Annotated in this window: 35 protein-coding genes; 22 read left to right on the forward strand and 13 right to left on the reverse strand. The window is 58.2% G+C overall.

Going from position 1 to position 49,901, the window contains the following annotated elements:
• The 9 genes from FJY67_01360 to ruvC form a co-directional block, all read left to right on the forward strand.
• Positions 1-830, forward strand: an 830-nt coding sequence (locus FJY67_01360) for a T9SS type A sorting domain-containing protein (protein MBM3328107.1), incomplete at its 5' end; no start/stop codon positions are given.
• A gap of 243 nt (positions 831-1,073) precedes the next feature.
• On the forward strand, positions 1,074-4,193 hold the full coding sequence (locus FJY67_01365) for a TonB-dependent receptor (GenBank protein ID MBM3328108.1): 3,120 nt from the start codon (positions 1,074-1,076) through the stop codon (positions 4,191-4,193).
• 11 nt (positions 4,194-4,204) lie between these two features.
• Positions 4,205-6,388 (forward strand): hypothetical protein, encoded by a 2,184-nt coding sequence (locus FJY67_01370; GenBank protein ID MBM3328109.1) that lies wholly within the window; start codon positions 4,205-4,207, stop codon positions 6,386-6,388.
• Positions 6,389-6,400: 12 nt separating this feature from the next.
• Positions 6,401-7,294, forward strand: a complete 894-nt coding sequence (locus tag FJY67_01375; protein MBM3328110.1) for a hypothetical protein — start codon at positions 6,401-6,403, stop codon at positions 7,292-7,294.
• Positions 7,295-7,299: 5 nt separating this feature from the next.
• On the forward strand, positions 7,300-8,394 hold the full coding sequence (locus FJY67_01380) for a PorV/PorQ family protein (GenBank protein MBM3328111.1): 1,095 nt from the start codon (positions 7,300-7,302) through the stop codon (positions 8,392-8,394).
• A gap of 18 nt (positions 8,395-8,412) precedes the next feature.
• Entirely contained in the window at positions 8,413-10,290 is a 1,878-nt protein-coding gene (locus tag FJY67_01385; GenBank protein ID MBM3328112.1) for a hypothetical protein, read from the forward strand.
• Between the two features lie 187 nt (positions 10,291-10,477).
• Positions 10,478-10,915 (forward strand): cobalamin B12-binding domain-containing protein, encoded by a 438-nt coding sequence (locus FJY67_01390; protein ID MBM3328113.1) that lies wholly within the window; start codon positions 10,478-10,480, stop codon positions 10,913-10,915.
• Positions 10,916-10,958: 43 nt separating this feature from the next.
• Positions 10,959-11,702 carry a YebC/PmpR family DNA-binding transcriptional regulator gene (locus tag FJY67_01395; GenBank protein ID MBM3328114.1) on the forward strand — a complete coding sequence of 248 codons (744 nt, stop codon included), beginning with the start codon at positions 10,959-10,961 and terminating at the stop codon, positions 11,700-11,702.
• Positions 11,699-12,187 (forward strand): crossover junction endodeoxyribonuclease RuvC, encoded by a 489-nt coding sequence (gene ruvC / locus FJY67_01400; GenBank protein MBM3328115.1) that lies wholly within the window; start codon positions 11,699-11,701, stop codon positions 12,185-12,187. The genes FJY67_01395 and ruvC overlap by 4 nt, the downstream gene beginning before the upstream one ends.
• Before the next feature lie 74 nt (positions 12,188-12,261).
• Here ruvC and clpB read toward each other — a convergent pair whose 3' ends face one another.
• Positions 12,262-14,844: an ATP-dependent chaperone ClpB gene (clpB, locus tag FJY67_01405; protein ID MBM3328116.1), complete on the reverse strand. Its 2,583-nt coding sequence runs from the start codon at positions 14,842-14,844 to the stop codon at positions 12,262-12,264.
• Positions 14,845-15,042: 198 nt separating this feature from the next.
• The gene (locus tag FJY67_01410; GenBank protein ID MBM3328117.1) at positions 15,043-15,495 is read right to left on the reverse strand and encodes an Hsp20/alpha crystallin family protein; all 453 of its coding nucleotides are present in this window, start codon (positions 15,493-15,495) and stop codon (positions 15,043-15,045) included.
• Between the two features lie 299 nt (positions 15,496-15,794).
• Here FJY67_01410 and FJY67_01415 point away from each other — a divergent pair, with 299 nt between their 5' ends.
• Both FJY67_01415 and FJY67_01420 read left to right on the forward strand, forming a co-directional pair.
• The gene (locus FJY67_01415) at positions 15,795-19,553 is read left to right on the forward strand and encodes a T9SS type A sorting domain-containing protein (GenBank protein MBM3328118.1); all 3,759 of its coding nucleotides are present in this window, start codon (positions 15,795-15,797) and stop codon (positions 19,551-19,553) included.
• A 492-nt stretch (positions 19,554-20,045) separates the two neighbouring features.
• Positions 20,046-22,004: a T9SS type A sorting domain-containing protein gene (locus FJY67_01420; protein ID MBM3328119.1), complete on the forward strand. Its 1,959-nt coding sequence runs from the start codon at positions 20,046-20,048 to the stop codon at positions 22,002-22,004.
• A gap of 95 nt (positions 22,005-22,099) precedes the next feature.
• Here the strand turns inward: FJY67_01420 and FJY67_01425 are convergent, their stop codons facing one another.
• Positions 22,100-22,684: a hypothetical protein gene (locus FJY67_01425; GenBank protein ID MBM3328120.1), complete on the reverse strand. Its 585-nt coding sequence runs from the start codon at positions 22,682-22,684 to the stop codon at positions 22,100-22,102.
• Between the two features lie 12 nt (positions 22,685-22,696).
• Positions 22,697-23,290 (reverse strand): RNA polymerase sigma factor, encoded by a 594-nt coding sequence (locus FJY67_01430; GenBank protein ID MBM3328121.1) that lies wholly within the window; start codon positions 23,288-23,290, stop codon positions 22,697-22,699.
• 156 nt (positions 23,291-23,446) lie between these two features.
• On the opposite strand from FJY67_01430, the gene FJY67_01435 reads away from it, so the two are divergent.
• Complete coding sequence (locus FJY67_01435) at positions 23,447-23,644, forward strand: hypothetical protein (protein MBM3328122.1); 198 nt, start codon at positions 23,447-23,449, stop codon at positions 23,642-23,644.
• Positions 23,645-23,702: 58 nt separating this feature from the next.
• The gene (locus FJY67_01440) at positions 23,703-24,113 is read left to right on the forward strand and encodes a hypothetical protein (protein MBM3328123.1); all 411 of its coding nucleotides are present in this window, start codon (positions 23,703-23,705) and stop codon (positions 24,111-24,113) included.
• Between the two features lie 67 nt (positions 24,114-24,180).
• On the opposite strand, the gene FJY67_01445 is transcribed toward FJY67_01440, so the two are convergent.
• On the reverse strand, positions 24,181-29,409 hold the full coding sequence (locus tag FJY67_01445; protein MBM3328124.1) for a T9SS type A sorting domain-containing protein: 5,229 nt from the start codon (positions 29,407-29,409) through the stop codon (positions 24,181-24,183).
• A gap of 122 nt (positions 29,410-29,531) precedes the next feature.
• Between FJY67_01445 and FJY67_01450 the strand changes: the two genes are divergently transcribed.
• The 5 genes from FJY67_01450 (at position 29,532) to FJY67_01470 (ending at position 33,683) form a co-directional block, all read left to right on the forward strand.
• The gene (locus FJY67_01450; GenBank protein MBM3328125.1) at positions 29,532-30,674 is read left to right on the forward strand and encodes a DegT/DnrJ/EryC1/StrS family aminotransferase; all 1,143 of its coding nucleotides are present in this window, start codon (positions 29,532-29,534) and stop codon (positions 30,672-30,674) included.
• Between the two features lie 24 nt (positions 30,675-30,698).
• Entirely contained in the window at positions 30,699-31,460 is a 762-nt protein-coding gene (locus FJY67_01455; protein MBM3328126.1) for a hypothetical protein, read from the forward strand.
• Between the two features lie 29 nt (positions 31,461-31,489).
• On the forward strand, positions 31,490-32,092 hold the full coding sequence (locus tag FJY67_01460) for a cupin domain-containing protein (protein MBM3328127.1): 603 nt from the start codon (positions 31,490-31,492) through the stop codon (positions 32,090-32,092).
• A gap of 152 nt (positions 32,093-32,244) precedes the next feature.
• Entirely contained in the window at positions 32,245-32,838 is a 594-nt protein-coding gene (locus FJY67_01465; GenBank protein MBM3328128.1) for a 3-isopropylmalate dehydratase, read from the forward strand.
• Positions 32,835-33,683, forward strand: a complete 849-nt coding sequence (locus FJY67_01470) for a hypothetical protein (protein ID MBM3328129.1) — start codon at positions 32,835-32,837, stop codon at positions 33,681-33,683. The genes FJY67_01465 and FJY67_01470 overlap by 4 nt, the downstream gene beginning before the upstream one ends.
• Before the next feature lie 76 nt (positions 33,684-33,759).
• Here FJY67_01470 and FJY67_01475 read toward each other — a convergent pair whose 3' ends face one another.
• Complete coding sequence (locus tag FJY67_01475; protein ID MBM3328130.1) at positions 33,760-34,143, reverse strand: hypothetical protein; 384 nt, start codon at positions 34,141-34,143, stop codon at positions 33,760-33,762.
• A gap of 222 nt (positions 34,144-34,365) precedes the next feature.
• On the opposite strand from FJY67_01475, the gene acnA reads away from it, so the two are divergent.
• The 3 genes from acnA (at position 34,366) to FJY67_01490 (ending at position 37,850) form a co-directional block, all read left to right on the forward strand.
• Entirely contained in the window at positions 34,366-37,077 is a 2,712-nt protein-coding gene (gene acnA, locus FJY67_01480; GenBank protein ID MBM3328131.1) for an aconitate hydratase AcnA, read from the forward strand.
• A gap of 1 nt (position 37,078) precedes the next feature.
• On the forward strand, positions 37,079-37,378 hold the full coding sequence (locus FJY67_01485) for a hypothetical protein (protein ID MBM3328132.1): 300 nt from the start codon (positions 37,079-37,081) through the stop codon (positions 37,376-37,378).
• Between the two features lie 100 nt (positions 37,379-37,478).
• Positions 37,479-37,850 (forward strand): hypothetical protein, encoded by a 372-nt coding sequence (locus tag FJY67_01490; protein ID MBM3328133.1) that lies wholly within the window; start codon positions 37,479-37,481, stop codon positions 37,848-37,850.
• A gap of 91 nt (positions 37,851-37,941) precedes the next feature.
• Here FJY67_01490 and FJY67_01495 read toward each other — a convergent pair whose 3' ends face one another.
• The 3 genes from FJY67_01495 to ptsP all read right to left on the reverse strand — a co-directional run bounded on the left by FJY67_01495 (position 37,942) and on the right by ptsP (position 41,266).
• Positions 37,942-38,556 carry a hypothetical protein gene (locus tag FJY67_01495; GenBank protein ID MBM3328134.1) on the reverse strand — a complete coding sequence of 205 codons (615 nt, stop codon included), beginning with the start codon at positions 38,554-38,556 and terminating at the stop codon, positions 37,942-37,944.
• Positions 38,553-39,323: a response regulator gene (locus FJY67_01500; protein ID MBM3328135.1), complete on the reverse strand. Its 771-nt coding sequence runs from the start codon at positions 39,321-39,323 to the stop codon at positions 38,553-38,555. Before FJY67_01500 ends, FJY67_01495 begins: the two co-directional genes overlap by 4 nt.
• A gap of 86 nt (positions 39,324-39,409) precedes the next feature.
• Positions 39,410-41,266 carry a phosphoenolpyruvate--protein phosphotransferase gene (gene ptsP / locus FJY67_01505; protein ID MBM3328136.1) on the reverse strand — a complete coding sequence of 619 codons (1,857 nt, stop codon included), beginning with the start codon at positions 41,264-41,266 and terminating at the stop codon, positions 39,410-39,412.
• 123 nt (positions 41,267-41,389) lie between these two features.
• On the opposite strand from ptsP, the gene FJY67_01510 reads away from it, so the two are divergent.
• Positions 41,390-43,525 (forward strand): CHASE2 domain-containing protein, encoded by a 2,136-nt coding sequence (locus FJY67_01510; protein MBM3328137.1) that lies wholly within the window; start codon positions 41,390-41,392, stop codon positions 43,523-43,525.
• A gap of 183 nt (positions 43,526-43,708) precedes the next feature.
• Here the strand turns inward: FJY67_01510 and FJY67_01515 are convergent, their stop codons facing one another.
• The 4 genes from FJY67_01515 to FJY67_01530 form a co-directional block, all read right to left on the reverse strand.
• A complete protein-coding gene (locus FJY67_01515; protein ID MBM3328138.1) occupies positions 43,709-44,056 on the reverse strand; it encodes a hypothetical protein in 348 nt (115 codons plus the stop codon).
• A 41-nt stretch (positions 44,057-44,097) separates the two neighbouring features.
• Positions 44,098-45,849 (reverse strand): hypothetical protein, encoded by a 1,752-nt coding sequence (locus FJY67_01520; GenBank protein MBM3328139.1) that lies wholly within the window; start codon positions 45,847-45,849, stop codon positions 44,098-44,100.
• A 10-nt stretch (positions 45,850-45,859) separates the two neighbouring features.
• Positions 45,860-48,586: a hypothetical protein gene (locus FJY67_01525; GenBank protein MBM3328140.1), complete on the reverse strand. Its 2,727-nt coding sequence runs from the start codon at positions 48,584-48,586 to the stop codon at positions 45,860-45,862.
• A gap of 451 nt (positions 48,587-49,037) precedes the next feature.
• On the reverse strand, positions 49,038-49,901 hold an 864-nt coding region (locus FJY67_01530; GenBank protein MBM3328141.1), incomplete at its 5' end, for a trehalose-6-phosphate synthase.

Raw genomic sequence — 49,901 nt, forward strand, 5'->3', positions numbered from 1 at the left:
ACGTCTGGGGTCAGTTCACCCCCGAAGGGTACCAGATCAATGTCTCGGACGACGGTGGAGCAAACTGGCAAGGCCCGCAGGAACTCTGGTCCTTCGACGACGGTCTGCGCGGCGGTTACATTGCCCAGAACATCATTCTGGCCGGACAGAGTGACAATGTCTTTGTCGCCTTCTGCGGACAGTACGGCGCCACCGACTTTGATGCTCCGTCGATTTCGGATATGACGCTTTCCAGCGTCCGCCGCGGCGAGCCCTGGATCGTTACCGCCGAATTGAACGACGAGAGCGGCATTGACTATACCGATGTCAACTGGCTCAAGGTCGGCGCTGAAGAGTGGGACTTTGCCGAGGCCGACTCCGGAATGGTCGATGACGACGACAACGGGACCTACTACTACACGATGCCGTCCGATTCGATGAACGGAATGGCTCTCGCCGACGGCGACTCGGTCTGGTTCTTCGTCTTTGCTCGGGATGGCGTCGGCAATCTCGGATTTGGATTGGAGGGCCTGATCATTGTCGGGCGGGAGTGGCAGGGCGTCACCAACCCGGTCTTCATTCCGAGCGAGACCACGCTCGGCGTAAACTACCCGAACCCGTTCAACAGCGAGACGGTGATTCCCTACACGCTGAATCGTTCCCAGAAGGTCACGCTGCAGATATGGGACACCAACGGGCGATTGGTGGAGACACTCTACGACGGCCGTCAGGTTGCAGGTCATCACTCGGTTTCCTGGAAAGCAACAGGCGTCCCGACGGGGCTCTACATCTACACGATGAAGACCTCAGCCGGCGTCACACTTTCCGGTAAACTGACTATTCTTCGTTAAGGAAGGTCGTTCGGCTCGTATCGAGCCGACCTGTTTTCGGCAGGGTGGGGGGGAGATAACAAATCCCTCCCGCCCTGCATCCGGATCGTTCGCAGTCCTGCGCAGACCTTCCTTAATCTTACAGACATCGCACAGCACTGACTGCAAGCGATTCGTTGGGACTTTCATCCACATGATAGTCTTGTCGGACGATCATTGCGGCTGCCATTAGCCGGCTGAATAAGCCGGCAAGTGAGGTATTCCATGAACCGATTGCGTCGCTTGAGCTGGGCGATCCCGCAGATAGCGCTCCTCAGTATCCTGCTCTCCGCTGCCGGGCTTCAGGCCGGCATCACCGGCAAGGTCACGGGCACCATCCTCGATGCCCGGACCGGTGAACCGGTGGCAAATGCCAACGTCGTCGTCGTCAACACCGACTTTGGCGCTTCATCTGACCTCGAAGGCCAATTCTTCATCATCAACCTCCCGCCGGGACGTTACTCCATAACGGCCAGTTCCGTCGGCTATGTTGCTGTAACGCAACAGGACGTGATGGTCTTCGCCGACCTGACGACGACGCTCGACTTTCAACTCGAGCCGACCGTCATCGAAGGGCAAGAGGTGATAGTCAAGGCTCCCCGCAAGGTTATCCGCCCGGATGTAACATCCTCGACCCGGATTGCCACCGGCGACGAAATCTACCATATGCCGGTTGCCAACTACGTCGGCGCGCTGGCTCAGGTCGGCGGTGCCGTCGGATCCGACCAAAACATCCATATTCGCGGTGGCCGGCGAGGTGAAGTCGCCTACCTTATCGATGGGATGGAAGTCAAAGACCCGCTGCGCAATTTGCGGATGTTGAACATCGGCAACCCGGCAGTAGCCGAGATGATGGCGCTCACCGGCGGTTTCGATGCCGAATTTGGCAATGCGCAGTCCGCAGTAGTTAACGTCGTAACCCGGGAAGGCTCGAAGGAATACCACGGCCAGGCGCGCTACGTCTTCGACGACCTATCTGAGCGGCAGGAGACCAAGTTCCAGACCACTAGATTCACCACTCCGGATGGCCGGACGTTAAATCTGACGACCCAGGAACATGCCTCCTATTTGAATTACGACTACTTCGAATTGTCACTCGGCGGTCCCGAGCCGATCACCTCGCGGCTTTTCCCGGCGCTGGATTTGAAGATTCCCGGCTACCTCACCTTCTTCACCTCCTTCGACATGATTGGGCGCAACGCGACCTCCAACGGCCTCTGGATTCACTCGTCAGAGTGGTATCGGCATGATATGTCCGGAGGACTGGGTCTCGATCAAAATCGCGAGCAGACCTTTGTCAACGGTGGTCTGGCACTGACCTATCATATCAACCCGGCGATGAAGTTGAAAGGCGCCTATCGCACCACTAACAACTGGTATAACATTTATTTGATGCGCCAGAGCCGGAAATTTCCCTATGACTACTCCCAGAACGATATCAACACCGCGCTTCAAGCCTGGACCGCCAACGACTCGACCTATACCTATGTTTTCGGGGCAGATGACGACCGCGACGGCCGTATCGATGAGGAGATTCTGAATGGTCGCGACGATGACCTCGACGGCCGCATCGACGAGGATCTCCAACTGTTCGAATACAACGCTCCCGACCACCTCCCGACCCGATCCATCGACGACCGTCAAATACTTCTGACCTGGAGCCATACCCTATCGCAGCGAACGTTCTACTCGATCAAGTTATCGCGGTATCAGGCTGCAAGAGTTCTGGCCGCCGGTAACAAGAGCCCTGCAGCGTATGGCGAATTCGCCGAGACCCACATCGACCAACCCGACGCGGAGGGCAAGTATAATGGCCGCTACGACATCGGCGAGCCGTTTATCGACCGCAACGGCAACGGGATGTGGGATCGCGGCAACCAGGCCAACAACTACTTCGCATACCGGGGGTTCCTCCTCTCCGGCGATGGCACCGAAGACGATGTCGGACAGCCGGTGCCTTACTGGCTAAGCGAAAGGTCCTATGTCAATGGTCTGAAGTTCCAGATCACCAACCAGATGCACCGCAACCATCAGTTGCGCGCCGGATTCGACTATAACGAATACGAACTTAACAAGAACAGCCTGCCCTATCCGACTATAGACAACCGGGGGCGGGGTATCTACACCGACATCTACACTGTCCATCCCCGGGATGGCGCAGCGTATGCCCAGGACAAGATGGAGTTCAAAGACATTACGCTCACCTTGGGTCTCCGGCTCGACTTCTACATGCCGGGCAAGGAGGTGCGCCATGTAATGGCCTTCGACACCACGAACGCCCGGTGGAACCCCAACTACGTTCCGTTCTCCGTCCCCAAGTGGATCAAAGCCAACCTGTCGCCGCGTCTGGGGGCGTCGTTTGCCATCTCCGAAAAGTCCTATCTACACGCCCATTACGGACACTTTTATCAGCGTCCGGTCTGGGACAACCTTTACCTCGGCGTCAATCAGGAGCAAACCGGCGGGACTCCACTCATCGGCAATCCCGACCTTAATCCGGAAAAGACCGTCGCATTCGAGGTTGGCATCACCTACAACCCTTATGCCGACTACTTGATCGACATTACCGGATTCCTCAAGGATGTGAAGAACTGGATCAACGCCCGCGAGGGTAAGTATTGGTATCCGGAAAAGTTCGGTCAGCCGCTCATCGGCCAGAACTTCGCCATTTACGACAATCAGGACTACGCCTTTGTTCGTGGTCTGGAGTTCAACTTCTCCAAGGAATATGGCTCGAACGTCTCGGGGCGGCTGACTTATACGCTCTCCTGGGTGAATGCCAAAAACTCCTATAACATCGGCACCCAGGCTATCCGCGAGAACTACGTCGAGCCGCCTCAGGCTCTTCCCGCCGGTTGGGACCAGCGCCATGGGATTGTGGTTAACTACGGCCTCTCCTATGGCCCGGAGGATCGCCCGTTTGGCAGTCCGTTCGTGCCCGGTGGCTGGGACTTCAATGTCCTATGGAACATCCGCAGCGGCCTGCCCTACACGCCGACCGACGCCTCCGGCACCCGCATCGAAGGCAAATATATGTCCGAGCGGACGCCCTGGACCAACAGCGTCGATTTCAACATCATTAAGCGGATCCCGATCGTAGGATCCTATCGCGGTGCGTTATGGCTTCAGGTCTTCAACGTCCTTGACCGACGCAACATCCTACCGGTCGATGACAATTATGGCCGGGCTGGATCGCCGAATGCTTTCGACGATTACACCGGTCAGCCCGGCTGGGTCAATGACACCGTCTCCCCTAATTTCGTCCTGAATCCCTATGCCGGGCCTAATCAGGACGCGTTCGACAATCCGAGGTTCATCCGCCTCGGTCTGGGCGTCGATTTCTAACTGGATTTGGGATGAACAGGAACATCACATTTCGTAGCGGGCGCGGCTGCGCCCTGCTCGGTGCAGCCTTACTGGCAGTCGCCATGACCGCGCCGCAATTACAGGCGCGCCGCACATCGGACCGCGGCCCGGTTCGCTTCAAAGAGGGTGCCCAAGTCGATGTCGGCAAGCGGTCGCTCATGGTGCACGACGTAGGCAATGTCCGGATGTCGCTCTCCAACTGGGGCGAACAGGGCAACCCGGACGGGGTGCCGGGCTACTACGGCTTCGAATTCCCCCTCGGCAGTGGCAACGACTTCCTTTTCAGTTCCGGTATCTGGGTCGGCGCTATCGTAAACGGCCAGAAATTTGTCTCCACCGGCACCGACGGCGATAACGGGACGAATGAATTCGCACCCTTCCTCTCGTCGGTCGCGCCTTATCTCAACAGTTTCTATCCGCTATCTGCCATTAGCGAACTCGTCAATGGCCGCGCCACCGTGCGAGGTGCTAAAGGCGTCGATGATGACAACGACGGCCGAATCGATGAAGACCCCGCCGGCGACAGGACGAACGACCTGATGGACGAAGCCTTCGTTCATGGGGCTTACAACGATGACGGCGATGAAAAACTCGATGAGGACGGAGATGCGCGTGGCACCCAGGAATACTTCACCGTCTATGATGACCGCTACGTCGGACAGGTGCAAAGTTCCGACCCCGACGGTCATACGCCGCTCAACATCCTCGTCACCCAGCGCACTTATGCGTGGGGCGAAGCCTATGCCTCAGAGTTCATCCTCGTCGATCTGGTTGTCCGGAATATCGGCGAACTGCCACTGACCGAGGTCTATGTCGGGCTCTTCGCCGACGCGGACATTGTCGCCAAGGGCGAGTCCGGCGACGCCGCCTCTGCCGACGACTGGAACTTCTATGACGCTCCCAACCTGATGATGGTCCAGGGCGACGACACCACCGATGCCGACGGTTTCGGTCCGGGCCTCTTTGCAATGAAGATCGTCCGGACGCCCAAACCGCTCGACTCGCTGAAGATATCGTTCAGCAATTTTGAGCGGCTTGGCGGCGGCGACCCCGAGACCAACATCGACAAATACAACCTCCTGAATCCCGGTCCCAACGGCGTCATCATGCCGCCGGCGTCATTCCTTAGCGACTGGCGCTACCTGTTGGGCTTCGGTCCCAAGGAAGGCTCCTGGGTCTTGCGGCCCGGCGAGTCCCTGCCGGTTACGGTGGCTTTCATTGCCGGAACCCGGCTGGAAGACCTGCGCCGCAACGCCCAATGGGCCCAGGCCATTTATGACAACGACTTTCAAGGCCCGCAAGCCCCCGATCAGCCGCGTTTCAGCCTCCAGCCTTCAACCGATCGCATTCGCATCACTTGGGAGAGCAACGCCGAGACTTCTCAGGATCCCATTTCGAAGGATTTCGACTTCGAAGGTTACGTGATCCAGCGCTCGAGCGATGCGGTCAACTGGTTCACCCTGACGCAGTTTGATAAGATCAACCCTAACGACGAATTCGATCCGGAGTTCCGCCGCGAAAATCTCAACCTCGGGATGCCTTACGACTCCATCCGTTTCGGAGACGCCGGACTCGGATGGACCGGCACCCTCGACACCGTCTTTGCCGGCACCGACAGCGCCCATGTCGTCCTGCGCGGCAACTACTGGCTCGAGGACCGCGACGTCTTGCGCGGCTGGAACTATTTTTACATCGTCCGCGCTTTCGACAAGGGCGTATCGGGTGCAGGGGTTCTGATCACCCCGGTCGGTCGATCCTACCTTGAAGCCGCGGCAACTAACACCCTCTCAACCTGGCCCTACGGCGAAGACCTCGAACGGGTCATCGTCGTCCCCAATCCCTATCAAGGCGGGCATCAACTTGAGTCGAGCGGCGCGCTCGATGCCTCCGGCGTCAAGCGCTATCCGCGCAAACTCTACTTCATGAACCTCCCCCCCACCGGTGCCCGCATCGACGTCTATTCCCTCGCCGGTGATCACATCATCACCCTGGAACATCCACCGGGCGGATCGGACCAACTGGTATGGGATATGCGCAACAAGTACCAGCAGGAGATCGTGAGCGGCGTCTATCTCTATGTCGTCGAGTCCGGCCGCTTCTACTACAGCGGAGGTCGCCGCTGGATCGAAGGCTCCGGGCAGACGAAGATCGACAAGTTCGTAGTTTTGAAGTAAGGAGAATCGACCGTGACCATCCCCATGCCAAACATCTCGGCGGGGCATCGGAAGATCCTCGCCTTGCTATCACTGGCGGCCATTGCACTCTATTTCGCAGGCTGCTCGGACGACCGGAAGGTGCCGCTGGTACCGGGAACCCCCTCTTACTCCGAGACAATCGTCCTGCTGGACAGCGTAGTTGCCAACGGAGCGCTGCTGTCGCCGTCGTTTCGGCCTCGCGGACAGGTTGTCGATGCCCGGCTCTATATCACCGGGCTGCTCAAAGCCGATGCCGGACTGATCCTCTACAACGATCTGAATGCCGACTCAGACTCGCTCAACCAGATCATTCTAAGGCTTAGCGGCGCGATCCTCGACATCGAACTGAAGCCCGATTCGCTGAAGACCCGCGAAGACTCGCTCGCCCTGGATAGTCTGAGGGCTTTGCGCGGTGTCAACGAAGGACTTAAGGCTGGTCTGCAGCCGGTGATCGACTCACTCGACACCCGTCTGGACGACCGCTACAGCGTCAAGGTCCGGCTCGACAATGACGCGACGGACCTTATGCCGCGTGCCATTATTCTGACCGACGCCTCGGTCCCGGCGCAGTTGAATGCCGGCGAGACCGCCGTTTGGGGACAGGGCTATTACAACGCCGAGCCCAACGCTTACGGTGTGATCGGCAAAACGATGCGCTTGAGTTTGAGTCGCTTCTGGGTTGCCGACCAGACCTTTATTCCCTCCGGTAAGCCGTCCCGACCGACGAACCCGGACGGCCTTCCGGAACTCTTCCCCATCACCGACTGGTTGGGGCGTCTCACCCCCGGCACCGATCACCGTCTGCATATCCGGTTTGGGCAGCCCGCCACCGACACCAGGCTCACGGTGACGCTCTATCTCGTTTACCAGACCATTCCCGGGTAAGGGCAATGAAACGAACCTCATTCACCTTTTCAGCCGGCGCTTTCGACCGGATCAGGGGAGTTGTTGCGGCCTTCCTCGCTCTAACAGTTGCCACCGCATCGCTCGGCCGGGAAGTTCAAAAGGTTGGGACTACCAGTCTTACGACGCTTAAGGTTACCACCAGCGTTCGTGCCGCCGGTATGGGCGACGCATACTGCGCCATGGCCGATGACATCCAGTCGATCTTCTGGAATCCAGCCGGGCTTTACCATTTAAAGGGGACTTCGGCGGCATTCACCCAGATCAATATGCCTGCCGATATCCAGTTCAACACCGCAGCAGTCGCTCGCAATCTGGGGCGGATCGGAGTGGTCGGTGTTCATCTCATTGCGATGAATACCGGCGATATGCCTGTCCGGACTATATTCCAGCCCGATGGGACCGGCGAGAACTTCATCGCCTACGATGTCATCGGCGGGGCGTCCTACGCCGGAAGATTGACCGATCGGTTCATCTACGGCGCCAACTTGCGGATGGTCGTATCGGGTATCAAGGGTGAAAACTACACCGGTCTATTGGGAGACTTCGGGACCCTCTACGAGACTTCTCTTCGGACGCTGAAACTCGGGATGGCGATACAGAACTTTGGCCCCGATGTGAAGTACTCGGGGAGTTATTACGATTACCTCGACCAGGGGCGAAGAGCGCGAAGCACACCCGCCTCCAACAATTTCAGCGCAGCCCCTCCGCCGACCATTTACCGCATCGGCCTGGCTTTCAACTTTTTCGAAATGACCGAAGTGGATCGACCGGAGCAATTCGACGCGAGCGTAGCGGTCGAGATGAGTCATCCCAACGACAACCGCGAGCGACTCAACATCGGCGTCGAGGCCTGGTATCTTCGTATGATCGCCCTGCGCGCCGGTTATAAGTTCAGACTCGCCAACAGTTATGGCTACGATGAGGAGCATTGGACTGCCGGTTTCGGCCTCTGCGTTCCGATTCCGGGCGGGTCCACCGTCAACCTCGACTATGCCTACCTCGAGTCAGGTCGGCTGGGTGAAGCCGCAAGCGGATTCGCGGAGACTCCGCACCGCTTCTCACTCGGCATCAATTTCTAAAGCGGCTGAGAATCGATTATGAAGCAAATTCCACAGAAACTGCGGCCGCTCCAGATTGTCAGATTTCTGGTTCTGCCACTGGTGTCCACGCTGATCCTATCCCTAACGGCGTGCGAACCAAAGACACCGGGGGACCCCAAGTCGAACAAGGCGCCCACCGTTCGCATTACCGTTGCCCCCGACACCAATGCGATCCACGACCACTATCTCTCGCCAACGCCGATGTTCCGGGTTCAGTGGTTCGGTTCCGATGAAGACGGATATGTAACCGGCTACTACCTTCAAGTTGACGACGGTCCGACTGCCTTCACAACCCGTGGGGACAGCGCTATCGCCTTCATCTCCAGCGATCCGGATACGACCGACACCACACACGTCCGAACATTACCTGCATCGCATACCATAAAGGTCTGGTCGGTGGACAACGAAGGCTTGCGCAGCAATCCCGCTGAGCGACAGTTCCGGGCTGTAAACGGCATCCCCCGCATTAACTCGCTGGCTGCACCATTTGCATCGGGAGCGACGACGGGGCGGGGTATTGCCTTCAGCGTCGATGCCTCGGACACTAATTATTCCGGCCTCTGGTATCGTCTCTGGGTGAACGGACAGCCGGTCACGAACTGGATCGAGCAGTCCAAGTTCCAGTTCTGCAAGGTCGGCGACGCGGTCATCGTCGGTTCCATAGACGCCGGCGAAACCGTCGTTGTCGATCACCTTCTGCTGGGTCTCGGCAGCAACACCATCGAGGTTCGCGCCCGCGACTGGGGCAATGCAGTGAGCGAACCGGTGCTACGCACCTTTACCGTCAGCGACACCTTTCGACCGGCGATTTCACGCATCAATTCGACCTATGGCAGCGCCCGCTACTATCCGGACGGTTCGATCTTCCACTCACCCAACACCACGACGCACTTCGAGATAAATGGATCGGCTGTGACCTACTACGGTTCCATTCAGGGCTATCGCTACCGTTTCCTGCGGGAGGGTCAGAGCGATGTCCCATGGTCATCCTGGGGTGGAGGATCGGTTGACATTGAGGATTTAGCCCCCGGCAACTACCGCTTCGAAGCCATTTGTCGTGACTACACCGGCGCCGAAAGCTCGCCTTCCACCTATTCGCTGACCATTGTCCAGGCCGATTTCAGCGGCCGCAAGATGGCCATCGTGGACGAGACTCGAGACGGCAATGGAAGTCTTGGCAGTCCAGACGACCGGCAGGTCGATCGCTTCTATCGCAATATCCTGGGCGGTGACTCGTCGCGCGCGGACACGATTTGGACTTCCGATGACGGCTGGGCGGTAACCGAGTTCGACTACGTAACCCATCGCGTCGGAGAGACTAAATACATTTCGCCCAAGGACCTGTTCGATAAACGGATCGTCATCTGGCATGCCGAAGATAAGACCGTCAAAGATCTAAAGGACAATGCTGAGAACCGCCGGGTGCTGGGTGAGTATTTGGACCGCGGCGGCCGGCTGATTCTGACCGGCTGGGACGTCGTAGGTAACTTCACCGATGTCGATTCCGCTGCCTTCCCCGCGGGCTTTGCCTCGCGTTATCTTCGCATCAGGTATGCCAGGCGCGCCAATGACCGGATATTCGTCGAAGCAACCGGTTTTGGAGACTATCCCACAATCACACTTGATCGGGACAAGATTCCGGCACGCTGGACCGGTGTTGATTTCTGCTGGGCATTGGAGGCTGCGCACCGCACCGATACCCTCGCGGTCTGGTCCGCCGGAACAACACCGGCCGGTAAGGCTGCAGTTATTCTCAATAACTCGCCGGTCAACGTCTGGCGCACCGCGACCTTTGGCTTCCCGCTCTACTTTATGCGCGATGCCGAAGCCGGCCCGTTCTTGCGACGGGTCATAACGGCACTTGATGCCGGTTGATATTTACGGTGCTTTACAGGCAGCCCGTTTCTTGACTGAAGCGGGCTGCGCTCTTTATAGAGTTCAACGCCCGTTCCAAGACCCGGCAATGCCAACGCCGTCGCTTTGGACTATATCGGCTTGACTTTGAAGCCGCCCGGTGCCTATATTTATGCTTTAACCCGAATCGCCATATTCATTGAGCGGAATGACCACCCCGGAGCCCGGACGCAAGATTCGCGTTATCATCGCCAAACCCGGTCTTGACGGCCACGATCGCGGCGCCAAAGTGCTCGCTGCAGCCTTTCGTGACGCCGGAATGGAAGTGATCTACCTCGGACTGCGCCAGACGCCCGAGATGATCGTCGAAGCCGCTTTGCAGGAGGATGCCGATGTAATCGCTCTCTCCATCCTTTCCGGCGCGCATATGACGATTTTTCCCAAGGTGCGCCGGTTGATGAATGAAGCCGGACTGGACGACGTGCTTCTAATCGGCGGCGGTATTATTCCTCCCGAAGAGATCGACGAACTGGAAAAGCACGGCATCGATCGCCTCTTTGGGCCCGGCACTCCGGTCAGTGAGCCGATTGCCTTCATTCGCAACTGGTTTACCACATCGCACCAGTCGGTTCTTGCTCCGGCATAGCGAATTGGGTAAGGTCGCAAGTTTATAGATTCAGGGAATTCGTATGTCCGGCCACTCCAAATGGGCCACCATCAGACGGGACAAAGAGAAGAACGACAGCGCGCGCGGTCGCGTCTTCTCCAAGATCATCAAGGAACTGACTATTGCTGCCCGGCTCGGCGGCGGCGAGCCGGGGGCCAATCCACGTCTGCGGACCGCCGTTGCCGCTGCCAAAGCCGCCAATATGCCGTCGATCAATATCGATCGTGCCATCAAGAAGGGCACCGGTGAACTGCCGGGCGTCAGTTATGAAGAAGTAACCTACGAAGCCTACGGGCCGGGCGGAACTGCGCTCCTGATCGAAGTGATGACCGACAATCGCAACCGGACCGTGAGCGAAATCCGGCACCTTATCAGCAAGCATGGCGGTAATATGGGTGAATCGGGCTCGGTCGGCTGGATGTTTCAGCGGCGCGGGCTCATCACTATCCCGTCATCGCAGACCGATGAAGAGAGCCTGATGCTCTCAGCCCTCGACGCCGGCGCGGAGGACATCGAACAGGTTGGGGACGAGTTTCAGGTGACGACCCCACCCGATAGACTCGAAACTGTTCGTGCTGCACTGGAGGCTTCCGGATTGACCCCGGAGTCCGCCGAACTGGCGCAAATTCCGCAGAATTACGTCCCGGTCTCGAGCGAGCAGGCACGGTCAGTAATCAAGTTGATGGAGATCCTCGACGAGCACGACGACGTGCAAAAGGTCTGGTCGAACTTCGACATTCCGGATGAACTTATGGCGGCGCTCTGATCGTCTTCGGTATAGATCCCGGACTCACCGCCACCGGCTGGGGCGTCGTCGCCCGGCAAGGCAGTCGCATAACCCCCCTCGAATGGGGGGTTATTCACTCTGGTGCCGGAGACTTGGCCGTCCGTTTGCGACGCATCTACTTTGAACTTCTCAGCGTGTTGGAGAGGCATCGCCCGGAGTTGATTGCCGTCGAGGAGATTTTCGTCGCCCGGGACCCAAGAGCCGCGCTGCGTATGGGTCATGCCCGCGGCGTTGCACTGCTTGCATCAGCGACGTTGGAGCACTCCAGGGTCGTCGAATATCCGGCGAATACGGTCAAGCAGGCTGTTGCCGGCCGCGGTGGTGCGGCTAAGGAGCAGGTCCGGTATATGGTGGGAAAGTTGCTTGCGCTCGATATGACCAACGTGGCAGAAGACGCCTCGGATGCGCTGGCGGTAGCCATTTGCGGGGCTTTGAAAGGTTCCTCAATCGTCATCCCGTCATAGAACAGTCTTGTCATAGAACCTGGAGGGCTGCTTCGTCCCGCCTCCAAGCAAAGCCCTCACCATCTACCGCCGCCTCAAGACGAGGTTGTAGTGATGACCAACCTATCCTTCCCCACTTCTACCAAAACCTTCGAGCCTTCCCGCACCTCACCAGAGATGATCATACGGCTGAGCGGCGTTTCGATAGTTCGCTGAAGGTAGCGTTTGAGCGGTCTCGCGCCATATTGCGGATCGTAGGCTTCACGAGCCACCAATGCCCGTGCCGCAGGTGTCAACTCCAGGCTGATCCCCATTTCCGCCAGCCGCTTGGAGAGCCCCTCAACCTGTAGTTCGACGATCTTCTCCAACTGTTCCGGTGTAAGCGGCTCAAAGAACAACATCCCGTCGATGCGGTTGAGAAACTCCGGCGAAAAGTGCATCCGCACCGATACCATCACCCTCTGTTTCGTATCAGGTTGGGTGCTATCCGCCCCGCCGAGGTTCGAGGTCATGATCACCACCGTATTGCGAAAGTCAACTGTCCGCCCGTGACCGTCGGTGAGCCGGCCGTCGTCGAGCAGTTGAAGCAGCAGCGCAAAGACGTCGTGGTGCGCCTTTTCGATTTCGTCAAGCAGCACGACGGCGTAGGGTTTGCGCCGGATCGTCTCGGTCAATTGACCGCCTTCCTCATATCCGACGTATCCGGGAGGCGCGCCAATAAGCCGCGCGACGGTATGCCGCTCCTGATACTCCGACATATCGATCCGCACCAGTTGCTCTTCGCTGTCGAAGAGCGCTTCGGCAAGGGCACGCGCCAGTTCGGTCTTGCCGACACCGGTGGGCCCGAGAAAGAGAAACGTCCCGATCGGGCGTTTCGGATCTTTGATGCCGGATCGCGCTCTGAGGACGGCATCGGCCACTGTATCGACCGCCTCATCCTGACCAACGACCCGCCGGTGCAAATCGTCGGCGAGGCGGAGCAGTTTTTCCCGTTCGACTTCCAGCAGTCTCGCCGCCGGTATTCCGGTCCAGAGAGCGACGATCCGGGCGATCTCCCGTTCGGTGACTTCCTCCTTTAGCAGCCGCTCGCCCGGCAAGGCCTCGAGTTCACCTTCACATTCTCGCAGCGCCTTCTCAAGTCCTATAAGGTGTCCATACTTAAGTTCGGCTGCCCGGTCCAGATCATAGTCCCGCTCGGCACGTTCGACAGCCAGTTTCGCGGCTTCAATCTCCTCCCTTAATTTCCTGCGACGGCCGATAATATCGCGCTCAAGGTCGTATCCCGTCTTTAACGACTCCTCAACGACTTTAAGGCCTGCCAGTTCGTCCTGAATTTCCTTGAGCCGCGACCGGGAGGCGTCGTCCTTCTCACGTGCCAGAGCCGTCCGCTCCACTTCGAGTTGCCGGCTGCGACGGGTAATGTCGTCGAGGTTCTGGGGCAGCGAGTCGATCTCGGTGCGGATCATTGCCGCGGCTTCATCGACGAGGTCGATTGCCTTATCGGGCAGGAACCGGCCTTGAATATAGCGATCCGACAATTTCACTGCGGCCACAAGCGCTGCATCGCGGATGCTGACGCCATGATGCACCTCAAATCGCTCCCGTAGCCCGCGAAGGATTGAAATTGCTTCCTCAACCGACGGTGGCTCGACCAGGACAGTCTGAAACCGCCGCTCGAAAGCAGGATCCTTTTCAATGTGTTCGCGATACTCGTCGAGCGTCGTAGCGCCGATGCAATGGAGTTCACCACGCGCCAGGAGCGGCTTCATGATGTTGCCGGCGTCGAGCGAGCCTTCGGTGCGACCGGCGCCGATGACGTTGTGAAGTTCGTCAATGAAGAGGATGATCCGGCCGCTCGAGGCTTCGATTTCCTTTAGGACAGCTTTAAGTCGTTCTTCGAATTCACCTCGATATTTGGCTCCGGCAATGAGGGAAGCCAGGTCGAGCGCCCAAACCTGCCGGTCGCGCAACGACTCCGGCACATCGCCGCGGACAATGCGCTGCGCCAGTCCCTCGACGACCGCCGTCTTTCCGGTTCCCGGCTCGCCTATTAGGACCGGGTTGTTTTTAGTTCGTCGCGAGAGGATGCGGATGACGCGCCGGATTTCTTCCTCGCGGCCAATGACCGGATCCAGTTTGCCGGCTCGCGCCAGTTCGACCAGATCCCGTCCATACCTGGCAAGCGCCTCATAGGTGCCTTCGGGCCGATCTGTGGTGATCCGTTGCCGACCGCGAACCGTTGAAAGGGCTCTTAAGATCGCCTCACGGGTGATGCCAAAGCGCTTCAGCAGGCTTCCCGCCCGCTCGCGCTCCCCGATTCCGGACATAGCCAGAAGCAAATGCTCGACTCCGGCAAACTCATCTTCCATCCGTTTCGCTTCGGTGAGTGCCGCAGTCAGAACCTCCTGTACCGTCTTTGATAGATAGATACGTCCCGCCTCGACACCAGGCCCTGTTACCCGGGGAATTCGACGCGATGCCTCCTCGAGGGCTTCCCTAAACTCCATTACCGGCACCTCGAGCCGCTGGAGCAACCGCACCGCAAATGTGTTACTGTCTGCTACCAGCGCCAGCAGCAAATGCTCCGCCTCAACCTGCGGATGACCGCTCTCGAGAGCGAGGTTCTGAGCGGAGACGAGGGCTTCGCGAGCCCGTTCGGTGAATTTAGTCAGATCCATGAGCCTTAATGTCTCATTCAAATATAGGTAGCAATGATGCGCAGGCAAATCTCAAGCAGGATGGCGTGCGTATCACTTTATGGACTGGAGCGGCGACGCCGCCCGTTGGTGGATGGAAGTCTCCATACCCCTACTGGCGGCGTCCGCTTTGCCTGAGCCTTGAGCCTATAGCCTTGAGCCTTGAGCCTTGAGCCCCGCTTAGTGAACCTTGACTTCGATTTGCCGCGACCGAGACTCCTCAGACTTCGGCAGGGTCACGACCAACAGCCCGTTCCGGTATTCGGCGTCGATCTTGCCGGCATCGATCTGACCGGGGAACTGGAAACTGCGGCGGAAAGTGCCGAAGGCGCGCTCGGTCAGGTAGAGGCCGCGGTCTTTGCGCTCCGTGTCCAAGCGCTTTTCGCCGGACAGAGTCAGGACGTTGTTCTGCAGTTCGACCTTCACTTCGTCGCGGGTCAGGCCCGGCAGTTCGGCGGTTACCTCGAACCGGTCCTCGTGCTCGACGACATCGACCCGGGGTGACCAGTGCGCGTCGCTTTCGCCGGAATCGTTGCCGAAGAAGTCATCGAAGAGTCGAACCATCTGGCGCTGCAGCGGACTGAAGTCTGCTGCCCGGCTCCAGGGGCGGGGGGTGCATCGAACGAGTGTCATATCATACCTCCATGATGTTGGTTTTTGATGGCAGTCCTGTGACTGCTGCTTTCGATTCTTGCTATTCGCAACCGCCGTGCCAAAACCACATTATTAGTAAATACAATCATATAGATACCAGTCGCTATGCCGACAGGGCACTTGCTGGCAGAATATGTGTCATTATGGCATACATTTAGGTGTGAGTTTGGCAGACCAGGCTGCCCGATTGCACTTGACACCGTGCTCTTTATTGATTACTCTATAGATTACCTCTTCGCCGGAGGCACTTTCGCTCACCCCGCATTTCCGGAGGCGCCATGACCGTCATCATCATCCTGCTCAGCATCCTATTCGGATCACTGGTCCCGACTGGCTTTGTCGAAGCCATCCCGGCCGGTGGCGACGCGGCCATCTCGGTTCAGGTGGTTCGTGAAGGACCTGCCGGCCTGACCACCCAAATGCGCTTCGCGGCACCGGAAATCGCCATTGCCGATCCCGATGGCGAGCCGCGGCTCCGGGTCGATCTCGGTGGAGCATTGCCCGATTTCGAGAGCGACGGCCCGGCACTCCCGGTTATATTTCGCCTGATTGCAGTGCCGGACGGCTATGAGACACGTGCGGAAGTGCGCATCGTTCGGGAGCGGTCGATCGATGTTGAGCCGATACTTGCGCGCGACCGCGCCGGTGAACGCGAACTGCGCGATGCTGGACCGCAGCCGATGGTCGAAGTCGGCGAAGCCGGCTGGATGCGCTGGCTCCGCGTGGCCCCGGTGGTAATCCGGCCGGTGCGTTATGATGCCGGCAGTCGCACCCTTCAGGCGGCTGAAGAGATCGCGGTGGACTTTGAGTTCGTTCCGACCCGTCCTTCGGGGGTTGCGACTCCCGATCCGGCATGCCTCTGGTCACCCACTTTCGACGAACTGTTCCGCGTTCTACTGCTCAATCCCGGCAGTCTTCCGGGTATCATGCCGGGCGGCAATCCGGTTCATCGCGGCAGTTACATCATTATCACCAATCGCTCCCTCTCGGCTGCCACTATCGAATTCGCCAAATGGAAGCGTAAGAAGGGCTTCGACGTCGTCGTCAATCCGATGTATTATCCCGGCATTACTGCTGACGAGATACGCAACTATATTCAGGATGCCTACGATCGCTGGGAGCGACCGCCAGAAGTGGTTCTCCTGCTCGGCGATGTGAATGCGCCTTCGATGAGCATGCCTTCCTACAGCATCCGCCATCCCGACAGGAATCAACAAGAGGTCGATGTAACCGACCTGCCTTACTCACTGATGACGGGCGACGACTACTATCCCGACCTCTTCGTCGGCCGGGTATCGGTCGATTCGCTCTCGACATCTGAGGCGACAATCTATTTTTCGCGCATAGTTGCCCATGAGACGATTGCCCATACCTTCCCGCAGGCGGCATTCAAGCGGGCGACGCTCTTTGCGGGCAACTTCGGCGACGGCGGACGGCGGGTCTTAAGCCCGGTTGAGACTTGTGAATGGCTTGGATCGCGACTCCGCGAACGCGGCTGGAACGTTCAGGACTTCTACTTCCGTAGAGCCGGTGATGACGTCAATCCCGGGCCTATCGTTGAGTCGATCAACCGCGGAGTCAACATCGTCGCCTATCGCGGCTGGGCGGATGCACGCGGGACGCACTATCCTCAGTTCTACAAGGTCAATCTCGACCAACTCGACAACGGTCCGTTGCTCCCCATCTTCACCTTCTTCGTCTGCAACACGGGTGACTTTGGCAGTAACGAGACCAACCCCTGCTTCGGCGAGTATGCAATAACCCGGGGGACACGTCGTCGGCCGGCGGCAGCGCTCTCCTTCTTCGGTCCGTCTGACCTGCATACCAACACCCGCTTCAACAATCCGCTTCTGGGCGGATACTATTCAGGGTTGCTCAACAACGACATCCGAACGATGGGCGCGCTCGTCCTGCGGGGCAAGTTTGAAATCTGGCGCAACAACCCCAACTACCGGCACCGCGGCTGGCCTGAGAATTACGTCGAGTTTTACTACTCAGTCTATAATATTCTCGGGGATCCCGACGTCGCCTACTATCTCGACGCGCCGCGACCGCTGCAAGTCGTGCATTCCCAGTCCTACAACGTTGGCCAGACGGAAGGTCGCTTCATTGTCCGTCGTGCCGACGGTTCGCCGGTGAAGGGAGCCTTGCTGACCTTGCTCAAGACCGGCGAAACCGACCTCTCGGTGCTTACCGACGACAACGGCCTGGCATTGGCGCCGCTCAAACTCACCAGCCCTGACTCGCTGCACATTTCAGCCATTGCTCATCAAGCAACCCCTTATATGGCATCGGTTCCGGTCGTCAACGCGGCGCGAATGGTGGGGCTTGAATCGATAACCGTTCGCAACCGCCTCGGTGGCGATGGGCTCACCACGGGGGAGCCGGTCGAACTGATGATGACGCTGCGCAATTTCGGATCCGAAGCGGCATCGGGAGTTACTGCGACGCTGCAGGACGGCACCGATATTGAGGTTATGTCCGCAACCGCTGCTTTTGGGGATATCGCCCCTGGAGCGACGGCCGGCGGCGGATCGCCGTTCCGGCTATCCGTTGCTCCGCATGTCTGGCCCGGATCCCAGGTCATATTCAGGCTCATCGTCTCCGACGGAGCCGGCAACGATTATCCGCTCCTGATCCGCATTCCTGCCGCCGGACCGCAACTGGAGTATGCCGGGCACCGGTTTGAGGACGCGCAATATCTACTGCCGGGAACGACCCGCAACCTCATCGTCAGCATCGCCAATAAAGGGCATCAGGCTATATCCGGGCTGCATGGTCGTATGCATTCCCACGATGGCGCGGTGGACTTTGTCAATGATCGCGGCAATTTCGGCGATGTCGCCTTCGGCGAGATCATCGACTCTTCGCCGCTGCCGTTCCGGATCACCGCCCGTGAAGGCGCCCAGCATGGCCGGGTCGTTCAGTTGCGCCTCGAACTCTTCGACAGCGACGACCAATTGCGCGGTCTGGTATTCTTTAACATCACGCTCGGCAATCTGGAGCCAACCGATCCGATGGGTCCCGACGCCTATGGCTACTACGTCTATGACGACACCGACCGGGCTTACGAACCGGCGCCTCGCTATGACTGGATCGAACTCGACCCGGCATTTGGGGGCAGCGGTGCAACGCTTCATAAACTGACCGACGACTCGACGACCGGACTGAGGCTGCCCTTTGCCTTCCGCTATTATGGCCGCAATTACGATTCGGTCTGGGTCTGCTCAAATGGTTGGATATCCTTCGCAGTGAAGAAGATGGACAGCGAGTTCGACTTCACCAACCATCCCATTCCGAGTCCGCTCGGTCCACGCTCGATGGTTGCACCCTACTGGGAGGATTTGGTCGGGGATACCATAGCAGGCGGCGGAGGCCGTCGCGACTCGATCCGCGTTTTCGTGAGGCACGATGCCAACGGGGGCCGCTTCATCATCGAGTGGAGCCGCGCCATTGCCCGCGCCAGCCAGAACGTCCAGCACCCGCAAACCTTTGAAGTGATTCTCTACGACCCTGCACGTCATCAGACGCGCACCGGCGACGGCGCCATCCTCTTCCAATACAATCAGGCATCGGTCGTCGATCAAGGCTTTGACGGCACCTATGTGACGGTCGGCTTCCAGGATTACAACCACATGCGCGGAATCGGCCTGACCTTTGCCGCGCGGTATGCGCCGGGCAGCGATTCGCTCCGTGCCGGCCGAGCCATCAAGATCACAACCGATCTGCCCGACGGATTTCTCGCCGTGCCGGTGGGTCCGGCGATTCAACCGCTGCAGTTTGCCCTGGATGAGCCTTTCCCGAATCCCTTCAATGCCCGGGTGACCATATCCTATGGTCTGGCAACCTTCGGAGACGTTCACCTGGCGCTTTACGACCTTCAAGGCCGACTGGTGCGTGAACTGGCGAACGGCCGACAACCAGCCGGAAGGCACTCGCTCATCCTCGACGGCAGCGATCTGGCGACCGGACTCTATCTCTTGCGTCTTGAGTCCGGCGGGGAGAGACTACAGCGCAAACTTACGCTGGTGAAGTAGGTTATTGGCTGAACAGCCTGTCCGAAAATGCGCTGGGGTGCCGTCGGGTGTCCTCACCCGACGGGAAGTCATTGCTGGGGTGTCGTCGGGTGTCCTCACCCGACGGGAAATCATTGTTAATAAAGGTATGTTGGTGTCGGATTAGACAACTTACACCGCGGCCAAGAGTGCTTGATAGTGTCAGGTGTGACACCTGACACCACATCTAAATGCGCTTGGGTGCCGTCGGGTGTCCTCACCCGACGGGAAGTCATTGTTAATAAAGGTATGTTGGTGTCGGATTAGACAACTTACACCGCGACCAAGAGTGCTTGATAGTGTCAGGTGTGACACCTGACACCACATTAAGAGTGCTTGATAGTGTCAGGTGAGACACCTGACACCACATTTGATCGTTCTCAGACACACTGTTAGACCTTAGAGTAAGCAGCACTCAACGGTCTCAACATCTCTGCGAGAGCGTGTCCGTCATCGTCTCATTAGAGGATTAGAATGACGAAAGTTACACTCACGATTGCACTGTTGCTGGCCTTCTGCGCTTTGGCAGTTCAGGCTGGCGTCCCGCGCTATCCGGCTGACGCGCCGGCTTACCGGATCGTCGATCCCTCCGATCTGGGGCGGTTCGAGCCGGGACCTGCTGTTCCTTGGCGTCCGCTGCCCCGTCGCGACCCCGTCATCGGGCAGACAAGTCAGGCCGGCGAGACCTACGCCGACTACTGGACCAACGGCGTCTGCGGAAAACTGATCATCCGCGACCGGCGCGACGGCATCCACGTTACCTTTATGGACGGCTACGATGCCGACCTTAACACCCGCCACCAGAAATACAACTACTACAGCGAAGGAGAATGGCTCGACCGCGACGGCTCGGTCGTCCCGGGCGGAAGCCGGTCGGGCTATGGCAGCATCTGGCTCTCTCCCGACGATGAAGAGGTCGCTGTCGTCTTTACCCATGTCGAAGGTATTCAGCAAGAGATCGTCAGCGCAATCTGTATCGACTTCGGGCAGGGCTGGGGCGCGTTCCAGACCTTCACACTGCCGCGCTATGGCGAGCAGACCGTAATCTGGCCGCAAGGGGTGATTTCCTCGGACGGCCGCATCCACGTCGTCTATAATCGTCGCGACGCCGGGATGATCTCCTACACCTCCGCCGATTGGAACGGCGGGGAGCCGCAGTTTCCGAATCTTCCCCAGGAAGTCTCGATCACCGCGCTCAACAGTTATCGGATAGCGATCTCACCGAACAGCGAGCGCGCCGCAATCGTCTATGCGAAGAACCGCGTTGGCATACCGGCACCACCAGAGTGGGAAGGCTTCCTCGCCTGGCAGATGAACAACGATCTCTGGCTCGCGACGGCCGACAATGGGCGCGACTGGAACTTCAACCAGCCGCTAAACATCACCAACTGCATCCCGCCCGATCCGCAACTTGAGGGCGATGCGGCTTACGGCGACACCCTTCGGCCCTTCGTCAACTATGACGTGATCTTCGATGCCAACGATATGGTTCATGTCGTCTTTGAAGCGCGCGGAATGTGGGAAAAGCCGGTCTATGACCCCGACGTCGATCGCCCGCCCGTCGATGGCATCACTGTCGATGCGGCCATTCTCTTTCACTGGACAGAGGAGGACTGCACCTTTTCGCCGGTTGCGGATGGCTGGTTCACGCAGCAAATCCGGGACGAGAATGACAGCCTTCTGGCTTGGCCTACACCCGGCGCCTGGAAGTCAAACGTGACCCATCCTTCGCTTGGCTATGACGAGGAGGGCGACCTATACTGCGTCTTCAACTACTTCCCGCGCGAGGACTTCGATCCCAATGTGGCTAATAATGGCCGGTGCAACGGCGACATCTCGGTAACGGTTTCGCAGGACAACGGCCAGACCTGGTTTCACCCGACGCGGGTCGTCGAAACCCGCACCAACAACCCGGAATTCGGGCAGGCACTCTCCGAGCAATACCCGACGATGAACTGGAAGGTGGACGACTTCCTGCACTTCTTCTATCTGGTGGACCGGCAGCCCGGAACGCCGATTCAGAACGAAGCCGGTGCGGCCAACACCCTCAACTCAGCGATCTACCATTGGGTCTCCCGCGACGAGATTCTGACCGACTCTATCTATGAGGGACCGGCCTTTCACACGGGTGAGGTTCTCGCGGTGCGCGGCGATGCGCCCTGGCAGCCGGGTGGATTCCGGCTCGGTTCGGCCTATCCCAATCCCTTCAACGGGCGCGCCGAGATCGCCTTCGAACTGCGCACCGCTCTGCCGGTTCGTATGACCGCCCATTCATTGGATGGTCGAGAGGCAGCCGAAATCTACTCCGGCAAGGCCTTGTCGGGAACGCATCGGGTGGCTTGGAATGCCGAAGGATTGCCGTCGGGGATTTACCTCGTGCGGCTTACGGCTGGAACCGAGCAAGCCGTGATCAAAGTGGCGCTGGTGCGGTAGAGTCTTCCGCTTGGAAACACAAAGGGGCGTGGAACTGGTCTCCACGCCCCTTCTCTATCTATGACACTCCTAAAGACCAGTCGAAGTTCGGACCCCTACCTCTTCCAAACCACCCCGATTGCCGCTGCGCTTGCCAGCGCCATCAAGCCGGTCAGGAAGATCGCCAACGACGGCATGGTAAACGTAACGCTCGAGCCGATCTGTTCCAGCAGTGGTCCAAGCAGCCGCGCGATGCGAACCTGACCGGCGGTCTGCAGCATTATCCGCTCGAATGTTACCACCAATTCCGTCCGGAATAGCCCGATTCCGAGGGCTGCAAGTCCTGCCAGCGCCACCCAGCCTACCCCTATCCAGCGCTCACGACGAACCTCGCGAGGATGCTGATCGATCTCCAGAGTCTCAATCAAGTCCGCCTCGAACGACGAACCTGGTGACGGCAATCGCGCCGGAGCAATGCTTCCGCGAAGGAGCGGCTCGATCTCGCTCGCAGCGCGGCATTCCGGACAAGTTGCAAGATGCCGCTCGAATGCCTTTCGGTCGTCGTCGCAGCACGGCTCGAGCGAATCGATGATCTCGCACGCCCGTTGGCAGTCGCATTCCGCCGGCGGTGCAGAAACACCACCGGTCATCCCCGTTCCCGGGTAAAATAGACGTCGAATGAAGTTTGGCAAGATAATCATTATCGGCTCGTGTCAGGTTGCCGGGACCGGCACCGGCCGGTAGCCCCGTCCCATTTCCTTCAATGCGGCTTCGCGCATCCGTTCTTTGGCGCGAAAGAGCGTTGCCTTCACTGTTCCCATCGGCCAGTTGGTGATCCGGCTGATCTCATCGTAGGATAACTCCTGCAAATAGTATAGCGTCAGCGCCAACTGCTGTTGTTTTGGCAGTTGCGCCATCAAGATTGCCACAAACTGCCGGTTTTCCAGGCTCCGGTAGCCCGGGTCGGCGCCCGACAGGCGTTCTGGCTCGCTGGCCGTCAACGCTTCGTCGGTAATATCCACGGTTGTCGCGCTGCGGCTCTTTTCCTCAATATAAGACGCGCAGACGTTCCAGGCTATATGGTAAATCCAGGTCGCAAGCGAACTGTCTCCCCGAAAGCGCGGCAGCCCTTTCCAGACGCGGATAAAAGTCTCCTGCGCCAGATCTTCCGCCTGTTGACGGCTGCCGGAAGCGCGCAGGCACAAGAGGAATATCCGGTCGCGGAAGGCTTCCATCAGCATCCCGAACGCCCGCTCCGGCCGGAGTTGATACTCCTCCAGAAACCGACGCTCGTCGAATCCGCCCATTCCCTCGTCCGTTAATGGTGACTTTCACTCCTATAGACTATGGAAGTGCCGCTTTTGTTGCCGAGGGTGAAGCCGCAATGAGGCTTGTAACATTTTACCGCCCCCGGTTGTCTATAGGAGTGAACCGAATCGATTACACTACAAGGAACTCAAACAATGGCTCCGCACCAGACCGATTACAATCTGCATCAACTTGAAGGTGAACCCTGCTGCAACCGGAATCGGGAGCGCCAACACTCTGCGTTGATGACAGGCAGCCGGTTCCAGGGCCGGTTTCATAACGCTGCCCAGCGCATCGAACTGACGGGTATCGTCTATATCGCCCGTGCTCGCTCGCGAACCGCGTCGCGTTAGCAAAACCGGTTGCCTATAGGCAATATATCGATATTACCCCCAACCACGGGAGAATACTATGGACTCCAGCGACTTCCTCTCACATCTGACCGAACTGATCGTCCCGCTTGCCTTCTTCGCGGTGGCGGTCCTGATCGTTTACTTCGTTATCAAGGCGCGGCTCAGACTGCGGGATCTGGAACACGCTGAGCGGATGCACGCTATCGAGCACGGAGTGCCACTTCCGGAATCGCCCACCCGGCCGAAAGCGCGCAATCCCTATAAGTGGCCCGCCATATTCATCGCCATCGGCCTGGCGATCCTGATTGCTTCGACCTTCGGTGATGGTGAGCATTGGGGATTTGGGCTTGGAATGGTCCTGGTCGGTGTCGCCCTCCTCTACGCCCATAAACTTAACCAGCAGCGTCGGGAAGCGATGCCGGCGCCTCCGGTCCCACCGCCTCCGCCACCAATACTGCCTCCACATTGATGCACAGCGGAGTGAGAGGGGCTGCCCGTCGAGGCAGCCCCTCTCACTCCGCAGGTGAGGTAATCCACTACTTCACGAGCGCCAACTTGCGCACCGCAGACCTATTGCCGGCCTCCAGTTTCATGATATAGACCCCCGCCGGAAAGTCCCCCGCATCGAGCGCGACCGTGTGGCGTCCCGCTTCGACCCGGCCGTCGATAAGGCGCGCCGTCTCCCGACCTGTAAGATCGTAGATAGCCAGTCGAACCGCTCCGGTTTCCTCCAATTGAAAGTGCACCCGGCTAACGGCGTTAAACGGATTTGGATAAGCCGCGTCAAGGCTGAACTTCAATGGTGTGGCGCTATCGTCCGCCACTTCTGCCTCATTGCTGACCGTCAGCGTTACCGGCAGCGTCGTTCCCAAACCGGCGGCGTTATGGGTGAACCGGACGAGCAGCGAGTATTCCCCCAATGGAAGGTCATCGGCTGTGAAGTGGAACCGCACTTGCTGGTTGGAGCGCGGCGCCAGTATGGCCGTACGGGGCTCGAACGAAACCCACCGTGTGTTGGGCGCAATGTCGTAGATCGAGACCGTCGATCCGCCCGGATTGTTGAGGACCGCCAGCATCACCCACTTTTGCGAATCGAACCGGCTCGATATCTCGATTCCTCCGGCACGGTCTTCGAGCGTCCCCTCGGCTACGACGACCGTCCTGACTTCACCCGACTCCGGATCAAACTTAGAGACCAGGGTCTCCGGCACTTCAAGGTTGGGATTGGTCTTGTCCCGGCTGAAGATGTGCAACGGATAGCCGTCGGGATCGTCATCCCGCCAGCCGAGGCCATAAATGTCGAGCAGCAACTGCACGCTGCGCCAGACGTTCCCTTCGCGATCGATCTCCAACAAAGGCTCGTTACGGCCGTTGGCGACCCAGAAGTGGTCCGACTCGTGGTCGTAGGCGATTGCGCGGGTTAGTTGCAACGGCGACGGTACCGAATCGACCGGTTCGCCCTGGGCGTTCACGCCGACGATCCAGCGCCCTTCGCCGCCGAAGAGTCGGGTCTCGGTTGAAGCGAGCCCGCGGAAACCGTATGCCGACTGTCCCGGCTGGACGATTCGCCCGAGATACCGGCCCTGCCGGTCGAAGCGGTAGAAGTAATTGGGATTCTCATTGCCGTTCGAGCCGGTGATCCATATCGCCCCGGCGAAGTAATCGACACCGTTGATGCGATAGTCCCCGGTCTGGCCAGTTACGCTGAACTCGAGCATCCGTGCCCAATTACCGCCGCCGCCTCCGGCGTAGTCGATCCGGCTGCGGAACTCAAGCGGCCCGTTGCCGCGGTTTTCAATGGTATAGTCAAGATCGGTGGAATAATCGGGCCGCAGTTCGACACGCAACGCCTCCGCCGACCCGACAAACTCGGGGTGCAGGAGCGAGAACGATAGATTGATCGTATCGCCCTCGGCGATGTCGAATCCGGTCAAAGTCGAGTCATTGTAGCCCGGAGCCCAGGCCGTGAAACTGTAGTCATCACCGATCAGGACGTTCTCCATCAGAAAGCGCCCGTTACGGTCCGTCGTTCCGAACGATCCGCGACTGCCGCGGATCTGGGCATTCGGGATAGGTGCATTGGTCGCCGCGTCGGTTACAGTGCCGCGCACCGCACCGACGACCACCACCAGTTTGGTAGTGAACTTGATTGCCCGGCCCGGACGAAGCGGTGCGGCTCCTGCTGTGTAGCGATTCCAATAGGTGTATTCCATCCCGTCGGTGCCATTCAAATTGACAATCCCGACGGTGGCAAAAGGCGTGTCAAATTCGACGGGATCGACGTCGGCGTCGTTGCTAACATCGCGATACTGGAAGACGATCTCGCCATCGCCGGTGTAGGTCGGGTAGTGCTGAGGATCGTAAAGGAGCGCCTGAAAGGTGTTGAGGCTGCCCTGCCGGATGTTGTTTCCTTCCATACCTACATAGCGCCGCATCCGGCTCCACTCGACGATGAACCGGTTGTTGGTCGTATCGTAGTAGGTGAAAATCCCGCCGATCATACCCTGCTGGTTGGTGTAGTTGATCAGGTCGTCCCAGAAGGCACAGACCTGAGCGCGGGGTCCAAAGGCGGAGGGAATCCGTTTGTTCTGAAAGTCAGCGTTGCGCGATTCGTCGCCGAACGAAAGCCAGCCATTGGTGCAGACGGTGATCCGGTTGAAGTCGCGCCCGTAGTAACGGAAACCGAACGGGAGATCGACGAGGACGCTGAAATCCTGCTCGTTGCCGAGGTCGCGCAGTCCAGTGTTGACGCCTGGCCCGCCCAGACTGGAGTCGATCTCGAGCCAGTCATAGTCCGGCGCCGCGTCCCATAGCGTATCGGTATTGTCGAAGCAGACGTAGCCGTAAGCATCGGGGCCGAAGGGCGTCCAATCGCGCGGCGCTCCGATGGTGAAATCGAAGTGCGCAGTGTCGGTAAAGCCGGTTTGCGAAGTGAGAGCAAGATACATGTCCGCCTTCGTTCCCGGCACGGTCAGGCTGTGCGCATATATACGAAACCGAGCGGTGGCCAGCGAGTCATTGCCGTCGATCAGCACCGGCGCAACGTTGGCATTGGCCTGATGGACGACGATAGTCGGGGTGCGGGAGAGCAGTTGCGCGCTCATCGCGGCACTGGAGAGCCTTCCGACATTGCGCAGTGTAACGTCGATCCAAACGGTGTCGGCAGGGTCGAAATTGTTCGGGGTGAAAGTGTGCCGGGCATATTCGAGATTGGGTGCAGCAGATTGCAGTTCTATCGGCGAATGCCATGTTTCGTTGCCGGACGTGGTCGCAAGGTCGAAGAGCAGGCGCCGCTGGTCCCAGTTCTCATTACCGACGGTGAAGACGAAAGTCGCCGCGGCTGTATCGCCCATCGCTGGAGCCTGATTAATCGTCGCCGAAGCGGTCGTGATGGCGGCGTCGCCTTCGAGTAGGGTAAGAGTTAGGTCGAGCCGCCCCTGGGCAGCTTCGGATCCGAAGTTGCCGACAAAAGTGCGAAGTTCAATGATTTCGCCCGGATTCGCCTGTCGGTCGCCGTTGCCGCGGCTCCGTCCGGCGTTATCGTCATCGACCAGGATGCTCGATGCCCCTACAAACCGTGCCGACTGCTCGACCGGCACATCGGCCAGATAGGGGAACATATTGTGCTGCCAGGCGGTCAGTTGCAGACTGCCTTCAGCCAGTTCACCGACTGCGAAACTGAAGACGATCCTTCCATCGGCATCGGTTATGCCGCTTCTTAGAAGGCTCTCGTCCTGAACGACTGTAACCGTAACCCCGGATCGGGGGACTTCACCCCCGGCGTTTACCACCCGGACGGCGAGCAAGTTCTCGCCGAGTGAGAGCCGCTCGACGTGAGTAACCTCGACCCGCTGCGGCACATCGGTCCAAATCTCGCTTCCGGCGTCGCCGATCAGGTTCAATTGATAGGCATGAGCCTCCCAGACCAGCAGATTCTGCACCTGCGGATCCTGAACATCGTTGAATTGTCCGAAGTGGCGATAGAGTTCTATCTTGCCGCGGGTGATCGCCCAGCCGGTGGTCCAAAGCCGGTCGCGGTAGATCGAGTTGAGCGTCCCCCCGGAAAAGACGTTATTGTAATTGGTGTGAGTGTAACCACTCGACCCTACCGCGCCGATGCAGCCGCCATTTTGCCCCCAGAGAAAGTCCTCGGTGTAAGCATGAGGTGTCAGGATATGATCGGCAAAGTCACCCGAATTGCAGGTCGGCAGGAGCCAGAAAGGCATCTTTCGACCATTCCGGAGATTACGAGCATCGCCGACGGACCAGTCGCCGTTGAAAGCTCCCCAGCCGCGGTAGTGAAAGACGGCGATGCCGTTATCGACGGCGTTGCGGATGAAGTTATTGCCCGAGACTTGATTGTCGTGCATAAAGTAGAACGTATCGACGGCAGTGTAGCCGGCTTCAAGCATCACCTTCCGGGTCCACTGCTGAAGGTAGTAGGATGAGTAGCCGGTGCGCTGGTCGTTGGCCATTACCGCGCCGCGCCGATACCAGTTGGTGTCGTCCATGTAGGGATCGGACTCGTAGGCGACGATCCGCTCGACGATGGTGCGCAATTCGGCTAAACTGCGGCAGGAGATGCGCCCGATGGCTGCTTCGGGGAGGAGGTCCTGTCCCTCCAATAGGACATACTTGTAGTCGGTCTCCCACATATAAGCCCGTCCGACATCCCAGGTGGCGATCATAAAGTCAGCCATAGCCAGGTCGGCATCGCCTACCAGGGTGATAAACTCGGGCGGGATCTCCCAATCGTTGTAGGCATTCTGTATAGCGTTCTTCACATCGACGTTGGAGGCGTTGGGTGCCACTTCGATGATCGCGGTCGGGAAGCCCTGCCGGCGGCGCCATTCTACGAGCGGCCGCAACGCATCAGGCAAGCCGTTAAAACGTGGGATGACATAGACATAAGCGCCGCGTTCGGAGAGGTCGTCCCGCCGGACGTCGTCCGGATTGATGACGATGCTCCGCGCCAGTTGGAGCGCTGAAGACGAAGGCTTGATCCGGTGCGGGTCGGCTACCGGATTGACCACCCCACCGCGGGTGAAGTCAAGATCGACTTCCACATTGTCCCAAGCCCGCAGTTCGCCCGTTACGGGATTTATCTGCACCGGACTAATGGTAACATTCACCATCCGAATGCCGCGCATGATGACCGGGTCGCTCACCTGAACAACTTCCGGCGGCCAGAAACCGTCGCGCAGTTGAAGTTGCGCCCTTGCTCCCGGCAGTTCCCAACCCTCGGCATCAGACATAGGCACCCAGCCCGGAGCCGGCAGATCGAGTCGTCGCGGTGCATCTGAGTTCCAGGTGAATGAAACGGGGGCGACGGGCGGGATCACGACCAGTTGCGAGAGACGCGGCAAGTCGGGATAACCCGGAACCGGCGCCGTCTCGACGCCTTCTATCGCAATACGGTTGACTTTGGCACTGCCCGGCAACAATTGGGCAGACATTTCGGGCAAGCGCATGCTCAATGTTAGCCCACTTGAGCGGGATGATATGACCTTAACCGGCGAGTCTTCGATGCGGGTCATATCGGCAGCCGCAAGCCGGCCGGCCAGTATCAAGACGACTGGCGCGACGGCCGCAACAACGGTGAATCGAGGAAGGAGGTGCATGGCGGTATCGGCTTGGGGTGAGCGATCCTGTGTGCCGTCTCCGGCATTTGAGGAGGCCGGCGGAATGACGACTTTACAATATAATACGGGCAGACTCGCGATGCAATTGCCGCCCCCCCCAATTTCGCTCGCCAGGCAGGCCATTTGATGCCAACTGCCAATGCCTTGCCCTGCCGCTATTGGAAGGCAAACCTACATAGTCTTAACTTATTCACAATAGAACACCTTCGCCGGCTCTATAAATCTGCTTACAATTGTCTATAGCAATGAACGTTCCTCAACTTGATCTTAAAGCGCAACTCGCCACCATTCGAGACGACATGCTTAAGGCGTTGACCGATGTTGTCGACTCGACCCGCTATATTCTTGGCCCTCAGGTGGCAGAACTGGAACAGCAGGTGGCAGATTACTGCGGTGCGCGTTACGGAATCGGCGTTGCGAGCGGCACCGACGCGCTTCTGGTTTCACTTATGGCACTCGACCTGAAGCCCGGCGATCTGGTCTTGACGACACCTTACTCCTTCTTTGCCACGGCCGGCGTCGTCAGCCGCCTCGGAGCCCGTCCACTCTTTGCCGACATCGAGCGCGACACCTACAACCTCGACCCGGCGAGCGCCCGTAAAGTCCTCGAAAGCCTCTCTCCTGACGAGCGCCGCCGCCTGAAGGCGATCCTACCGGTTCATCTTTACGGACAATCGGTTGACCTGACAGCGCTGGTTGACCTCGCTCGCGAGTTTGATGCAGCATTGATCGAAGACGGCGCCCAGGCGATTGGTGCGCGCTATGAGTCGTCGGACCGGACGGTGCGGGTCGGATCGGTCGGTTTGGCAGGCTGCTTCAGTTTCTTCCCCTCCAAGAACCTCGGCGGAATCGGCGACGGCGGGATGGTCGTCACCAGCGATGAGACCTTCGCCGAGCAGGTGCGCATTCTCCGCGTTCATGGCGCCCGGCCGCAGTATTATCACTCCTTCGTCGGCGGCAACTTCCGCCTCGACACCCTCCAGGCTGCCGCACTGCTGGTGAAGTTGCCGCATCTCGAAACGTGGCATGCCGGTCGTCAGGCGCGCGCGGCTTACTACGATGAAGGGTTTGCCGGTGTCGCGGATGTGATCCGGCCGGCGGTTGCGCAGCGGCAGGAGTATCACATCTACAATCAATACGTCATCTCGGTCTCCCGGCGCGATGATCTGCAAGTTCATCTGAAGAACTGCGGCATTGCGACGGCGATCTACTACCCGGTGCCCTTCCATTTGCAGCCCTGCTTTCAGTATCTTGGCTATGGTGAGGGCGACTTCCCGGTCTCGGAATGGGCCGCCCGGACGACCCTCGCACTCCCTATCTATCCCGAACTGACGACCGATCAGCAGGATTACATCATCGACGCAGTGCGGCAGTTCTATGGCCACTGAAAAGTAAAGCAAAGGAACCGGACCATGCACATCGCTCGAAACGTCATCATCCCGGTTGCAATCCTCATCCAAATCATCCTTGCCGGAGGTAAGACAATGGCACACGAAGGCGAAGGCTCGCTCCTGGGCGATTCGAGCCTGGTGACAGAGGCAATTGCGCTCGCCAAGACCGGAACCGATGCCCAGATCGTCGCCTTTATCGAAAGCCACTCCGATTCGGCCGGCCGGGCTAAGTTCTATGTCAACGCCCAGTGCGACGTCAACAACATAAGCCACGATCCCTTCGCATCAGCCCGCATCGGCGAACTCGGCGTCAAGTATGCCCTCAGAGTCGGCAACAAGCGCGCGGCGGCGATGATGCTGCACAACATCGAAGCCTTCTTCCTGCCCGAATTCGATGAAAACGTCGATCCCAAAGCAAAGGCGATCCTGCTCGACGCTGCCCGGCGGCAACTGCCGCTCCGGATCGAACTGGCGGAATCGGAGCCGTTCATCTGGGCTTATTGGGATTTGGGGATGGCGGAGATGATCTCCCGGAACATCGTCGAGGCTCAAGCCGCATTCCGTGCCGGAGCGAAACTTGCCGAAGGCAAGAAGGACCGCAACGCCGAAGCCTGGTGCAACCTCTTCCTGGGCAAGATTCAAGTCCGGCACATCAATAAGGAAGCGGAAGAAGGAAGAAAAGCTATGCTCGCCGCGGCCAAGGTCATCCGCGAACTGGGTGAAGACTGGGAGAAAGAGGAGATTGTGAAGATCCTTGGCAGCGTCGGCTTGGAATTGAAGTGAGTCGGCCGCTCGCAACTTTCGGAAGAGCAATGTTCAAGGTTTGTCCGATTCTCATCGCCGGTTTGCTGGGGATGGCTGTCAGTGCCTGTCAGGACGGGAAGAAGGCTGAGTCCCCACCACCCCGGGTCTCCCCCGGACCGCCCCGGCATTGGGACATAGGGGACCGGATACTCCGCACGCCGCTACCGCAGGACGTGAGTGACGGATATCTTGAGTTTGGCCGCTCGCCGGCGTCGTCCTACGGCGTAATGCTGGCTCATGAGCGCATTTCAGCGCGCAGCCACGAACGCTCCGATATGGTCTTTTATGTCCATGGCGGCGTAGCCCGTATTCATGTCGGGCCGGAGTCGTTCACCGCCTCTACCGGCGATGCCGTTTATATCCCGCGCGGCGCAATCTATTCAGCCGAGTCGCTGAGCCGTCGTTCGATCGAACTTTTCGCCATCTTCACTCCGCCGCTCGATGCTGCAGATATCGTCTATGTCGAAGCGAGCGACCGCAGCGAACCGGGTCCCGGCGGCAAACGCAAGTTGCGCGTTGAGATCGACACCGCCGCCGTCAAACGAGCAGTGGAAGACACCACCGGGAGGAAGTTCCTCGAATGGCAGGAGGAAGAGGAGATCGACGAATAGGTGTAGGGTCTTTACCCGGTGCAGATAGTTCTTGGTCTGTCATGCTGAACGCAGTGAAGCATCTCGTCCGGGTGAGATACCGCGCTTCGGGCAGGTTCATAATAGGTCGATCATATCGTTCAGGGTGAAGAGTCGATCATCTACCACTCTCCATGAATGCCAATCCAGAATCTATGACGGCCTCGCCCCGGCTCATCACCGGGCGGGCATATCGGCTGGGCGATTATATCGATTGCGATGCCATTCTTCCGGTGCGGTTCTGCACCCGGCCGACTCCGGAGATTCTGCGCCGCTTCTGCCTGACGATAGTCGATCCCGACTTTCCCTTGAAAGCGGGTCACGACCAAATCATCGTAGCCGGCAAGGACTTTGGTCGGGGCAGCGCCAACGAAAATGCGGTCCGGGCGCTGATGGAGAGTTATGTCCGGGCCGTTGTAGCGACCTCGTTTGCCGCGCTCTTCCAACGCAACGCACTAAATCTTGGCTTCCCGGCACTTACGGCTGACGACTGCCTGGTTGAAACAGAGACCGGAGACCGGATCGTGATCGACCTTGAATCCTGGCAGTTTGCCAACCTCGCTTCGGGCTGTGAGTCTTCCCTGGGCGGCAATCCCGGACTGGAGCGCGATATACTCCTCACTGGAGGTCTTATCCCCTGGACCCGTCGCCATTCGACAACACCTTCCGAGCCAGCGGCCCGCCGCGCCAGACGTTTGCCATCATCCCTTCGAAATAGAGAGCCATGACTTACGAGAATCTCCTCTGCACGACCGACGATCAGGGCATCTGCGTCGTAACGGTCAATCGTCCGCGTCAACTTAACTCCCTCGACACTCCCACCGTTATCGAGATCGCCGACTGCTTCGACGCGCTGTCGGACGATGCCGCGGTCAAGGGGGTAATCCTCATCGGAGCCGGGGACAAGTCGTTTGTTGCCGGAGCCGACATCACCGAACTGGAAGCCAAGGATGTCAACGAAGCCCGCGCTTTCTCGCTCCTCGGCCAGATGGCGCTGGACCGGATCGAAAACCTTCGAAAGCCGGTCCTTGCTGCCATCAACGGATTCGCCCTCGGCGGCGGATGCGAAATCGCGATGGCAGCGCATATGCGCGTCGCAGCAGTTCATGCGAAAATCGGTCAGCCGGAGGTCGGGCTCGGCATTATACCGGGGTTTGGCGGGACGCAGCGCCTGCCGCGTCTGGTAGGGAAGGGACGGGCGCTGGAATTGCTTCTGGGAGGAGGCCCCATCGACGCTGCCGAAGCCTTGCGCATCGGCCTCGTCAACTGCATTGTCGATACCCCGCGCAAGGACGCCGAAGGAAATGTACAAAAAGATGAGAAGGGCCGCCCCCTCTTCGACCGCGAGGCGTTCCTTTCCGAAGTCAAGCGGATGTTAGGCGGGTTCATTCGGAAAGGTCCGCTGGCGCTTGGCTACGTCATCGAAGCAGTTAACCGCGGACTCGAGCACGATTTAGCAGAAGGCCTGGCAATCGAAGCCGACCTCTTCGGCCTCGTCTATGCGACCTCCGACCGCAAGGAGGGACTCGAAGCCTTCCTCGCCAAGCGCGAACCGAAGTTCAGCGGAAAGTAGCAGGGATTACGTTCAGACCACCCGCTCTTCGCCTATGCTGTCGCTTGATCTACCGCCTCCCTGACCGGCTGTTAAATCAACCCTTTTGATTCTGCAGTTCCGGTGGTAGGAGTTTGGGGCGGAGGTTGCGGTCGATGTTGACCATGGTGGTGGTGTAGCGGAAGGCTTCGGTGGACTGGCCGGTTCGGGGGTCCTGGATCATGACGATGATGCGGACAGTGACGCTCGTCTTGCCGGTCTCAAAGGTATCGCCGTAGAACTCGACGATGTCGCCGACCCGGACCGGCGCCACAAAAGTCACGTCCGACATATGGACGGTGACCATGTTGTCGGACCGGGCGATCCGCATGCACCAGAGCGATGCGGCAATATCAGCCCAGGCCAGCATCTGTCCGCCGAAGAGGATATCCTTGGTGCCGACGTATTGCGTCAGGCAGAGTTGACGGGTGATAAGTTCCATTAAGAAGTTGCCTTTTTGACCACGAAGGGCATTGAGAGCAAGTGAGCATCTATTCAGGTCCTCTTGATAGATTCTGGAATTGATTCATTCCTGCCATTGCACCCTCGCACTACAATATAGGCATTGCATTCACCTTTCGACACTCGAAAAGGGTGGACTTGCCCTGTCGACAGGGCTTATCTATATTGAATCATATCACTAATCTACAATTCGAGATCGCTAATGACTCGCATTGTCAATAACTCACTTGGAACCCGGGACCGTATCGACATTGCCGGCTCAGCCGGAACCGTTTATCGTCTCGACCGCCTCACTTCGACCGGTGTCGCCGATGTCTCTCGTCTGCCTTATGCGATTAAAATTCTGATCGAAGCCGTGCTCCGTTCTGAAGATGGCCATCTCGTGACCCGCGACGACATCGAACGGCTCGTCCACTACGATCCGGCATCACCAGCGCAGCGGGAGATCCCCTTCATGCCGGCGCGGGTGCTTTTGCAGGACTTCACCGGCGTTCCCTGCGTCGTCGATCTGGCAGCGCTGCGGAGCGCAATGGCGCGGATGGGAGGCGATCCGTCGCGAATCAACCCTCTGGTGCCGGTCGATCTGGTCATCGACCATTCGGTGCAGGTTGATTTCTTCGCCTCCGCCGACGCCGAAGTGCGAAACGCGGCCCTCGAGTTCGAGCGCAATCGGGAGCGTTATGAGTTTCTGAAATGGGGCGCGTCGTCGTTCGGGAACTTTCGGGTGGTGCCTCCGTCGTCCGGCATCTGCCATCAGGTCAACCTTGAGTTCCTCGCGTCGGTTGTCCAGGCCCGGACTTTGGACGGCGAATTGACCTACTTCCCCGACAGCCTCGTTGGGACCGACTCACACACCCCGATGGTGAACGGACTTTCGGTGCTCGGCTGGGGCGTCGGCGGGATCGAAGCCGAAGCCGCGATGCTGGGCCAGCCGCTCTATTTCCTAATGCCGGAAGTGATCGGGTTCAAACTGACCGGCAGCCTTCCGCCGGGTGCGACTGCGACCGACCTTGTGCTGCGGGTGACCGAAATGCTCCGCAAGCGCGGCGTCGTCGATAAGTTCGTCGAATTCTTTGGCCCCGGTGTCTCGGCGATGTCGGTTCCCGACCGGGCGACAATCTCGAACATGGCGCCCGAATATGGCGCCACAGTCGGCTATTTTCCGATCGATCATATGACGCTCGAATACCTGCACTGGACGGGCCGTCCTGCAGATCTGATCGCCCGTGTCGAGCGCTATGCCCGTGAACAGATGCTGTTCCGGACTGACGATTCGCCGGATCCGATCTACCGGGATGTCCTTACGCTTGATCTGGAGACGGTCGAACCGTCGCTGGCAGGGCCTAAGCGGCCGCAGGATCGCGTTTCGATGCACAACCTGAAGGACTCATTCCGGCGGTCGCTGGTGGCGCCATTCGAGAAAATGGGTTTCGGCCTGGATGAGGATCGCTTGGGGGTGACCGCAGCAGTGCAATCCAACGGGTCGTCATCGGAACTGCGTCATGGCAGCGTCGTGATTGCTGCGATTACGTCCTGCACCAATACCTCGAACCCCTCGGTGATGCTGGCAGCGGGACTCTTGGCAAAGAACGCCATCGCCGCCGGACTCTCCGTAAAGCCCTATGTCAAGACCAGTCTGGCGCCGGGATCGCGGGTCGTAACCGACTACCTCAAAGCCGCTGGCCTGCTCGAAAGCCTGTCGCAGATCGGATTCGACGTCGTCGGTTATGGCTGCACCACCTGCATAGGTAACAGCGGGCCGCTGCCCGAGCCGGTAACGAATGCGGTCAAGGCAAGCGGCGTCGTTGCGGCGGCCGTCCTCTCAGGCAATCGCAACTTCCCCGGCCGGGTGCACCCGCTCGTCAAGGCGGCCTATCTGGCGTCGCCTCCGCTGGTCGTAGCCTATGCCCTCGCCGGATCGGTTGAAGTCGATCTGGCAACCGAGCCGCTCGGCATCGGTCGCGACGGCCGGCCGGTATTCTTGAATGACATCTGGCCGACCCGGGAGGAGATTGAGGCAGTTCTGCCGACGGCGCAGGATCGCGAGGCATTTCGCATGCGTTACGATGGCATCGAGTCGTCCAACCCGGCCTGGAACGCTATAGAAACCTCGGGCGGCGCGATCTACGAATGGAGCGAGGCGAGCACCTATATTCAGGAGCCGCCGTTCTTCGTCTCCCTCGCGAAGGCTCCGCTGCCAATCGCTCCAATCACCGGAGCACGGATGTTGGTGCTGGCAGGCGATTCCATAACCACCGATCACATCAGCCCGGCGGGAAACATTGCCCCCGACAGCCCGGCAGGGCGATTCCTTCAGGATAAAGGCGTCGCGATTCGTGAATTCAATCAGTACGGCGCCCGGCGCGGCAACGACCGGATTATGACCCGCGGGACGTTTGCCAATGTCGCTTTTCGAAATCAGTTAGGGCAGAGTCGGGAAGGCAGTTGGACGACGCACTTCCCGTCCGGCGAACTGATGTCGATTTACGACGCTTCAGTGCGTTACCGGACCGAGGGCACACCGCTCGTTGTCCTGGCTGGAAACGACTACGGGATGGGGTCATCGCGCGACTGGGCTGCCAAAGGTGTCTTCCTGCTCGGCGTGAAAGCTGTCATCGCGCAGTCCTTTGAGCGGATCCACCGGTCGAATCTGGTCGGTATGGGCGTCCTGCCGCTGCAGTTTCTGCCTGGGGAGAGTGCCCAGTCATTAGGGCTCACCGGCAGTGAAGTCTATACGATTCCCGTCGAAGAGGGCGTCAAGCCGGGCGACCGCTTGATGATAAAGGTTGCGCTGCCGGACGGCGAATCGAAAACCTTCGCCGCCATTTGCCGTCTCGATTCGAAGGTGGAGGTCGATTACTATCGCAACGGCGGCATCCTGCAGACGGTGCTCCGGCGGTTCCTAACGGGGTAGAGTGCGGTTCCTCTACCTAATTCGCCCGGTGCGGGAGGGCTTTGCTGAAGTGATGCTGCCCGAGGAGGAGACCGCGATGACGGAACATTTCGACTACCTGAAGCGTTTGCATAGGGAAGGGATGGTCCAACTTGCCGGACCCTGCCTCGATGCGGCATTCGGGATCGTGATCTTCGAAGCGCCGGACATCGAATCGGCAAGGAAGATCATGGCAAATGATCCGGCGGTCTATAAGGGCGTGATGCAAGGTGAGGTCCATCCCTATCGGGTCTCGCTCGTGACGCCGATGACTGCGGGTTAGGAGGAATCAACATGCCTACAATTGTCGGGGATAATCCGTATCATTTTCAACGACCCTCGCGGCGAGGATCGAAGAAACTTGTTCAATCGAAAGGAGAGGAATGAAGAAACACATCGCAACCCTGATCGCGATCGGGCTGGTAGCCGGGCTGGCTGACTACACGTTTGCCTGCGGCGGCAAGAAGATGGAAAAGGCAAGCGCCTCCGGGACCGCGGTTGCTGCAGTTCCGGGTCCTGAAGCCAAGGTGATGGTCAAGGCTCCGGAAGCCGTTCCGGCGGCGGAGACCAAAGTCGCCAAGGGCGGCAGCGCCTGTTGCCCGGCGGATGGAGCCGCCAAGGTCGAAAAGAGTGCGGTGGCTGACGCTCACTGCGGCACCGACTGCCCGCCTGAAGCCTGTGACGCACATAAGGCGAAGGGAGCAACTGAGGTAAAGGTGGCGCCGAAGGTCGAGCCATCCAAGAAGACCTCCTGATCGCAAATACCGATCGATACGCGAGAGCCCCTGTAAAGGGGCTCTTCGTGTTAGAGGTGCTTATATCCCGCCCCCCAAGATAAATTCTCCATTATTCCGCAATCGGCGCTCTCCCCGGCGCCAGCCGCTCGGCGATCTCCTTGGGCACATAGACCCGCACCCAGCCTGTTCGCCCCATAATCGCCAGTTCGGTCTGAAGGCGATGCGCCATCCTCGCAGTTAGAACCACACCCCGCCGCAGGAGATAGACGTCGCCTTCCTGATAGATGTCTTGCGCCAGGCGGAATCCCGGCTGCAGTTCCGAGGGCTTGACGTCGATCACTGTTTGGGTGTCGATTTCTTGCTCGCGCTGCATTAAAGCCTTAACCGCGAGACGAGCCAGTTGAGCGTCGTAGGATTTGCCCGATTCGTTGTGAAGGTGATCCTTGGCGACCTGCCAGGCTGCTCGCTTTGGGTCGGGACTGGCTTCGAGGAATCGGTCCACGCCGTCGGCGATGCGGAGTATTCGGCTCGTAACCGGCAGGTCGATAGCCTTCTTGCCGGCCGGGAAACCGGAGCCATCGACGTTCTCGTGGTGGTCTTCCACCATCTGGCCGGCGCTCCCCAGCCCCGGCACACCGCTCACGACGATCCCGCTGATGACCGGATGCCTCTTGAAGAGCGTCAGATCGGCTGGGTCGAGGTCCTCGGGGCGGGCGTGAATCATCCGCTCGGGCAACTAAATTTGCCAATGTCGTGGAGCAGCGATGCGAGGCTTAAGTCGCGCATTTCGATGGGCGACAGGTTGAGCGCTTCGCCGATCCGGCGCGAGAGGTCTTCGACGCGGGTTACATGGCTCGAGCCGCTGGCCATTACGTTGTCGAGCAATTCCGCCATCATCCGAACTGAGCCGAGGTAGTCGCGTTCGAGGTCCATCTGCTGCTCTTCGAGTTCTCGGACGGTCTTCTTAAAATGCTCCTGTATAGTGTCGAGTTGGCTGGTAAGGGTCTTGGCAGCGCTCTTCATCTGCTCGGCAACCTGAGCGCGCATCGCCCCGACGCTCATTTCACGACGGCGGCGGTCATTTGCTTCGTGCTCAAGGAGACCGCCGACGGTCGCAGCGAACATGTCGAATGAAAAGGGCTTGGGGAGAATGGCCCGGACGCCGCGGGCAAAGAGGTCGCGGGCTAATTGCGGGTCGTCGATGCCGGTAGTGACGATTAGGAGTTGATCGGCCTGTCGCTGGAATATCTCCCGGACCAGCGCCTGCCCGTGCATGTTGGGCATACGAAGGTCGGTGATAACGAGGTCGAACTTCTCGCGTTCGAAGATTTTCAACGCCGCAATGCCGTCGAGCGCCGGCGAAGCCGTGATGCCGATCTTCTCCAGAAAGGCGACCAGATTGCGCAAAATCTCGGCGTCGTCATCGACCACGAGGGCGCGATTGACCGTCGATGTCAATTTAAGGTCGGGCAAGGGGGGGTATAGGCTCAAGACTCAAGGCTTTAGGCTCAAGGCTTTAGGCTCAAGGCTTTAGGCCCAGGGTTCAAGGCTGGCATGCTTGATCTAATGCTTGATGATCAGTCAAACCATATCGGCAGGTTGGCGAAGCGGTGCTTCATCGTCTCCCAACAGAACTCTCGCAGTTCTGCAACGCCGGTCTTGGTGAGCGCGATCTCGGTCATCGCACGAGCCTCATCGAAAGTGAAGGAACGGATCAGTTTTTTCACCTCGGGAAGCGCTACGGGACTGACCGAAAGTTCATCGAGGCCAAGCCCCACCAGCAGCATCGTTGCCGTCGGACTGGCGGCAAGTTCACCGCAGATGCCGGTGGTAATCCCGGCCCGGCGAGCGGCTTCAACGGTGATGCGTATCATCCGGATCACCGCCGGATGAAGCGGGTCATAACGATCGGCGACCCGTTCATTACCGCGATCGACCGCCAATGTGAACTGCGTCAAGTCGTTGGTGCCAATGCTGAAGAAATCCGCCGCTGCAGCCATCTCATCCGCCATCATTACGGCTGAGGGGAGTTCGATCATGACCCCGAAAGCGACATTCGCGCTGTCGGGTATTCCATCAGCGGCAAGGCTATGACGGGCCGCGTCGAGCAGTTGCCGGGCGCGACTCACTTCTGCCGGATCGGTTACGAACGGGAGCATGATCCGGGCGCGACCGTGAACCGCCGCACGAAGGATGGCGCGGAACTGGTCTTTCAGTATGTCGGGATGGTCGAGGCTGACCCGCACTGCACGCCAGCCCATAAAGGGGTTTGCTTCAGCCGGCAGCGGCATTTCAGGGAATATCTTGTCCCCGCCGACATCGAAAGTCCGGATGGTAACCGGATGCGGCCAGGCGGCTTCGAGAACCCGGCGATAGTCTTCGTATTGCTCGTCTTCGGTCGGTATGCGCCGCCGTGCAAGTAGAAGATATTCAGATCTAAACAATCCGACCCCTTCGCCGCCGCGCTTCACCACCGACTCGATCTCCTGTGGCAGTTCGATGTTAGCCCGGAGGGCTACCGGGTGACCATCCAGAGTCTCCGCGGGAAGACGGACCGCATCCTTCAGACTCTCAAGGTATTCAAGATAGCGGTCGAGTTTGGCCTGGTATTCACTCTCGGTCGCCGTCTCGGGCCGGACAATCACCTTACCGCTGTTGCCGTTGACGATGATCGAGTCACCGGGAGAAATAGACCGGGAGACGTCTTTCAGGCCGACCACTGCCGGCACTTCGAGCGCCTTCGTGAGAATCGCCGTATGCGATGCCGCGCCGCCAAGATCGATAGCAACGCCGATGACGTTCGACTTCAGAAGGTGCACCACGTCCGAGGGCAGTAGGTCGTCGGCTACCAGTATAGCCGGGCCGTCGGTCGGAAGCGACCGGCCATCGCCCTGCCCGAGGAGGTTAAGGACGATGCGACGGCCGATGTCGGTTACGTCCTGAGCGCGCTGGTGAAAACGAGCCCCTTCGACCGCCAGCAGCCTCTCCCGCCACTTCATAGCCGACGATTCCACGACCCACTCGGCGCTCATTGCTTCACTTCGGATGCGGGATTCAATCTCGCCGACGAACTCGACGTCGTCGATGATCATCTGCTGGGCGTCGAAGATGTAGGCAGCGCTTTCGCCGGCTTCGCGGGAGAGTTGCTCGCGGAGTCCGGCGACTTGACGACGCGCCAGTACCAGCGCCCGGCGAAACCGGTCGATCTCGCGGCCTGTAGCCTCAGGCTCGAGCCGACGCGGGGCGACGTCAGGACTGTCGTGCCGGTAGAGAAGCGTCTTGCCGATAGCCAGTCCCGGTGCGGTGGGCGAGCCTATCAGAGTCCGCTGACCGGTCGAACCGGTCTTTAATACTGCGGAGACATCTTTAACCGGGCTATGTCGTTTCGTTTCGATACTTTGAATATAAGGGCAGGGCGGCAAAATGCAAGGGATAGGTCAATCTCTATGCTTGAGTTACGCCCCACAGCAACTTGGTTCAACTATGGCATAAGCGAACACAAACGCTTAATTTGTCAGTCAACAATGATCCATTGACAGACTTTCCGCTGGTACCCCATGCCTCGTTTCGTCAAAGGCTCGCCGATCACATCAGCAGCGATACTGACCGTCGCGACGGCGCTGGCTTCACTGCTGCTCTCGCAGCGCGACTTTTTCCTTAGCGTCGAGTTAAGCCTCTACGACCGCCTCTTTCAGGTGCGCGGACCCCTGCCGGTTGAAAGTCCCGACATCGCTTTGGTGGTTATCGACGAGCAGACTGCCGACAGCCTCTCCTTTCCCTTTGACCGCAAGCACTATGCGATGCTGGTGACTAAACTGAACCGACTGGGGGCGCGGATGGTAGCCTTCGACGTCGGCTTCTCAAGCGAAGGCGCCCGCCCGGAATCGGACTCGCTATTTAAAGCGACCATTCACGAGGCGGGGAACGTTGTCCTTTGCTCGAAGACCGATCAGGTGTCCCACCGCCGTTTGCGGGAACGAATCGTTAGCCTGAAGCCGCCGCATAGTTCGATCATGCCTCCTGGAACACCGTGGGGGCTGATCGACGAAATCCCTGACGATGACGGCTTCACGCGACGTTATCTCCTCTACAACGTCGTGCGCGACACGGCGTTTCTCTCGTTCGGCTTGAAGATCTACGCACTCGACCGGGGAATCGACCTTGCACGTCAGCATTTTCCCCGTCGCGGTGACTTCGTCTTTGGCGACCGGACGATTCCGCGCATAGACATCAACACCTGCCTTGTCAACTTCAGCGGTCCTGCCCGGACCTTCCCGACCTACTCCTTCTACGATGTCATTCGCGGCAACTATGACTTCGATGATCTTCTGTCGGGCCTCTCGCCGGAGGAGGCTGAAGCGCTGCAAGCCTCGGGAATGGCAGACTTGTTACAGGCAAGCCCCTTCAAAGACAAGATCGTCCTGGTCGGCGCTTCTGCCGAGGATCTTCAGGATAATAAATTGACACCCGCCTTCACTGCCGGGACGAACTACCGGATGCCGGGTGTCGAGGTTCACGCCAACGCCTTGAAAATGCTGCAGGACGGCACCTTCATCCGGCCGGTCGATCTACTCTGGACGCTCCTCGGGATGCTATTCCTTGCGCTATTAATCAGCGTTGTCGGGCATAGGCTCCCTGCCGGGTGGTCGGCGCTTATCGCCATACTTGCTATCGGCGGAATCCTTGTGCTGGGAGGCTATCTCTTCGTCGAGAGGGGTCTTTGGCTGCGTCAGGTGCCGCTTCTGCTTGCCGTGATAACTGGTTATCCAGCCAATTTGGTCTGGCGATTCATCCAAACCCAGCGCGAAAAGGCGCTCTATCGCGGAATGTTCTCCCAGTATGTTCAGAAGGAAGTGGTCGATGAACTGATCAAGCACCCCGAGAATCTCAAGTTAGGCGGCGAACGGCGTCGGATGTCGGTGCTCTTCACCGACGTCGCCGGATTCAGCACCATTTCCGAGCGCCTCTCCCCGGAGGATCTCGTTCACCTGCTGAATGAATATCTCTCGGCGATGTCGAGAAAGATCGTCGAGCACGGCGGTATCATCGACAAGTATGAGGGCGACCTCATAATGGCTGAGTTCGGTGCGCCGATTTGGGCGTCCGATCACGCTGCCCGTTCCTGCCGGGCCGGTCTGCAAATGCAACAACTGCTCACCGAGTTGCGGCTAAAGTGGCAGTCCGAGGGCCGAATACCTCTTTACAGCCGGGTCGGCATCAACACCGGCGACATGCTGGTCGGAAATATGGGATCGGATACGGTATTCGACTACACTGTGATGGGCGACGCAGTCAACCTCGCGAGCCGTCTCGAGGGGGCTAACAAAGCCTACGGGACGACCATCATGATCGGGCAGGGAACCTGGGAGGAGGTGAAGGGTTCGTTCGTCACCCGACCCCTCGATCTGCTTCGGGTGAAAGGCAAGAACGAACCGGTGGCGGTTTATGAGTTACTGGCGGAAAGTCGAGGCGAAGTGAGCGAAGCGAAATTGCAGGCGCTCGAACTTTTTAGCACTGGGTTGGCACATTACCAATCCCGGCGTTTTGCTGAGGCTTTGGCACTGTTCGAGCAAGCGCTTGCTGCCGACAGTAAGGACGAACCTTCCCGCACTTATATCGGAAGGTGTCGCTTCTTCATCGCCGAGCCGCCGGGTGAAGATTGGGACGGCGTCTGGACACTGACGGAGAAGTGAGGACTGTGCACGCCGGACGCCCTTGTCCGGCACGCTTGATCGGGCGGACGGGGGCGTCCGCCCGCCGCAGGTATGGAATCTTCATGCCCGCGCAGGCAGGCATCCAGTCTTAGTCTTGCCGGTCTGGGTTCCCGCCTTCGCGGGAACGACGATCACTACAGACGTCTTGCGGCAAGCGAGCGCTTAGTTCTCCAAAGCGCCGGCGTCGATCCAGGCTTTGATCGAGTCGATCTGAGTGTTCTCCAGGAACAGCCCGCCTTGCGGCATCCGGGGTTGGTCTTCGCCGGTGAGCCGGCGGACTAACTGGCTCCCGGTCGCATTGCCGGGCCGGATGCGCCCGCCACTCATAGCACCGGAGTAGGTTGTCAGGTCGTAGAAAGAGGCTTGCCCTCCGGCACGGTGGCAGGTCGTGCATTTCTGTTGCAGAAAGGCGCCGATGCCGCTATCGCCCGACCACCTGGCGCGCAAAGAACTTCCGCTGCCCGGCGACGTCGGCCCGCTTTTGTCATCGCTGCAACCCAGAACAAGCATAGTCGCCGCGATAGCGATCGTAAAAATTCGACTTGGGAGATTCACTTCAGCAACACCACTTGAGTTGAAATGGATCGACTGCCGGCTACGGCGGTCAACAGGTAAATTCCGGCCGGAAGGTCGTTCCCCTCGATGATGACCCGATGAGAACCAGCATCGTAGTTCATCGCTCCAAGATCCCGTAACGTCCTTCCGTTTAGCCCGCGAAGGAGAAGGCTCACCCGCGTAGCCTCGGGCAAAATTAATGTAACGACTGCCGTCGCATTAAAGGGATTGGGATAGGCGGAAAGGCGCATCGCGTAGGGCGGGATTCCGATCCCGCCGTCGTCGGGGATTGAAAGCGAGACCGCCCGCACCGGGATTTCGACCCGCGCTTCGTCGCGGTCGTCAGACTCTATGAGAATCGTCGCGACATACTCCCCGTCAACCTCGGCGCGAAACATCACATAGACCCACATCGAATCGCCCGGTTCAAGGACCTGCTCGTCTTCGATGCCGCCAAACAGGACGAAGGCATCGGGAGTCTCCGATTCCAATGTTACTCGCCGGAGGGATAGGTTGCGCAGGCCGATGTTGGAGATGAAGAGCGTGTCGGATCTGGCGCCTTCGGGCGACTCAAGATAGACTTCACGCGGATCGGCGGCGAGATTGCCTTGCGGGAAGTAGAAGGGGCCGATGTCGGCGATGGTGCCGTCGGGGTCGGGGTCGGCTTCGGGGTCACCGGCGTCGATGCAGGGTGAGTCGGGCGCGAGGAAATTGGTATCGGGCCACTGCCAGCCTTCTACGATGCCGGGATCCATTAAGAGGTTGCCATAGCGATCGGTCGAGTCGCCGTTAGCGTTGGTGCGGGAAGGTATAGCAAACCCATCATATTGAATGTTTCCATTCCCCTCAACCTGAATAATGCTAGAAACATCCTCAGAAGAAAAGTTGCTATATTCAATATTAGGAAAATTATCTGCATCCAGATTATGATCAATATCATAAATATAGATAGTATTTCTGCCAGAAACAAAAATGCATGCAGTAATTGATAAGGGATTATCATCTGGATCCATTGCATCATATGCAACTGACACATCGCAATTCTTAAATATGCAATTATGGAGCGAAAATGCGCCAGCAGTCGAAATGCCAATTCGCACCCGATAAAATGCAGTATTGCTAATGAAAGTGTTACTCTGCGCTGTGCCCACCGCGAACCGCCCATTTACTGCCATTTCGACAAAATAGCAATTATTAATAATCATTTCATTTGCATTTAGAGAGGAAATGCCCTCTCTGAAGTTGCGGAATATACACGCGCTGAATATTATGGAATGATAATAACTTAAGATGGAAACGGATGGGGGGCCGTCTGCAAATTCAAAAGGTGGACTTGTGTCAGAAAATATGCACCATTCAAAATTCGACTGCTGATCGGTCCTCAATGTGTCGTCAAAAAAAAGCCCAATCCAGTTTCGATTACCCAATCTGCCAAAATGTACTGGCTCCTCACTTGTTCCTAAGGCCAAAATGACACCCTCGACTATGATCGTGCCCCGCCATGGAATCTGAATGACCACTCCGGGCTCGATAACGAGGGTATCTCCGGATCGAACTCCGAAACCACTAGTGCCATCATCGGCGTGATAGGGGCTTCCTTCTCGCGTCAAGGTGCCATTGATCCAACCGCCAATGTGAGTCTGCGACCACAAATCGTGCACGAAGCAAAACAGCGCCAATAGGCAAAGGGTCGAAAGTCCTAGAGGACGGCTTTGAATATCTGTAATCTTCATGTGCCGTAACCCCATTTTGACGCTCCTATCGTAATACGGTCAGTTTACTACGAACCTCCGAGATTTGCCCTTTTTGTGACCTAAAGGTGGCCACACAAAAGTAGATCCCAGAAGTCACCCTCATTCCATAGAAATTCCTGCCAGCCCATATCCAACTTAAATAGCCGGATTGCCGATTGGGATGAATCGACTTGGAGATGATCCTTCCCAGCGGATCGTAAATCTCAATTTTCAAATCGCCAATATCTGGCAATGCAAATAGAAAGGCGGTGGATGAGTTGAAAGGATTGGGGAAATTGCCTAAAACAGCGAATGCAGTAGGTATCGAAACACCTTCATCGGAGAAGGCTAGATCGATGGCAATCGAAGATGGAATTTCGGCGTCGATATTATCGCCGAAAACGTTGACGGAATCAAGCCCATAATCCTCGTTCTGGCTTGTGCACCAGTAACGAAAAAAGAATGTCTCCGGTGCGCGATAGCCATCCACGTCCAAGGTCGTAGTGTCGTCGCGCCAAACCGCAAGTCCAATAGGGAAGTCACCATCGACCACTGACGCCCCGATGCAGGTGTTTGCGCCATTAAAGACGCCGACCTCATCACCTTCTGAAATATCGAAATTCTCGGCTGCAATCGAGGTAATGATAATCGGATAAAAGTCATCGGTTCGAGGGAAGGAAAAATGAGCGGGATTGGAAGCGACGCACTTTGTATTACCTTGAGAATCACTTCGTCCAACCGGCTGTGCCGAAGGGTAGACCAGTTCGTCGGCATCGAAGACCTTGACCTGATAACCCATTCCCGGTGCCAAGTCTTCCATATTGCTGTATTGGAATGAAGGCTTATAGAAGTGCCCGTGCTCATCCTTGGCAATATCGAGGTTATTGGTCGCAGTTAACGACTCAAAACCGTCGTGCTCGTCGAGGGTGAAATTAGGGAGGTAGGCGACGGTGCTCCAGCCAGCAGGTAGTTCAATCGGATCGTCCGGTTCAGCCTGTTTGCCAAGCCAGACGACAGTGCCGGCCGCATTCAACTTGATCAGATAGCCCTGCTTGTAGTCCCAAGAGGGGATGTTACAGAACTCCTGTGCGGGATACCAGAATTGACCATCACCATTCTTCAACTGATAAAGTTCGTTGGCAACTTCGTCAAACATTAGGAAGATGCCGTTCTCATCGTCAAGGCCGTTTTCGGCGGTGTAGTAGGGTATCACCCGGGAAGATATCCAGTGCCAGGTATTGGCGTTGAGTGCACGTGACTGGTGCTGCCCATAGACGACCGCATTGCCCATATTGAGTTGGCCGTAACCTACTTCCTCGTTCCAAGTGCCATAAGGATAATCTACGAAAAGTTGGAATCCTATTTGCCCCTCATCGATCTTGGTGGCGGTGATGCAGAGGATCTCAAAGAGGTTTTGAGGTGTTAATGTAGACTCTTGTGACAGCAACAAGGCTGCTACACCACTCACCATAGGGGTAGATCCCGACGTTCCCCCAAACCAAGGCACACCAAATTGAGGATCAGGAGGATATTCAGGATCGAGTTCATACTCCCAACCATTATTATCGGTGTAGACATGAGGGCAATAGATGATCCGAGTATTCTGCGCACCGCCATTTGCTACTGTCAGCCAAGATGGTGCCGTAATATCAAGTAGTAGGCCAAAATTAGCGCCAATTCCACCGCCAAGCGACATCCGCTCATTATCTGCACTTGCCCCGACTGAAATAACAACCGGGTGGCTTGAAGGGTAGTCAACTTCGTCACTGTCAGCATTGCCGCTTGCGCCCGCCATGAATATGCCATCATCGAATGCTTCCTCAAGCAGATCCTCAATGTCTTGATGCCAAGCGACCCCAAAACTCATATTGATGATGTCAACCTCTGCCCCACGGATCAGATATACGAGCCCATCGATGACTTCGGCTTGATCGGGATTTGGACCCATTTTGCAGAAGACAATGGAAGCACCGTTTTCCTCATCCCAACCTCCCGCTATCCCAGAATATTGGCTCCCGTTGTTACTTCTTGCGCAGATGATCCCCGATACTGGGGTCCCGTGCTCTGTCTCGTATTCGAATGCCTCTGCATCGCCTATGTGTTCAGGTGCACCATAAACTACAGACACATTGTATCCAATGAGGTCATCGGCATAACCGTTGCCATCATCGTCATCATCATTCAAGTCGCCGGGATCCAAGACCCATTGGCCGTTGACGAACTCCATCGTGTGGCCGTCTTCGTCAGCATCTTCATCGAGGTTCTGCCAAACATTCTCGCGAATCTCGGAGTGCTGAAACAGAAGGCCGGAATCGAGAACTCCGACCTTCACGGAAGGTGAGCCAGTGGTGAGTTCCCACGCCGGCTCGGGGTTGATAGTGTTGTCGAAGAGGTCGTCCTCTGGCTTCAGCAGGTAGCGCTGAATGTAATCAACCTCTTCGGTAACGCCAGGGTCATTGGGCATGCTGAAGTAGGCCCTGACGTTGTTTGAACCCTTCACGACGAGGCTGGAGTTGAGGTAGGACTCCATGAAATCGAGTGGATCCGGCTCAGGGGAGCCGGTCGATTGGATGAGATAGGTGCCGAGGGCGTTGACCTTTATTGTTTCGCCCTCCAGAAGTTGATTCAGGGAGTCGATCTGGGATGTCGTCGAGCCAGTGGTGAAATAGACGAAGATCTCTGTTCCGACTACCCGGAACGTGTCGCCTTGATAGATCTCAAACCATTGGTCACCGGATTCAGTGAACTGCACATACTCCCTCCCGTTGAACTCCTCCGCCTCAGCCGACGTCAAGAGAGAGAGAGAGAGAGACGATTCCGATTGTGAAGATGCTCACGAGGGGGAGAGAAGCGAACCGAGCGAACATTGCAGCCTCCATTGCGTTATGGTGTCGATGACGATCTTCAAGCCCTCTAAAGGGGCGGGAGCCTTCATTGGTCGATACGGAACAGCAGCGGCTTGAGGGCGGCGCTCGCTCTTGAGCAACGCTACTCTCCCTTATATCTTAATACATCAAAAGCAGGAAGTCAATACCCCCGCGAAACTATTTTTGCGCGGTGCAGGCGCGTCTCCGAAGGAATGACCGTCAAGTCGGGTGTAGCAAATGGTCGGTGATGGTTTCATGTTCTGCCATATCCAAATGCTCTTTACCCCAACCCGCTCAGGCAACCGATCTTTCTCCCTTGCTTCCTTGCTCCCTTGCCTACTTATGTAGAGCGATAGCCGGGACGTATTCTTCGACCATGGGAAAGTCTCCGAGACGCCGTGCCAGGGCGGCTTTTAGGTAGGAATCGACCCAGTCATAGATGTTGTGCCTGCGGATTGACGTGCGCATTGCTTTCATCCGGTTTCGACGTTCCGGCTCGGGCATCGTATAGGCCCTGTGGATTGCCTCTGCGACGCCTTCGCGGTCATTGGGATTGACCAGTATGGCTCCCCGTTGCAGTTGCGAGGCGGCCCCGGCGAATTCACTTAGGATTAGGACGCCGTCCTCGCTGGTGTTGGCGGCGCAAAATTCCTTGGCGACCAGATTCATCCCGTCTTTGACCGGGGTTACCAGTGCGATGCGGGCAGCGCGATAGTAAGCCAGAAGTTCATCCGGCTCAAGATTGCGGTAGATGTAATGGATCGGCACCCAGCCCGCTGCGGTAAACTCCCCGTTGATCTCCCCGACCCGTTGCTCGATCTCAGCCTTAAGTTCCTGATACTCCAGAACGTCAGTGCGGCTGGGAACGACCACCTGGACGAATGTCAGCCGCCGCCTGAGGTCGGGATGCCGGGTCAACAGCGTTCGGAACGCTTCCAGACGTTCGGGCAGACCCTTGGTGTAATCGAGCCGATCGACGCCGAGGACCATCTCGGAACCGCCCAGTGTCTCGCGCAGCCACTTGGTGCGCGACTCAACTTCGCGCGAAGCCGACCTCGTGGCAAAGTGCTCGTAGTCGATGCTAATCGGGAAACTGCCGATGCGCACCGGCCGGTGGTCGATCTGCACAGTCAGGACGGCTCCGCGCCCCGTCGTCTTCAGCCCCGGCGAAAGGTATTGCAGACATTGGATGAAATTGCG

It is taken from the genome of Calditrichota bacterium (assembly GCA_016867835.1).
Taxonomy (GTDB): domain Bacteria; phylum Electryoneota; class AABM5-125-24; order Hatepunaeales; family Hatepunaeaceae; genus VGIQ01.

Bases quoted from the DNA above. Each gene is read 5' to 3' on its own strand.
- FJY67_01365 (MBM3328108.1), top strand. From the start codon at position 1,074: ATGAACCGATTGCGTCGCTTGAGCTGGGCGATCCCGCAGATAGCGCTC.
- FJY67_01370 (MBM3328109.1), top strand. From the start codon at position 4,205: ATGAACAGGAACATCACATTTCGTAGCGGGCGCGGCTGCGCCCTGCTC.
- FJY67_01380 (MBM3328111.1), top strand. From the start codon at position 7,300: ATGAAACGAACCTCATTCACCTTTTCAGCCGGCGCTTTCGACCGGATC.
- FJY67_01385 (MBM3328112.1), top strand. From the start codon at position 8,413: ATGAAGCAAATTCCACAGAAACTGCGGCCGCTCCAGATTGTCAGATTT.
- FJY67_01390 (MBM3328113.1), top strand. From the start codon at position 10,478: ATGACCACCCCGGAGCCCGGACGCAAGATTCGCGTTATCATCGCCAAA.
- FJY67_01395 (MBM3328114.1), top strand. From the start codon at position 10,959: ATGTCCGGCCACTCCAAATGGGCCACCATCAGACGGGACAAAGAGAAG.
- clpB (MBM3328116.1), bottom strand. From the start codon at position 14,844: ATGGATCTGACTAAATTCACCGAACGGGCTCGCGAAGCCCTCGTCTCC.
- FJY67_01410 (MBM3328117.1), bottom strand. From the start codon at position 15,495: ATGACACTCGTTCGATGCACCCCCCGCCCCTGGAGCCGGGCAGCAGAC.
- FJY67_01415 (MBM3328118.1), top strand. From the start codon at position 15,795: ATGACCGTCATCATCATCCTGCTCAGCATCCTATTCGGATCACTGGTC.
- FJY67_01420 (MBM3328119.1), top strand. From the start codon at position 20,046: ATGACGAAAGTTACACTCACGATTGCACTGTTGCTGGCCTTCTGCGCT.
- FJY67_01425 (MBM3328120.1), bottom strand. From the start codon at position 22,684: ATGATTATCTTGCCAAACTTCATTCGACGTCTATTTTACCCGGGAACG.
- FJY67_01430 (MBM3328121.1), bottom strand. From the start codon at position 23,290: ATGGGCGGATTCGACGAGCGTCGGTTTCTGGAGGAGTATCAACTCCGG.
- FJY67_01435 (MBM3328122.1), top strand. From the start codon at position 23,447: ATGGCTCCGCACCAGACCGATTACAATCTGCATCAACTTGAAGGTGAA.
- FJY67_01440 (MBM3328123.1), top strand. From the start codon at position 23,703: ATGGACTCCAGCGACTTCCTCTCACATCTGACCGAACTGATCGTCCCG.
- FJY67_01445 (MBM3328124.1), bottom strand. From the start codon at position 29,409: ATGGCCTGCCTGGCGAGCGAAATTGGGGGGGGCGGCAATTGCATCGCG.
- FJY67_01450 (MBM3328125.1), top strand. From the start codon at position 29,532: ATGAACGTTCCTCAACTTGATCTTAAAGCGCAACTCGCCACCATTCGA.
- FJY67_01455 (MBM3328126.1), top strand. From the start codon at position 30,699: ATGCACATCGCTCGAAACGTCATCATCCCGGTTGCAATCCTCATCCAA.
- FJY67_01460 (MBM3328127.1), top strand. From the start codon at position 31,490: ATGTTCAAGGTTTGTCCGATTCTCATCGCCGGTTTGCTGGGGATGGCT.
- FJY67_01465 (MBM3328128.1), top strand. From the start codon at position 32,245: ATGAATGCCAATCCAGAATCTATGACGGCCTCGCCCCGGCTCATCACC.
- FJY67_01470 (MBM3328129.1), top strand. From the start codon at position 32,835: ATGACTTACGAGAATCTCCTCTGCACGACCGACGATCAGGGCATCTGC.
- FJY67_01475 (MBM3328130.1), bottom strand. From the start codon at position 34,143: ATGGAACTTATCACCCGTCAACTCTGCCTGACGCAATACGTCGGCACC.
- acnA (MBM3328131.1), top strand. From the start codon at position 34,366: ATGACTCGCATTGTCAATAACTCACTTGGAACCCGGGACCGTATCGAC.
- FJY67_01490 (MBM3328133.1), top strand. From the start codon at position 37,479: ATGAAGAAACACATCGCAACCCTGATCGCGATCGGGCTGGTAGCCGGG.
- FJY67_01495 (MBM3328134.1), bottom strand. From the start codon at position 38,556: ATGATTCACGCCCGCCCCGAGGACCTCGACCCAGCCGATCTGACGCTC.
- FJY67_01510 (MBM3328137.1), top strand. From the start codon at position 41,390: ATGCCTCGTTTCGTCAAAGGCTCGCCGATCACATCAGCAGCGATACTG.
- FJY67_01515 (MBM3328138.1), bottom strand. From the start codon at position 44,056: ATGCTTGTTCTGGGTTGCAGCGATGACAAAAGCGGGCCGACGTCGCCG.
- FJY67_01520 (MBM3328139.1), bottom strand. From the start codon at position 45,849: ATGGGGTTACGGCACATGAAGATTACAGATATTCAAAGCCGTCCTCTA.